Source organism: Fenollaria timonensis (assembly GCF_001457835.1).
GTDB classification, from domain to species: domain Bacteria; phylum Bacillota; class Clostridia; order Tissierellales; family Peptoniphilaceae; genus Fenollaria; species Fenollaria timonensis.
The window spans coordinates 576,714-634,384 of the sequence record NZ_LN898229.1; the positions used below are offsets into that span (position 1 = coordinate 576,714).

General features: G+C 35.9%; 56 protein-coding genes (1 of these 56 only partly in view). 48 read left to right on the forward strand and 8 right to left on the reverse strand.

Going from position 1 to position 57,671, the window contains the following annotated elements; all coding sequences use genetic code 11:
* Together BN3004_RS02700 and BN3004_RS08215 are read left to right on the forward strand one after the other, a co-directional pair.
* Nucleotides 1-508: the 3' portion of a hypothetical protein gene (locus tag BN3004_RS02700; protein WP_196792464.1), read on the forward strand. Its footprint begins 41 nt before the window's first position; the window shows 508 of its 549 coding nt (coding positions 42-549); its start codon lies off the left edge, out of view; its stop codon occupies nt 506-508.
* Between the two features lie 251 nt (nt 509-759).
* On the forward strand, nt 760-3,534 hold the full coding sequence (locus BN3004_RS08215; protein ID WP_082244056.1) for an S-layer homology domain-containing protein: 2,775 nt from the start codon (nt 760-762) through the stop codon (nt 3,532-3,534).
* A gap of 302 nt (nt 3,535-3,836) precedes the next feature.
* On the opposite strand, the gene BN3004_RS02710 is transcribed toward BN3004_RS08215, so the two are convergent.
* Both BN3004_RS02710 and BN3004_RS02715 read right to left on the reverse strand, forming a co-directional pair.
* Complete coding sequence (locus BN3004_RS02710) at nt 3,837-5,309, reverse strand: hypothetical protein (RefSeq protein ID WP_058259725.1); 1,473 nt, start codon at nt 5,307-5,309, stop codon at nt 3,837-3,839.
* Between the two features lie 13 nt (nt 5,310-5,322).
* Nucleotides 5,323-7,374 carry an efflux RND transporter permease subunit gene (locus BN3004_RS02715; protein ID WP_058259726.1) on the reverse strand — a complete coding sequence of 684 codons (2,052 nt, stop codon included), beginning with the start codon at nt 7,372-7,374 and terminating at the stop codon, nt 5,323-5,325.
* A gap of 176 nt (nt 7,375-7,550) precedes the next feature.
* Here BN3004_RS02715 and BN3004_RS02720 point away from each other — a divergent pair, with 176 nt between their 5' ends.
* The 9 genes from BN3004_RS02720 (at nt 7,551) to BN3004_RS02755 (ending at nt 17,291) form a co-directional block, all read left to right on the forward strand.
* Nucleotides 7,551-8,126, forward strand: a complete 576-nt coding sequence (locus tag BN3004_RS02720; RefSeq protein WP_058259727.1) for a TetR/AcrR family transcriptional regulator C-terminal domain-containing protein — start codon at nt 7,551-7,553, stop codon at nt 8,124-8,126.
* 486 nt (nt 8,127-8,612) lie between these two features.
* Nucleotides 8,613-9,887: an alpha/beta fold hydrolase gene (locus BN3004_RS02725; protein ID WP_058259728.1), complete on the forward strand. Its 1,275-nt coding sequence runs from the start codon at nt 8,613-8,615 to the stop codon at nt 9,885-9,887.
* 136 nt (nt 9,888-10,023) lie between these two features.
* Entirely contained in the window at nt 10,024-10,572 is a 549-nt protein-coding gene (locus BN3004_RS02730) for a helix-turn-helix domain-containing protein (protein ID WP_058259729.1), read from the forward strand.
* Complete coding sequence (locus BN3004_RS02735) at nt 10,560-11,411, forward strand: IS3 family transposase (RefSeq protein WP_242854170.1); 852 nt, start codon at nt 10,560-10,562, stop codon at nt 11,409-11,411. The genes BN3004_RS02730 and BN3004_RS02735 overlap by 13 nt, the downstream gene beginning before the upstream one ends.
* Before the next feature lie 948 nt (nt 11,412-12,359).
* Entirely contained in the window at nt 12,360-12,917 is a 558-nt protein-coding gene (locus BN3004_RS02740; RefSeq protein WP_058259730.1) for a TetR/AcrR family transcriptional regulator, read from the forward strand.
* A gap of 100 nt (nt 12,918-13,017) precedes the next feature.
* Nucleotides 13,018-14,349 carry a radical SAM/SPASM domain-containing protein gene (locus BN3004_RS02745; protein WP_058259731.1) on the forward strand — a complete coding sequence of 444 codons (1,332 nt, stop codon included), beginning with the start codon at nt 13,018-13,020 and terminating at the stop codon, nt 14,347-14,349.
* 323 nt (nt 14,350-14,672) lie between these two features.
* Complete coding sequence (locus BN3004_RS08340; RefSeq protein WP_155995275.1) at nt 14,673-14,819, forward strand: hypothetical protein; 147 nt, start codon at nt 14,673-14,675, stop codon at nt 14,817-14,819.
* 98 nt (nt 14,820-14,917) lie between these two features.
* Nucleotides 14,918-15,991, forward strand: coding sequence for a stalk domain-containing protein (locus BN3004_RS02750; RefSeq protein ID WP_058259732.1), 1,074 nt, complete (start codon nt 14,918-14,920; stop codon nt 15,989-15,991).
* A gap of 220 nt (nt 15,992-16,211) precedes the next feature.
* Complete coding sequence (locus BN3004_RS02755) at nt 16,212-17,291, forward strand: IS30 family transposase (RefSeq protein WP_058259272.1); 1,080 nt, start codon at nt 16,212-16,214, stop codon at nt 17,289-17,291.
* A 240-nt stretch (nt 17,292-17,531) separates the two neighbouring features.
* On the opposite strand, the gene BN3004_RS02760 is transcribed toward BN3004_RS02755, so the two are convergent.
* The 3 genes from BN3004_RS02760 to BN3004_RS02770 all read right to left on the reverse strand — a co-directional run bounded on the left by BN3004_RS02760 (nt 17,532) and on the right by BN3004_RS02770 (nt 20,792).
* Nucleotides 17,532-18,233 carry a B3/B4 domain-containing protein gene (locus BN3004_RS02760; RefSeq protein WP_058259733.1) on the reverse strand — a complete coding sequence of 234 codons (702 nt, stop codon included), beginning with the start codon at nt 18,231-18,233 and terminating at the stop codon, nt 17,532-17,534.
* A gap of 199 nt (nt 18,234-18,432) precedes the next feature.
* Nucleotides 18,433-19,551 (reverse strand): voltage-gated chloride channel family protein, encoded by a 1,119-nt coding sequence (locus tag BN3004_RS02765; protein WP_058259734.1) that lies wholly within the window; start codon nt 19,549-19,551, stop codon nt 18,433-18,435.
* A gap of 11 nt (nt 19,552-19,562) precedes the next feature.
* A complete protein-coding gene (locus tag BN3004_RS02770) occupies nt 19,563-20,792 on the reverse strand; it encodes an aminopeptidase (protein WP_058259735.1) in 1,230 nt (409 codons plus the stop codon).
* Between the two features lie 94 nt (nt 20,793-20,886).
* On the opposite strand from BN3004_RS02770, the gene BN3004_RS02775 reads away from it, so the two are divergent.
* The 21 genes from BN3004_RS02775 to BN3004_RS02875 all read left to right on the forward strand — a co-directional run bounded on the left by BN3004_RS02775 (nt 20,887) and on the right by BN3004_RS02875 (nt 37,823).
* On the forward strand, nt 20,887-21,594 hold the full coding sequence (locus BN3004_RS02775) for a hypothetical protein (protein WP_058259736.1): 708 nt from the start codon (nt 20,887-20,889) through the stop codon (nt 21,592-21,594).
* 40 nt (nt 21,595-21,634) lie between these two features.
* Nucleotides 21,635-22,717 carry a hypothetical protein gene (locus BN3004_RS02780; protein ID WP_058259737.1) on the forward strand — a complete coding sequence of 361 codons (1,083 nt, stop codon included), beginning with the start codon at nt 21,635-21,637 and terminating at the stop codon, nt 22,715-22,717.
* Nucleotides 22,718-22,722: 5 nt separating this feature from the next.
* On the forward strand, nt 22,723-23,148 hold the full coding sequence (locus BN3004_RS02785) for an NUDIX hydrolase (RefSeq protein ID WP_058259738.1): 426 nt from the start codon (nt 22,723-22,725) through the stop codon (nt 23,146-23,148).
* Nucleotides 23,145-24,083, forward strand: a complete 939-nt coding sequence (gene whiA, locus BN3004_RS02790; RefSeq protein ID WP_058259739.1) for a DNA-binding protein WhiA — start codon at nt 23,145-23,147, stop codon at nt 24,081-24,083. The genes BN3004_RS02785 and whiA overlap by 4 nt, the downstream gene beginning before the upstream one ends.
* A gap of 1 nt (nt 24,084) precedes the next feature.
* Complete coding sequence (locus BN3004_RS02795) at nt 24,085-24,471, forward strand: GrdX family protein (RefSeq protein ID WP_058259740.1); 387 nt, start codon at nt 24,085-24,087, stop codon at nt 24,469-24,471.
* Nucleotides 24,471-25,778: a 23S rRNA (uracil(1939)-C(5))-methyltransferase RlmD gene (gene rlmD, locus BN3004_RS02800; protein ID WP_058259741.1), complete on the forward strand. Its 1,308-nt coding sequence runs from the start codon at nt 24,471-24,473 to the stop codon at nt 25,776-25,778. The genes BN3004_RS02795 and rlmD overlap by 1 nt, the downstream gene beginning before the upstream one ends.
* Before the next feature lie 137 nt (nt 25,779-25,915).
* Complete coding sequence (locus BN3004_RS02805; protein ID WP_081935465.1) at nt 25,916-26,446, forward strand: GNAT family N-acetyltransferase; 531 nt, start codon at nt 25,916-25,918, stop codon at nt 26,444-26,446.
* A gap of 416 nt (nt 26,447-26,862) precedes the next feature.
* A complete protein-coding gene (locus tag BN3004_RS02810) occupies nt 26,863-27,312 on the forward strand; it encodes an ASCH domain-containing protein (RefSeq protein ID WP_058259742.1) in 450 nt (149 codons plus the stop codon).
* Between the two features lie 136 nt (nt 27,313-27,448).
* Complete coding sequence (locus BN3004_RS02815; protein WP_058259743.1) at nt 27,449-27,907, forward strand: GNAT family N-acetyltransferase; 459 nt, start codon at nt 27,449-27,451, stop codon at nt 27,905-27,907.
* A gap of 28 nt (nt 27,908-27,935) precedes the next feature.
* Complete coding sequence (locus tag BN3004_RS02820; protein WP_058259744.1) at nt 27,936-28,964, forward strand: S66 family peptidase; 1,029 nt, start codon at nt 27,936-27,938, stop codon at nt 28,962-28,964.
* A gap of 29 nt (nt 28,965-28,993) precedes the next feature.
* Complete coding sequence (locus tag BN3004_RS02825; RefSeq protein ID WP_058259745.1) at nt 28,994-29,413, forward strand: GNAT family N-acetyltransferase; 420 nt, start codon at nt 28,994-28,996, stop codon at nt 29,411-29,413.
* 42 nt (nt 29,414-29,455) lie between these two features.
* Nucleotides 29,456-29,941 carry an NUDIX hydrolase gene (locus BN3004_RS02830; RefSeq protein WP_058259746.1) on the forward strand — a complete coding sequence of 162 codons (486 nt, stop codon included), beginning with the start codon at nt 29,456-29,458 and terminating at the stop codon, nt 29,939-29,941.
* 101 nt (nt 29,942-30,042) lie between these two features.
* Nucleotides 30,043-31,086: a Fic family protein gene (locus tag BN3004_RS02835; protein WP_058259747.1), complete on the forward strand. Its 1,044-nt coding sequence runs from the start codon at nt 30,043-30,045 to the stop codon at nt 31,084-31,086.
* Nucleotides 31,087-31,208: 122 nt separating this feature from the next.
* Nucleotides 31,209-33,734 (forward strand): DUF4268 domain-containing protein, encoded by a 2,526-nt coding sequence (locus BN3004_RS02840; protein ID WP_058259748.1) that lies wholly within the window; start codon nt 31,209-31,211, stop codon nt 33,732-33,734.
* A gap of 68 nt (nt 33,735-33,802) precedes the next feature.
* Complete coding sequence (locus BN3004_RS02845) at nt 33,803-34,546, forward strand: hypothetical protein (RefSeq protein ID WP_058259749.1); 744 nt, start codon at nt 33,803-33,805, stop codon at nt 34,544-34,546.
* A 128-nt stretch (nt 34,547-34,674) separates the two neighbouring features.
* On the forward strand, nt 34,675-34,863 hold the full coding sequence (locus BN3004_RS02850) for an NUDIX hydrolase (RefSeq protein ID WP_242854182.1): 189 nt from the start codon (nt 34,675-34,677) through the stop codon (nt 34,861-34,863).
* Between the two features lie 47 nt (nt 34,864-34,910).
* Nucleotides 34,911-35,300, forward strand: a complete 390-nt coding sequence (locus BN3004_RS02855; RefSeq protein WP_242854183.1) for a GNAT family N-acetyltransferase — start codon at nt 34,911-34,913, stop codon at nt 35,298-35,300.
* A gap of 300 nt (nt 35,301-35,600) precedes the next feature.
* Nucleotides 35,601-36,170, forward strand: a complete 570-nt coding sequence (locus BN3004_RS02860) for a DJ-1/PfpI family protein (RefSeq protein WP_058259750.1) — start codon at nt 35,601-35,603, stop codon at nt 36,168-36,170.
* 30 nt (nt 36,171-36,200) lie between these two features.
* A complete protein-coding gene (locus BN3004_RS02865; protein WP_058259751.1) occupies nt 36,201-36,623 on the forward strand; it encodes a hypothetical protein in 423 nt (140 codons plus the stop codon).
* Nucleotides 36,624-36,635: 12 nt separating this feature from the next.
* Nucleotides 36,636-37,274: a VanZ family protein gene (locus tag BN3004_RS02870; RefSeq protein WP_058259752.1), complete on the forward strand. Its 639-nt coding sequence runs from the start codon at nt 36,636-36,638 to the stop codon at nt 37,272-37,274.
* 78 nt (nt 37,275-37,352) lie between these two features.
* Nucleotides 37,353-37,823 (forward strand): GNAT family N-acetyltransferase, encoded by a 471-nt coding sequence (locus BN3004_RS02875; protein WP_058259753.1) that lies wholly within the window; start codon nt 37,353-37,355, stop codon nt 37,821-37,823.
* A gap of 185 nt (nt 37,824-38,008) precedes the next feature.
* Here BN3004_RS02875 and BN3004_RS02880 read toward each other — a convergent pair whose 3' ends face one another.
* Nucleotides 38,009-38,251 (reverse strand): hypothetical protein, encoded by a 243-nt coding sequence (locus BN3004_RS02880; RefSeq protein ID WP_058259754.1) that lies wholly within the window; start codon nt 38,249-38,251, stop codon nt 38,009-38,011.
* 184 nt (nt 38,252-38,435) lie between these two features.
* On the opposite strand from BN3004_RS02880, the gene BN3004_RS02885 reads away from it, so the two are divergent.
* The 6 genes from BN3004_RS02885 (at nt 38,436) to BN3004_RS02910 (ending at nt 43,976) form a co-directional block, all read left to right on the forward strand.
* A complete protein-coding gene (locus tag BN3004_RS02885; protein WP_058259755.1) occupies nt 38,436-39,044 on the forward strand; it encodes a ParB N-terminal domain-containing protein in 609 nt (202 codons plus the stop codon).
* Nucleotides 39,045-39,131: 87 nt separating this feature from the next.
* Nucleotides 39,132-39,389: a glycine zipper domain-containing protein gene (locus BN3004_RS02890; protein ID WP_058259756.1), complete on the forward strand. Its 258-nt coding sequence runs from the start codon at nt 39,132-39,134 to the stop codon at nt 39,387-39,389.
* Between the two features lie 211 nt (nt 39,390-39,600).
* The gene (locus BN3004_RS02895; protein WP_058259757.1) at nt 39,601-40,185 is read left to right on the forward strand and encodes a TetR/AcrR family transcriptional regulator; all 585 of its coding nucleotides are present in this window, start codon (nt 39,601-39,603) and stop codon (nt 40,183-40,185) included.
* 17 nt (nt 40,186-40,202) lie between these two features.
* Nucleotides 40,203-41,921, forward strand: coding sequence for an ABC transporter ATP-binding protein (locus BN3004_RS02900; RefSeq protein ID WP_058259758.1), 1,719 nt, complete (start codon nt 40,203-40,205; stop codon nt 41,919-41,921).
* The gene (locus tag BN3004_RS02905; protein ID WP_058259759.1) at nt 41,914-43,650 is read left to right on the forward strand and encodes an ABC transporter ATP-binding protein; all 1,737 of its coding nucleotides are present in this window, start codon (nt 41,914-41,916) and stop codon (nt 43,648-43,650) included. The genes BN3004_RS02900 and BN3004_RS02905 overlap by 8 nt, the downstream gene beginning before the upstream one ends.
* Before the next feature lie 92 nt (nt 43,651-43,742).
* The gene (locus tag BN3004_RS02910) at nt 43,743-43,976 is read left to right on the forward strand and encodes a hypothetical protein (RefSeq protein ID WP_058259760.1); all 234 of its coding nucleotides are present in this window, start codon (nt 43,743-43,745) and stop codon (nt 43,974-43,976) included.
* A gap of 161 nt (nt 43,977-44,137) precedes the next feature.
* Here the strand turns inward: BN3004_RS02910 and BN3004_RS02915 are convergent, their stop codons facing one another.
* Complete coding sequence (locus tag BN3004_RS02915; RefSeq protein WP_058259272.1) at nt 44,138-45,217, reverse strand: IS30 family transposase; 1,080 nt, start codon at nt 45,215-45,217, stop codon at nt 44,138-44,140.
* Nucleotides 45,218-45,372: 155 nt separating this feature from the next.
* Here BN3004_RS02915 and BN3004_RS02920 point away from each other — a divergent pair, with 155 nt between their 5' ends.
* From BN3004_RS02920 to BN3004_RS02965, 10 genes are all read left to right on the forward strand, one after another.
* Nucleotides 45,373-45,852 (forward strand): hypothetical protein, encoded by a 480-nt coding sequence (locus BN3004_RS02920; protein WP_058259761.1) that lies wholly within the window; start codon nt 45,373-45,375, stop codon nt 45,850-45,852.
* A 235-nt stretch (nt 45,853-46,087) separates the two neighbouring features.
* The gene (locus BN3004_RS02925; protein ID WP_082244058.1) at nt 46,088-46,930 is read left to right on the forward strand and encodes a DNA adenine methylase; all 843 of its coding nucleotides are present in this window, start codon (nt 46,088-46,090) and stop codon (nt 46,928-46,930) included.
* Between the two features lies 1 nt (nt 46,931).
* On the forward strand, nt 46,932-48,239 hold the full coding sequence (locus BN3004_RS02930; RefSeq protein ID WP_058259762.1) for a type II restriction enzyme: 1,308 nt from the start codon (nt 46,932-46,934) through the stop codon (nt 48,237-48,239).
* Between the two features lie 124 nt (nt 48,240-48,363).
* The gene (locus BN3004_RS02935; RefSeq protein WP_058259763.1) at nt 48,364-49,200 is read left to right on the forward strand and encodes a metallophosphoesterase; all 837 of its coding nucleotides are present in this window, start codon (nt 48,364-48,366) and stop codon (nt 49,198-49,200) included.
* 219 nt (nt 49,201-49,419) lie between these two features.
* Nucleotides 49,420-52,023, forward strand: coding sequence for an ABC transporter ATP-binding protein/permease (locus BN3004_RS02940; RefSeq protein WP_278315521.1), 2,604 nt, complete (start codon nt 49,420-49,422; stop codon nt 52,021-52,023).
* A gap of 61 nt (nt 52,024-52,084) precedes the next feature.
* Nucleotides 52,085-52,591: a DNA-deoxyinosine glycosylase gene (locus BN3004_RS02945; protein WP_058259764.1), complete on the forward strand. Its 507-nt coding sequence runs from the start codon at nt 52,085-52,087 to the stop codon at nt 52,589-52,591.
* A gap of 198 nt (nt 52,592-52,789) precedes the next feature.
* Nucleotides 52,790-53,617, forward strand: coding sequence for a hypothetical protein (locus BN3004_RS02950; RefSeq protein WP_058259765.1), 828 nt, complete (start codon nt 52,790-52,792; stop codon nt 53,615-53,617).
* A gap of 185 nt (nt 53,618-53,802) precedes the next feature.
* Entirely contained in the window at nt 53,803-54,645 is an 843-nt protein-coding gene (locus BN3004_RS02955; RefSeq protein ID WP_058259766.1) for an amidohydrolase family protein, read from the forward strand.
* 8 nt (nt 54,646-54,653) lie between these two features.
* The gene (locus BN3004_RS02960) at nt 54,654-55,175 is read left to right on the forward strand and encodes a GNAT family N-acetyltransferase (RefSeq protein ID WP_058259767.1); all 522 of its coding nucleotides are present in this window, start codon (nt 54,654-54,656) and stop codon (nt 55,173-55,175) included.
* 179 nt (nt 55,176-55,354) lie between these two features.
* Nucleotides 55,355-56,083: a hypothetical protein gene (locus BN3004_RS02965; RefSeq protein WP_058259768.1), complete on the forward strand. Its 729-nt coding sequence runs from the start codon at nt 55,355-55,357 to the stop codon at nt 56,081-56,083.
* Between the two features lie 75 nt (nt 56,084-56,158).
* Here BN3004_RS02965 and BN3004_RS02970 read toward each other — a convergent pair whose 3' ends face one another.
* Nucleotides 56,159-57,553 (reverse strand): alanine/glycine:cation symporter family protein, encoded by a 1,395-nt coding sequence (locus BN3004_RS02970; protein ID WP_058259769.1) that lies wholly within the window; start codon nt 57,551-57,553, stop codon nt 56,159-56,161.
* Nucleotides 57,554-57,671: the final 118 nt, after the last annotated feature.

Genomic DNA, 57,671 nt, shown 5'->3' on the forward strand with positions numbered 1-57,671 from the left:
AGAAAGCTCCAAGACAATGGACGGGGATGATGGTGGGGCCACTTCGCCTGATCAAGAGAGCGAAACAAGTGACGAGCTAAGCAATGATGAAAATGCTAGCTCAAGTGAAAATGAAAGCAGTAGTGAAAATGAAAGCGCTAGTGAAAATGCTAGCTCAAACGCGAGCGGCCAAAGTTATGATTTAACCGCGAACGACGCAGATATGAACTACGTCATCGTCGCCATGATAGCCGAAGACCCAAAGAGCTTCGAAGGCGTTAAGATCAAGCTACAAGGCATCGCAACAGATCTAGAGACAACAGATACATCCGGCATCGATCACTACGTCCTTATCAACGATAGACAAGCCTGCTGCCAACAAGGACTTCAGTATATATTAGAGGATAAGAACGCAAAATATCCGAAAGATAAGGAAGAGATAACGGTGGAGGGAGAATTGGCTGTATACAACTCAGAAGAGATTCCGTTTCCGCTAGCTGTGATCAAAGATGCCAAACTCGTTAAATAAGTTTACTTATAAACTAAGCTCGAGCAAAGAGATATAGAGTATTGAATAATTAATTGACACGTGGTAAAAATTTGATTTAATATTAAATGGATACAATTGATTTTGTATCCATTTTTTTGCGCCAATTGTTACAGTCGTGTTACAAAACATCGCAAAGCTTGATTTTTATGGGGGGGGGTGCTATGATAAAGGTAAGTATGTAGATATATTTGTATATCAAAATAAAGTAAATAAATAGGGGAGGAAAAACAATGAAGAAGAAATTATTTGCAATGCTATTAAGCTTAGTCATGATACTTTCATCTGTATCAATTTTAAGCGAAGTAAGCTTTGCAGAAGATGAAGTATTTGGCTTAAATGAAGTTCATACTATAGCAAAGGCTAATAACGGAAAGTACTATGCTGCTAGGTATTATAAAGATCGTTTCTATGGAAAAAATGTTGCTCTTGCAGGCAAATTGTATTTTTATGAAATTACTGAGGGACAATACAATGCTTTTGCCAATGACTGTTTTATGATTTTTAAGAATAAAGATAAATCTGCATTTGAGATTCCTGAAGCTATTATAGCGACAAATGATATTATCGAAGACCAACCAAGAGGAAATCTTGCAGGAGCTATATTTACTGAGCTACAGTTTATGAATAATGAAGCTTACTATTTAGGACTTATGAAAAATGGAACAAATCGTGACATTACAACTATACCTAGCCAACAAGACGATACTTGGTTAGTTGAATTAAAAAAAGATTGGGTTATAAAAAAATATTCAAACGACAAAGAGATTGACCAGACTAGTCCATACACTGCTTTCATGAAATACAATATAGAACTAGATGGTAATGGACATACAATATATAAAGAAGTTTTTGAAGCGCAAAGAATTGTTGCTGAATTTGGAAACCCAAATGATCTTACGCAAAAAGTGTTTAAAGCTAAAGTAAAAAATCTTACTATTGATGGCGCAGCGAATTGCAAGACAGAGAAAAAGCCAAAAAATGAGTTTACTAAAGAGGATGACAATCGTGAGTTTGGTCACTATGAGTGTATAGAATTAAAAAAATATGGTGAATTAGAGCTTGAAAATGTTACTTTACAAAACGGTTATCTGGATGATTATTATACACTAAATGGTGGCGGGATAAGATTAAATGATAATTCAAAACTTACAATGGACTCTAAATCAAAGATTATTAATTGTAGAGCTCCATACGGTGGAGCCATAAGAGCTAATAGAAATGTTACTTTAATTATAAACGGATCTAGCTTTATAGATAATAGCGCTGAACTTGGTGGAGCCATCTGTTCAAGTGGTAAAACTAATATAGTTGAAATTAATAATGCTACTTTTGAGAACAATAAATCTGAAGCTATTTTTTATGGAAATCAAATATATGGAGGCGCTATATATACTCAATCCAAAACAACAATTGATAATTCCACATTTAAAAATAACAGCTGTGAAAACGCAGGAGGAGCAATTGTCTCAACACATAGAGATACTGTAGTAAAAAACTCTACATTTAATAATAACGAAGCTAATTGGGGCGGAGCAATTGCTAATTATAATAAGATAAATATAAGTAATTCATCTTTTGACGGAAATATAGCAAAAAAAGATGGCGGAGCTATATCTACAAGTGATTATAAATATGAAAACAATGTAGATGCCACAAAAGATTATCAAAATCTTACTATTGACGAAAAAACTACATTTACAAATAACAAAGCAAAAGGATATTTCAATCCGCCAGAAAATGTAAAAGACCTTACTAATATAAAATTCAAGAGAACAACATTTACTGGAACAAAGAAAATAAACCCAGATAGTCCGCTAAATAACTACGATATCAACTACAAAAGAGAAATAGTCGTAACTTATGACCCTAATGATGGTAATGAAGCTGTAGAAGATAAACAAAAAGAAAAAGAAGTTAAAGGTTATGAAATAAAATCTGTAAAAGATTTAAAGTTTACAAACACTTCAAAATTCTTAGAATGGAATACTAAAGCTGATGGCACAGGAACTTCATATCAAGTAGGAGATAAAGTAGATTTAACTGGCAATCTTTATCTATATGCAATATGGGAAAAACCAGCACCAAAGCCAACAGAACCAACTACACTTATCCTAACTCTTGACGAAAACCACAGAGGCGGAGAAATAACAAATATCGAAGTAGAAGAAGGCGACTTAATTGAGCCACATCTATATATCCCAAGAAGAAGAGGATACATCTTCAAAGGCTGGAGCTACGATAGAAAGCACCTTGACGAAGTAAAACCAGGCGATAGAATTTATTCAGACACTACTCTATATGCAATATGGAAGAGGGCCGAAGAAGAAAGAGTTGAAGAGCCAATTGAAATAAAAGGCGAAGATCACATAACATACATCTTCGGTTACCCTGATGGAAGCGTTAGACCAAATGGATCAATCACAAGAGCCGAAGCAGCAGCAATGCTAGCAAGACTACTAAACATCGAAGCCATCGGTTCAGCTGCTAAACCACAATTTACTGATACAGAAAGCTCATGGTACAACAAAGCCATCAACGCAGTAGTATTTAGAGGCATAATGAAGGGCTACCCAGACGGACGCTTCAGACCAAACGCCCCTATAACTAGAGCAGAGTTCACTCAAATGATATCTACAATCGATAACAAGCCATATGGCGTAGCTCCATTTGCAGACGTTCTAGGTCACTGGGCAGAAAGAGCAATAGGATCAGAATATCAAGCAAAGAGAATCACAGGCTACCCAGACGGATTATTTAGACCAGACGCCAATATCACAAGAGCCGAAGCAGCAGTTATCTTAAATAAGATCTTCGAAAGAAAATATGACAATTTATCATTACTAAAATGTAAAAACCCACAAATGATAAAGAGATTCACAGACTTAGATGAAACATTCTGGGGATGGAATGATATGGTGGAAGCAACAAACAGCCATGAGTATGTAAGAAGATACAAAGAAGATGTACTAAAGAGAATTGAAGAAGACTGGTTGTTAATAAAATAGATTTTGCGTTAGAATTGCGCCTAAGGCTCGCGCGCTTCGCTTCCTCCCTCAACGTACCCGTTAGTACGATGTCGGTCGGTCGCTCGTTATGCTGCGCCTTATCCATCAATTCTTCCAGCAAAATCTGTACAGTAAATAAGCTTATAAAACAAAAAGAGATCTAAATCAATTTTAAAGAAGATTGGCTATTAATTAAATAACTTAACACAAAAAACAAAGGATAGAGATTTTACTTTTCTCTATCCTTTATTTTTGAGAGGTTTATCTGGAAGGACTTGCCTTCATGTATATATAAATTAAATCTATTTACTAAAGAGTTCTGTAAACTTCTTAAAGACGTTTTTCTTTTCGTCTACTTTCTTTTCGTGGACTTCTTCTTTGACTTCTTCTTCCACTTTTTCTGTTTTTAGCACGAATTGCACGGATCTAACGTTTTCATTTTTCTCTGAAGCGAATGACTTCACATAAGTGCTAGCGCTGTCATTCTTCACGAATTTGTCCTTAACTTCATTTTCTTCGCTCTTTATCTCGTCATATAGCTTCGTAAAGCCTGTTGTAATCTTGTCTGTAGCGACTAGGTAGTCTGAGAGGCTCTTCGTGAAGCTCGCCATGCCCTTAGTCATACTAGAGTTTGCGCTTATTAGCTCACTTGCTTTTGCGCTCATGGCTGTGGCGCCTGCGTTTAGCATTTTGCTCGACTTAGCCGCGCTACTCACTCCGCCCACGTAGTCATTAAGTCCCGCGTCAAAGGCCTTGTATGATTCTTTTATCATGGCAATGGTTTGGGCCATGTTCTTGTCATTTTGCGCAAGTAAAGCGATCTTCTCAAGACCATCTTCCACGCTCTTTGAAGCGGCCTTTAATTCATCAGACTTCGCGTCAATGGCTTCAAGCCCAGCATCAAGTTTTGCTACGCCATCAAAAACTTCTACGCTCTTCTCGATGTAGGATTTGTTTGCGCCCTCAAGCTTATCGTATGAAGCCTTTATATCTCTTGCGCCATTGGCAAGGGGTTTTGTATTTTTATTGATTTTGTAGCTCGCGTCCTTAAGTTTTTGGCTCGCGCTCTTCAAATCGTCTGCCTTTTCCTCAAGTCCAAGGCTTTCAAGGTCGATGTTTAGCTTTAAATCAAGACAATTGATGGAGAAGCCTTCGAATGAAAAGTCCTCTACATCAGCGTTTATGCTTGCTTCAATCCCTGTGTTTGGAAGAGCGATAAAGTTTATAAGCTTCATCTCGCCTTCATTTGCAAGAGAGGCCTTGTCTGAAGATATGTTCTTAAACTTCTTTGTGTCGAGCTTAGTCGAGACTTCAAGTGTGTATTTTTCAAAGAACTCCTTGTCCATGGCAGGGTTTTCCTTGATGCTAAGTTTGATCTCGGCCTCGCCAGACTTGCCCTTAATTTCTTTTGCGCTCATTTCCTTGCCATCCATGTAATATTTTACGCTAACTAGCCAAGGAAGAGTCTTATCGTCCATGTCGCCTTGGTAGTAGAACCTATCTTTATCGCTTGCAAATGTGATTTTATCAGCGTTCATCTTGACATCGGCTTCTGAGTTTAAGGCCTTGACCTTAGTGTAGCGTCCGTAGTCTTCCTTAGCGCCTTTACTAAAAATATTCACAATGCTAAGGCTATTGACCTCGCCATCGCTTCCTAAACTAGCGTAGACAACCTCTTCCTTCGCATTATCACTCGCTGCTAAGATGGGCGTCATCGCCATAAATATCATTACGAGGCACAAAACGCCCGCGAATAATCTTTTCTTTTTATCCATAATATCACCTTTCTTAATTAACAAATTCTGTGTTTTTCGTAGTTTTTTGAATAAGTCCGTCGAGACTATATAGTAGGCCCGGCAAAACGAAGAGCACTATGACTAGTGAAGCTGTCGTTCCTATCGCAAGCAGGTAGCCCAGCTGCGAGATCAGGCCGTGAGTTGAGAACTTTCCTAGCAAGATGCCGACAACTATCATCGCGGTAGCTGATGTCAGTATCGAAACGGCCGTCATTGACACTGTGTTAATGGCTGCATCCGCCTTGTTCAAGGACTTTCTCTCTTCAAGGTATCTCTCGCTCAAAAGTATCGCGTAATCAACTGTCGCCCCAAGCTGTATCGATGAAATGATGAGGTAGGCGATGTAGAAGACGCTCGATGAGCGGTAGTAAGGCACCGACATGTTTATATATATGGCTGTCTCGATGGCTGCGACCAAGAGTATAGGAAGGCTTAAGGACTTTTCTGTAAGCAATAAAACTATAAATACGGCGGCGATGGCTATGATATTAACGGTAGTCATGTCCGCTGTTACAGTGTTTTTAAGGTCATAAGTCGATACGCCTTCGCCAAGTAGGTAGTATTCGCCGTAGTACTTACTGATTGCGGCCTTGATATCGTCGATGAGCTTGTAAGTGTCTTCGCCTTCGAAGTCCGCGTCGACCGAAACTATCATCCTAGTATAATTATCAGAGTTTAGCTTCTTTAGGTCGCTCTCGTCCAAAAAGCTAGTCGGTATCGTCTCTCCAACCATGTCCACATAAGAGATAACGCTCTTAACCTTGCTCATGGACCTCAAATCATCAGAAAGACGCCTTTCCTTTTCTAAGTTTCCAAGAGGCACCAAGATCGCGTAGTTATCTTCAGCGCCGAACTTTTCCTCGATGGCGATATTGTCTTGGCCGAGCTTAGTATCTGGGCCAAAGATGTGTGAAGTGCCGAAGTAGTATGAGTTTTTGCTCGCCGCTAAAAAGCTTGGCACTATTAATAATAAGAAGACCACGATGTAGGCACTCTTGTGTTTAAAAACGTGGCGCGCGAAGCCGTCAAAGCTTGGAATGAAGCGTTTGTGGCTAGTCTTGTCGATGTACTTATCAAAGTGCAAAATGATGACAGGTGCAAGCGTAAATACAGTTAGAAGCGAGATGAATACGCCCTTTGCAAGCGCTAGGCCAAGGTCTGGACCTATCTTAAATTGCATAAAGACAAGGGCCAAGAAACCGATGATGGTAGTCAGAGCCGACGAAAGTATCGACGAGAACGACATATCAAGCGCCTCGACCATTGCCTCCTTCTTGTCATTCGTCTTGAGCTTTTCCTCTTTAAACCTGTGCATTACAAAGACAGTGTAGTCCATGGACACGGCGAGTAGAAGTATGTTGCCCGCAGCGTTTGTCACGAATGATATCTCTCCGAAGATGATGTTCGTGCCCGCATTTATAAGTATGGCAGTCGCTAGTGAAAGCATGATGATGACGGGCTCGATCCACGCATCAGTCGTTAAAATCAGTATAAGTATTGTAAATAGCACACCGATGATAGTTACGATGATGATCTCATTAACAGAGTTAGTCGTAGCGATGGCAGTGTTCACGGCAGAGCCAGTCATGGCCGCGTCTTCACCTATAATCTCTCTGATTGCCTCAGTCGATTCAATCGCCTTGTCCTCATCCACGGCAATGTTTATAAGCGCAGAGCCGTCTTTGTAGTAGCTATCTAGATGCTTTTGATCCATGAAGTCCATGGGCTTCATCACATCTTCGAAATCATTTAGCCAGCTGACAGTTTTGACGCCATCCACCATTTTGATGGCGCTGATAGTATCCAAAACCTCGCTGACATCCTTCTTTGGAAGCATGACGCGCACGTTAAAGATGTCCTCATCAAACTCTTCCTTCATCTTGTCAATGGCGACAGACGAGTCGCTCTTTTCTGGCAAGTAGTCATTAATCTTGTAGTTAACCCGAATCTTCGGGTACGAAACTATTGAAAAGACTAGCAAAATCACAAAGATCGATACTATTAGTCTAGGCTTTTCAATAAGCTTTGCAAAAATCTTTTTCACAAAATTATCCCCTTTCTTTAATCTAGTACATATTATAGCCAGATATAAGCTAAGTTAAACTGGTCAATTTACACGTTTTTGTGAGATATGGGACAAAATTATTATATTTGATGGACAAATATGTATTAAAAGCGCAGCTATTATTATAAATCGGGTATAATATAAGTGGTGATACAATGAAAAACGAAGAAATTTCGACTATGACCAAGAAAAAATTGGCAGAGTCATTAAAAAAACAAATGAAAAAGAAAAGCCTAAGCAAAATCACAATTTCAGATATAGTTAAGGACTGCGACGTCAACAGAAAGACCTTCTACTACCACTTCATCGGCATCGAAGAGCTCTTCAAGTGGATGCTCGAGGAGGAGGCGGTTCACGTCGTGAAAAATTTCGACGTAAAGAAGGACCACAAAGAGGCGATACTCTTCGTTATGGACTACATAGAGAGCAATCAGGATATACTTAATTGCGCCTACGACTCGATTGGAAGAGAAGGGCTAAAGGACTTCTTTTACGACGATTTCTACGAGGTCGTACTAAAAGTGATTGAAACGACAGAAGAAGATATGGATATAGCCCTGGACCCAGACTTCAAGGACTTTCTGTGCAAGATGTATGCGGGCGCCATCGCTAACATGATTATCGACTACTTTTACTCGAGAAAGCACATTGACCACGAGAAGATCGCAAATTATATAGCGCTGATAGTATCATCTTCAATAAAGAGTTCGATTGAGGAGTATATGAAGTAGATTTTGCGTTCGTGCGAAGCACCAAGGTTCTCGGGGCCCATCCAAAGCAAAGCTTTGATGATGGGTGAGGTTCTTCGAATTGCGCCTAAGGCTCGCTAATTTCATACACCAAGAGAACGAGTGAAACGAAGTTCGATTGGCTATGTATGATTTATTCCAGAGATCACAAAGGTGTCGAGTTAAGCGAAGACAGCTTTGATTGATCTTACGGATCGCTTCGCTTCCTCCCTCAACGTACCCGTTAGTACGATATCGGTCGGTCGCTCGTTATGCTGCGCCTTATCCATCATAGCGCAAAGGTTCTTGCACATTTATGTGCGAGGTTCTTCTTCTCTTCGCAAAATTTAATTAGCGATGGATCAACGATTTATAAAAGTTTATAAATTAACAAAGGATAGAGAAAATTAAAATCTCTATCCTATTTTTATTGAAAGCTGATATAAGCTATGATATAATCAGTGTATACTTAATTAGGAGATGTATATCATGACGCTTATAAAAAATTTATTAGATAAAGTAGGCGAGACAGAAAAAGCTAGTTCGCAAAAGAAAAGTACAAAGGATGAGGGTTATAAAAGGCCTATCATCTTCATTCCTGGCATTACCGGCAGCGAGCTATTTAGTATCGATGAAAAGTATGTGGATGATTTTGAGAGAAGCACTGGGATGATATCTAAGGACAAAGAGGGCTTTGCTAAGAGGATTTGGATACCACTTGTTAATGATGTAGGAGAAATTAATCAAGAGCTAAACATAAACAACGAGCTATATGGTCTTCAAGAGGGCGACCTTAGAAACTCTAGGATCTTTGATAGGCACACAGGACCAGCTTCGGCAAATGCAGTGCTTTTAAACGCCTTGCTTCTAAAGTTTCCGGATAGACCCATCTACCAGTTCTCATACGATTGGAGAAAGACAAATACGCTTACTTGTAAAAAGCTTGACAGTTTTATCAAGAGTATAAATCATGAGGAAAAAGTAAAGGTCGACATCGTTGCACATAGCATGGGAGGCATAGTTAGCGCCCATTACTTTCGTGAGCACGATAAAAGAGTTGAAAAGTACGTTTCTCTTTGTACGCCTTACGAGGGAGCACCGCACGCCTATAATCAAATGAGCAGCGGCAATATATTTGGCAATTTTAAGGACATAGTTTTGGAAAAGCTATTTGGCGTAGAAAAGGACGTTGTTTATGCTTATGATGGCCTTGTTGAGCTGTATCCAACAACGCAGATGCTTAAAGCGTATCCATATCAATGGGTGAAGGATAAAAAGACTTTTGAAAAAGTCGTATCGAAGAAGTACAAAAACTACGAAGACCTTATCATGCAGCTGCACAACTTGAACGCAGCAGAGGACATCAAGCCAAGCAAAGTTCAAAAAGAGATAAAAAACTATCTTGGAATTACGCGATATGAAGAATTTTTAAGGAAAGCTAAAAACTATAGAAAGTACAAAAGCTTTTTACATAGCGTAAGCTTACTTAATAGGCCAAAATCTATGTTTATAGTGGCAGATGGCACTCAAACACAAGTTTCTGGCTGCTATATAAAAGATGAGAACGACAAGATAATTACAAGAGAGCTAGTAACAAAAGAGGGCGACGGACTAGTGCCACTGTATTCAGCGTGTATGGGCTACAAGCTTGACGAGATGCCAAAAGAGCTTAGAAAGAAGTTTAAAGTGTTTAAGGGAACACACCCTGGTATGCTTATGGACCTTAGAGCGCTTGATAGCGTATGTAAATTTTTAAAAGATTGATGATATAAAGTGGATTAGCCGTCCACTTTTTTTATCTATATAGAGTAAAAAACCCTCCTTACCATTTTAAGTAAAGAGGGTAGATATCATGATATGTACCCTCTTTACTGGACAAACCAGTAAGGAGGGTATTTTTATGCGATATAGTTATGAATTAAAAAAAGAATGCGTAGAACTATACAAACAAGGAAAGTGGATGGAACCACCAGAAGGAGTTACACAAGAAGCTTTCAGGAAAAAAATTAGGTATTGGGTCAGACTTGTAGATTTTCATGGAGAAGAGATACTTAAACACAAAGAACAGGATAAGAAGTGGTCTGCAGAAGAAAAATTTAAATGGGTATCAAAAGTGTTGGCTGGAAACTCTTGTTTGTCCGTAGCAATAGAAGCTGGTATTTCGGATGGCCAACTTTACACTTGGGTTGATAAATATAAAAATTTTGGGTATAATTCTCTTGAAATTAAGAAGAGAGGAAGACCATCTAAAATGAATGATAAGGATGAAAACACTAATATAGATCCAAAGCCACTTAACGAATCCGAACGAGAAGAGCTTATTCGTTTAAGAGAAGAAGTCAGATATTTAAAAACAGAGCGAGCAGTCGAAAAAAAATTAGACGCCTTGAGAAGGGAAAAATATGCTGCATATCTCAAGGCGAAAAAGCAGCAGTCATCAGAGAATTAAGAAATGAAGGCCACATACTAAAAGACCTTTTAAGTGCTATGAACCTACCTAAATCAACATACTACTACGAATTAAGTAAAGTTGACCAAGTTGATCTAAGAAACAAAGAAATCAAAGAAAAGATACAAGAAATATTTACCTCAAACAAAGGTAGATACGGAGTAAGAAGAGTGCATCAAGCACTTTTAAGTAAAGGATATATAGTTAACCACAAAAGAGTTCAAAGACTTATGCACAATATGCAGCTTCTAGGTAAGAGACCAAAAGAAAAGTATCATTCATATATGGGTAAAGTTGGTAAAGTAGCTGATAACATCATAAACAGAGACTTCACATCAACAAAGCCATGTGCTAAGTGGACTACAGATGTATCTCAATTTAACTTCTCGTGGGGTAAATGCTACCTATCGCCAATATTAGATATGTACACAAACGAAATCATCTCATACGACTTATCTTTACACCCAAACCTAGAGCAAGTATCAAGAATGCTTAATAGAGCATTTGAAAAGTTTCCATGCGTAGAAGGCTTAATCATGCACTCAGACCAAGGCTGGCAATATCAAAACAGCTACTACATCAAAGAATTAGAAAAACATAAAATAACTCAGTCAATGTCAAGAAAAGGAAACTGCTACGATAACTGCATAATGGAAACATTCTTTGGAAGACTAAAAACAGAGATGTATTATGGATGTGAAAGAGAGTTTAAAACATTTGAAGAGTTTTCAAAAGCAATTGATGAATATATATACTACTATAATAACGAAAGGATTCAGAAGAAAACAAAATGGATGCCACCTACTTTGTATAGGTTAGCATCCATGAATGTAAACTAAATATTAATGTGTCCAGTTTTCTGGGTACACATCATCATCTCTGACCTTGTTTATGTCTAGATTAATATATTTTCAAATAAAAACTTATAAAATCTCTTTAGCATTTGAGCTTATCTGCTGCCGCAAGCAGAGTTTGAAGAGCAAAGGAGCCAGAACAAACAGATTGAAGAACCCCGTCCATAAATGGACGAGAACCTTTGCGCTATGCTGAGATTGGCGTTTGAACGCAAAAAAAGAACCTCGCCCATAAATGGTCGAGAACCTTGTGCTTCGCGAAAAAAGCTAATATTTAAAAATATTAGCTTACCATCCCTTGACGATTCTCTTTAGGTTCAATCATCGCTTTAACTACTTCCTTTCGTTCGTGTGCTTCAAAAGAACATCTTATACATCCTTTCTTAGCGATCTTCCTTTGTAGATTCATCCATATGCCCTTCATTGTTTAATTTTCACCTTGAAAAGATAAATAATTCTCCTTTTACAGAGATAAATGAATGTCTTTTCATAGTCGTGACTTTTTTACACATGTCATCTACCATCGTCATAAATATTAAATTTTATTTCTAAATTACCTCCACTAATAAATATCTTATTCTTCTTATATAAGAATTAAGAGAATATGATTAAACAAGCACTTCAGCAGCTATTGCCACTTAAGGTTCATCTAATTTAGACTTTATTTACCTTTGATCCACATTTCGCTCTCAAATAGTAAAACTTAAGCCATTCATTCCTTGCTAAAATATTTAGCTTCGTATCTATATTAAGTCAAGGGATGGAGCTAATTTTCTTTAGATAGAATTATCTTTCTTCTATCTTGATTACATTATAGCACGGTAAACCGATTATGTCAAGTACTTTTTTAAAAATCATACTTTAGTAGTATGTATGCATCTCCATTGATATAATTTTAGAAAAATGGGTAGATATACTTAAAGGGGTGTTTATATGGCGAACTACACACAAAGGCTGATTATTGACACGTTTAATGAGATGCTTGACCGTATGCCATTCGACAAGATTACGGTGACGGCTCTGATCAAGGAGTGCCAAATCGGCAGAAATACTTTTTACTACCACTACCAAGACATCTACGAACTATTGGACGAGGCACTTGCTGAGTGGCTAGAGGGCCACATCGAGTCGACTTCGGCTCAGTCGTGGCAGGACGTTGCCAAGGCGATACTATACTCATGCGCCCTGCACAAGAAGAGGATTTACAACGTTTACAACTCTTTATCGTGTGACCAAATCTGCTTTTATGTATTTGAGAGGATCTCTTCGACCGTCTCTTTGTATATGGAGGAGTACGCGCGAATAACGGGCGGCGACACAGCTCGTGCAAAGATGGTTTCTGAGATGATTACATATACTCTCAGTGGTTATTTTATGCGCTTTTTGTGGAATGATATGCAAGACGACATCGACGATGGCATTGATAAGCTTGGTGTGATCTTTGACGAGCTGATTGACTCTTTTGATGGGGGCCTTGGTACAGATAAATAAATATGTCCTAATTTGAACAATTCTTCTAGATTGCATATTCACAAGACCATGGGCTTGGTGATATGCTATATTGTAGAATAGTAAAAAAGGAGGATTATATATGAGTGTTTCTACTACATTAGCCAAATTTGGCTTAACTAAGGCATTTAATCATCTATACAAGGACCCTGAGGCGAATTTACTTGAGGCTATGGACTGGGCAGATAAGTTTTCAAACGGCGGCTTTGCTAATCAAAGAGCGGCCATTCGTAAGGCTATAAGTGACCCAAGTGATCCATACTACCCATATGTTCGTCACATACTTAATGATGTTGACCCAGAAATTGTCAAGACTTTGATCGTAAATTTCTTTATCAATGGTAACTTGGTCGGCGGCCCTATTCAAGAGGAGCTTAGACAAAAGTACAACTGCAATATACCGTGGACTATACTTTTAGATCCAACATCGGCTTGTAATCTGCATTGCACAGGTTGCTGGGCTGCGGAATATGGCAATAAATTGAATTTATCATATGACGAAATCGACGATATAATCAAGCAAGGCAAGGAAATGGGTGTTTATTTCTACATATACACTGGCGGCGAACCGCTTGTTAGAAAGGACGATTTGATTCGTCTATGCGAAAAACACGATGACTGCGTATTTATGGCCTTTACGAATGGCACGCTAATAGATGAGACCTTCGCGGACGAGATGCTACGTGTGAAGAACTTCGTTCCGTCCATATCCTTGGAGGGCTCTAAAGAGGCGACTGACTCAAGACGTGGAGACGGTGTCTACGACAAGGCTGTCAAGGCGATGAAGCTATTGCGCGAAAAGAAACTTTTATACGGAATTTCATGCTGCTACACTAGTGAAAACTACGACTCAATCACATCCGAAGCTTATTGGGACATGATGATTGAGATGGGAGCCTACTTTGTATGGTACTTCCACTACATGCCAGTTGGCAACGACGCTAGCGTTGAGCTTATGCCAAACCCAGAACAAAGAGAGCTTGTTTACAGAAGAATTAGAGAACAAAGAGCTAGAAAGCCGTTGTTCGCTATGGACTTCCAAAACGACGCTGAATTTGTTGGCGGCTGCATCGCAGGCGGCAAAAACTACTTACACATAAACGCAAACGGCGACCTTGATCCGTGCGTTTTTATACACTACTCCGACTCGAATATCAGAGAAAAAACTATACTCGAAGCATTGAGATCACCACTGTTCATGGCATACCACGACGGACACCCATTCAACGACAACATGCTTAGACCTTGCCCAATGCTTGAAAACCCTGAACTTTTAAGGGAAATGGTAAAGAAAACCGGCGCCAAATCTACAGACCTTGAGTCTCCAGAAAGCGTTGACCACTTGTGCAACAAGTGCGAAAATTACGCTAAGCATTGGAAACCAAAGGCTGAAGAGCTTTGGAGCGCAAAATAAAATACTCTCTAAAGATCTGCCCATTGACGTGGGCAGATTTTTTGTGCACTGCTATTGACATATTTATGATTATGGCGGTAGAAGTATAGATAAAACTTATAATGATGGCAAAACTATTGATATATTTATAATTATGCCAGCGAAAGTATAGATAAATTTTATGAACCTTGGGTATATATATACTGGTGATAATTATGAAAGTTGAAATAAAAGAAAGAGCAGCTCAAAGACTTAATGAGCTAAATGTTAACGAGCACGAGGACAAGGTCCTGCGCATAAGGCTACTCAACTACTCATGAAGGGGCGCCGTTTATGGCGTGACTTTGGATAAGTTAAATGAAAACGACATAGTGATTGAGGTCGATGGCTTTAGTGTTTGCGTGAACAAGAATATGGATTATATTGAGAAATTTACGATAGATTATTCGACGAATCCACTGGCGAAGGGCTTTCAGGTCTATGTGGATTAATTTTATCAAAGCATTTCTATAAACACAGGGTACGCCTTGTGTTTATTTTTATGCTTTTGGGTATAAATGTTTTGTAATAAAATTTTAAGGAGGACATTATGAAGAAGAAAATTTCTATGCTATTAGCAATACTTATGCTGATAACTATCATTCCAACTGCATTTGCAGACGGAGCAAAAGAGATGAAGGCTGTTAAATCTAGCCAAAAGATTACACTTGACAAGGAAGTTGTTGAGGTGGCTGCTTACAATATAGCAGGTAGCAACTACTTAAAGCTTCGTGACGTTGCTACAATTATGACTGGCAAAAAGAAACAATTCAACATTGATTACAATGCTGAAAGAAAATTAATTGTTGTTGAGACTGGAAAGCCATATACAAAGCTTGAAAGTGACTTAAAACCTATCAAGGAAGCGAGTGCTAAGGCAATACTTTCTGAAAAGGAAATAATTTTAAATGGCGACGACGAAGACATTGACACAGCTTTTATCAATGAATCAAACTACGTAAAGCTTCGTGATATAGCAAAGATTGCGAATTTCTACGTTGGCTATGATGAAGCTAGTCAAACTGTTATACTAAAGAGTGATGAAGCTTATCTTGACAATGACGACAAAAATGATGACAAAGATGATGACGATGACAAAGAAGACAAAAAAGATGATGACAAGAAAGTCAGCGAATTAAGTATCTATGATCTATATGAATTTGATGGCGACAAAGATAATATCTTAGAAGACATCAAAGAAAACAACTATACTTTAATAAATCTATGGTCAACAGCTTCAAAAGAATCAATTGACGAACTTACTGCAATTGCTAAGCTTGAAGAAGAATATGACGACAAAGAAGACAAAGCTGGTAACGACAGACTAGGAGTTATCGGAATTGTTATGGACATCGCTCCATACAAAGAAGGCTTAAGCGAAAAAGAAGCAGCAGATCGCAAGGCAGCTATTGCAAAGGCTAGCGAAGCACTTAAGAACGCAAAAGTTGACTACGACAACTACACATTATCTACAGAAGCTAAAGAACACTTCGATAAAATTGCCAAAACTTACCCAACATCAATCATTGTTGACAAGACAGGCAAGGTAGTAAAGACTATAGAAGGCACAAAGGGATACGAAGAGCTTAAGAAAATAGTTGATATATACGTTATTTTACGCTAAATAGCGGATGGAACTCAAAATACAAAAAACAAGGGCATATGGTTTAGACCATATGCCCATTCTATTTTTTTAAGTGTATTAATTTGCTTTTTATAATAAAATTCATAAAAAATAAATTTAGGAAGATTGTATAATTAACTTAGCCACCAAATAAAAAAATCATGTGTACATATGGTATAGTATTAGTAACAAACAAAAAAACAACTATACGGAGGTACACATGACTCATATAAATTATACCATAGAATTTACAGAACGCAAGAAAAATTCACATCTATCACTACATGAAATGTCATTAATACAGGCATGGAAAATAGATGGACATAGCAACAGAGAGATAGCAAGAAGGCTAAATAGAGCCCCGCAGACAATAAACAACGCAATAAAGAAAGGCACAGTAAAGCAAAAGAGAATAATAAAAAGTAATAACAAAACATATACTTACTACGATGAAAAATACTTTGCCTTAACTAATTATGAGGTATATATAAACAATAGATCTTCTTGCGGAAGAAGACCAAAATATATAGATATAGTCGAATTTCTTAAATGGGCAGACAATAAAATGTTAAAAGATAAATGGTCTCCAGATGTATGTGTTGGATACGCAAAAGCAAATAGACTCTTTCCATCATCAGAAATACCATCAACAAAAAGCCTCTACAACTGGATAAATAAGTCACTAATGAAAACAAAAAATATAGATCTACTAGAAAAAGTAAAGAGAAAAAACAAAAATAGCACAAGAAGAACAAGACAAAACAAGAAAAAGCTTGGCATATCCATAGAAGAAAGACCAGATAAAATACAAACAAGAGAAGAATTCGGCCACTGGGAAATAGATACAGTTATAGGTAAAAAGAAAAAGACAGATCCAGTACTACTTACATTAGTAGAAAGAAAAACAAGATATGAAAAGCTGATAAAAATACATGGAAAAACACCCGATGCAGTAGACATTGGACTTAAATTCTTAAAAGATAATGCGCAGTTAAACAAAGAAATATTTAAAAGTATAACATCAGATAATGGTTCAGAATTTTCAAGCTTATCAGAATTAGCAGAATATGTAGATATATATTTTTGTCATCCATATACATCATGGGAAAGAGGAACTAGTGAATGTCAACATAAATTAATACGAAGATTTATACAAAAAGGCACATCAATAGAAGAAGTATCAAAAGAAAAAATATACAGAATAAACGAGTGGATGAATAATTTGCCAAGAAAAATCTTTAATTACAAAACTGCAAAAGAAGAGTTCATAAAGGAAATAAAACAGCTTAAAAGTATCTAGTTTAATAAAAATAAATACTTTTAAGCTATACTATACATTTAGTCTATATGATGTCTGGGTGGCTAACTTATTGTTGCAATTTATAAAAAATAAATTTATTAATCGCTACACAAATTTTGCGAATAGAATTGATGGATAAGGCGCAGCATAACGAGCGACCGACCGACATCGTACAAATAAGTACGTTGAGGGAGGAAGCGAAGCGCGCGAGCCTTAGGCGCAATTCTAACGCAAAATTATTTATATTTCTACTTCTGGATTATCCTTATCCAGTATATGCACTGTCACATCCGCATTTAAGTACTTTGTAAGATTTTCCTTTAAAAACTCAAGAGCTCCTTCAAGTGCGTCGTACCTATCTGGATCAACGAGCTCCATAATCATAAATGCGTTCTTAGTATCTTCTGTAATCATCGTTCTGATGCCGTCACGCCAGTTAAAGCATCTGCAAATAGCGCCCTTATCGTCCTTGTAGCAAAGTTCGCCTGGATAAGTCTCAGATGGATCTTCGCCAATAGCTTGGAATTCGTCGCCGCCTTCAGTGATAGTCAGCCTCAAATCGCCAACGAACTTGTCCGAGTCCTCAGCACCGCATGGAAGCGCGTACTTAAGCGATGCAGCGTTGTAGATGTCAACCAAAGTGTTGATTGAGCCAACGATGTTGCCCTTAGAAAGTCTCTTTAAAAGCGCTTCAATAGAGCATCTTGCGCCCTTCTTAGTCTTAAACTTCTTGTACGCCTCTCTCCAAACAGCAATCTCCTTATTCTCACTAAGCTGTCCAGCTACAAGATATTTTTCCGCTTCATCGTTCGCATCAAGCAGCATCTTTTTAACTTCAATCGGGCTTTCATCAGAATTTTCCATGTTCTTTACAAGAATTACCCCAAGCTTCGCCTCAGGAAATAATTCAAAAAAGCTTTTGTCCGCTATAAATTTACTCATTTCTTCCTCCTTTAATTATTTTCTCGTTGTACTTATTATAACATAAACTTAAAGAATGGTAAAGCCATGTTTATAGCCTTGCCACTTCGTATAAATATTTATATTGAAAAATAAGGGGAATTTTCCCCTTATTTTTCAGTCTGATCACTCACAAAAAAAGCGCAGCACTTGCCGCGCTTAAATCGTTTCAAAAATTAACTTATCTATCCAAGTTATTATAAAAATCATCCACGCTTCTTGCTTCGTCGTCTTGGTAGCGTCTTGGTCTGTCTGTATAATCATATCCGTCATCGTCGTAGATGTCGTAGTAGTCGTAGTCTCTGACTACATTTCCTGTTCTAAACTCGTATTGGTTTGTGTAGTCGCACATCGCCATTTGTGAATAGACTGTTGAATAAAGCGTAGCGCATATCCAAGGGATGGCTGTTAGTGCAAAGACCCAAGGTGATCTTAGTCCTGTTGCGATCAAGGCTATAATCAAGGTTGCTAGACCGCCTACTACTAATGTGCCTATATATATTATTAGCATTTTGCCTATCCAGTTGAATATGAATCTATTGGCAAGTCCAAAGCCTGTGCTTATGCAAGTGCCTATGCCTGTGTACTTATTTGTAGTAACTAGGTAGTGGGCAAAGCTTCCTGCTGTGCCGATGTAGATGCTTAGTAAAGTTATAATTATGACTGCGAGTGCCATAACTGTTTCGTTAGAATCGCTTATACCAGCAAATATTGGCAAAATCATATATGCCATTCCTGTGATAAGTCCAAATACTATGGCTATGGCGATGGACTTGATAAACTTAATAAATACTGCTTCTGACACGTGTTTAAAGCCTCTATCCATCTTGAAAATCCACTTGTTGACGTGTGTAATGAAGGCGATGCCTATTAACTGAATCAATATGCCCATGGCAATGAAGCTTAGCATCATAAGTACTGATGATCTTGTAAAGCTCATAACTCTCTTAAAATCATCTTCTCTTATGCTTCTTTTTAAACTACCTATACCATTCATAACGTCTTCAAAACTTTCAGCCTCGTCAAGCTCATCAATTGATCTGTTAAACTCGTCTGACATAAAGTCATCGTTGTATCTGTAGCCTTCTTTCAAAACGTCTGATGAAATTTGCATTATTGATCCAACGTTTATTGCTAGAAATCCGCCTATAAGCAAGATGTAGACTAGTGCGAAGCAAAGAAGCGCCTTGATATTATTTTTAATATAGCTGTTTGTCGCTTGAAATACTTCGGACACGCCGCTTGCTCTGCCACCCTTTCTCTTCGGATCAAACTCTTCATATACAAAATTGTCGTTCATATTATCCCTCCTTAAAAGGCCCAGTTGCCTTCCTTAAATATTTTGTATTCCTTATCATCTTTATACCCAATTATCTCAGTTGTTTCATCACCAATCATAAAATCGACATGAATTTTGCTGTCGTTAATACCATTTGCTAGTAATTCTTCTTCGCTCATGGCAGCGCCGCCATCTACGCATGTTGGGTAAGCAGCTCCGAAAGCTAGGTGGCAAGATGCGTTCTCGTCGAATAGTGTTGAGTAGAAAAGTTTTTTACTATTGCTAATAGGTGAGTCGTTTTGCACAAGGGCCACTTCACCAAGCATACAAGCATTTTCATCTGTCGCGATTAAATCTTCTAGTAATTTTTGATTCTTTTCAGCTTTTACTTCAACGCATTTACCATTTTCGAAGCGAAGAGAAAAGTTCTCAACAAGCTTACCTGATAATGATAATGGTTTTGTCGCGTAAACAATACCATTAACCCCGTCTCTCTTAGGAGCAGAGAAGATTTCTTCAGTTGGGATATTGGCTGTGAAGCGAACACCTGTCTCGCTCATGGATGAGCCACCTATCCATAGGTGATTCTTTGGCATCTCTATAGTAAGGTCTGTACCTAATTTTGATCTGTAATGAAGTTTTTCGAATTGCATTTCGTTTAAGTACTTAGCTTTTTCTTGTATAGTATTTTCGAATTCGTCCCAAGCCTTGTCAGGGTCAGCTCCGTCGACTCTAACTATCTTAAATATTAAGTCCCAAAGCTCTTCTACGCGCTTTTCTTCAGCTATGTCTGGAAGCACCTTATCTGCCCAAGCCTTTGATGGTATGCAGATCACGCACCAAGGGTTTATGTCGTTCATAGTGTATTTTTGGAATGGTTTCATCAGATTTGCGTTCACGCTACGCATTAGTTTTATTCTTTCAGGGTCAACGTCCTTCATTAGCGATGGATTTGGCGCAGCAACAGATAAGAAGCCTGCCTTTCTCTCTGCAAAATCAAGCATCATATTAAGCTTCCACTCGGGTGCGTGCTTGATCGCTTCTTCACTCATCATCATCGCGCTCAATCTGTTGCACTCGTCGTCTTGTATCCTTACAATAACTTCGCTTGCGCCTCTTTCGTAGGCAAGTTCAGTAAGTAGTCTAACGAAGTCCATCGCCTCAGTTGATGTATTTATCACGAGCGGCATGCCTTTTTGCACGTTTATACCCCTCTCGATAACGACCTTCGCGTAATTCCTTAACTTATCTTTAAAATTCATTTTGTCCTCCTTTGCGATTAAAGTATTAAATACTCTCTACTTATGATATAATATATTATACCATATATATTAAGGATATGTAAATGGAGGCGCCATGAAAAAATTTAGAGATTTAATAATTTTAGACGATATGAATTTAGTGCTTGCTTGTGACAGCGCAGCTGGGATAGGCGAGAAGCCATGTGACGAAGTTTTTGCTGATATAGAAATGGTCTCATATTATGCAGCTTTCGTGCCCATAGCCGAGCTATTATGCGCAAGAAGCACGCCAATGGTCTTGGTCGACACGCTATGTAATGAGAGAGAGCCCTATGGCGAGAAAATCATTCGCGGCATCCAAATGGCAATGAAGGACGCGGGGCTTGACGAGAAAAACGCTTTTACTGGATCGACTGAAGAAAACTTCATGACAAAGATGACAGGGATAGGCGTCACAGTCTTGGGACGCGGCATTGATATACGCAAGGCGCAAAAAGGCGATGCGGTCTACGCCATCGGCAAGGCACTAGTGGGCGAGGAGCTAATTAAATATCGTGACAAGGCCATGAGCATGAGTGATTATATCTACTTAAAGGAGCAAAACTATATTCATGACATCGTTCCAATCGGCTCAAAGGGCGCGGCACATGAATTAGCTGAGATTGAGGCGCACGCGGGACTTAGGGCGCGCATCGTGAATAGTGACTTTGATCTAAATGCATCGGGCGGGCCATCAGCCATCTGCCTAGTCACAATGAAGCCTGATGACTTTAATAAATTAAATTTAAAAAAGGACGTAAATTTGTTAGCTTTTATGGAGTAAATGGGTATAAATGTATGAAGAGTACTAGGAGGCGAGTCAATTGAAGAAATTTAGATTCTTAATAATTTTTTCTGTCATAGTCATGTTCATGGCAGGATTTAACGCTCATGCATCGAGCGAAAATAAAATGACTTACAAGATGAATCTTAAGGAGGACGCGATGTATGTGGACGTCAAGATCGAGACGGAGCATACGGGCTTTAAGTTTGCAATCGATGTGCCAGAAGGCGCTGAGGTCTACGACGTAGAGGGCAAGAGCCTTAGAGATGATTTCCTTTCGGGAACGAAATACATCTTTGACTTTAACGGCGGCGACAAAGAAGTCTCTTACAAGATCAAGGGCCTTCCAAAAGCCTTTAAAAGGGCCGATGGTTTTGTCTTTGGCTTGTATCGTTCATTTAACACGCACATCAACACCATTGAGATAGCCTACGAGAGCGTTTACTTTGACGAGCCGGTATATGAACTATTTACTTCAAAGGGTCTTAACGCTACTTTTGAAGACGGCAAGACTGGTCTTTACGAGATAGACGAGCCCATTGACATAGCTATAGGCATTAAATATCCAAAGAATGAGTTCGTGAACGCGCCATATGAGGACATGGACTACGATGACTACCGTAATGACGAGCTGATGAGGACGCAAATTACACGCATTGACAAGCCAAGCATCTCTGAACTAGTTCTTAAGGGGCTTATAGCGGTGGCTTTACTAGCGTTTATCATCGTCGGCTTTTTGATGACGAAGAACCAAAGATTTAGAAATAAATTTAGAATAAAGAAAAGATACGAAGAAAAGGAAAAAAGCGGCAAAACTTTTGACTTAAAAGACCTTGATGAGTACATTTACTTAATATATCAATTTTATGACACAAAGGAAGACAAGGTCGCTAGCTACTTAGGCGTGGACGAAGCGGACAAGCTTGTTGAGGAAAAACTAAATGCTTCGTATGAAAATCTATTAAAAAAGGGATATATAGAGAAGGAAGACTCGGATTACAGCGTGGCTCTAACAAAGAAGGGCAGGCTGAAACTTGAGGAAATTCTTATCAAGAAGGAATATTTACTCGGTCAAGACGATATTTCAGATGAGGAAGAAAAATTTTTAAGATTGTTCAGGTGATTTAGGTGAGGGTACTTAGCTCAGGAGGCGTAATTATCAATAACAATTTAATACTACTTTTGAAGAAGTACAACGGCGACTACGTATTACCGAAGGGCAGAATCGAGCGCGGTGAAAGCATTGAGGAGGCTGCACTTCGTGAGGTAAAGGAAGAAAGCGGCATCACTGGCGAGATTAAAAAATACCTAGGCAAGATTGATTACTCTTTCATTAACAGGATGAGAAATATAAAGATTGACAAGACGGTACACTTCTTTTTGATGTCAACAAAGGACACGCACACTAAGCCTCAGAGCATGGAAGGCTTTAAGACGGCGAAGTTCTACGAAAGAGAAGAAGCGATTAGTCTTATGAAATACAGTCAAGAAAGAGAAATTATTAGAAAAGCCATAGAAGAGTACGACAGAGAGAAGAATGAGGAGAGGAAATGAGTTTTTCACAAAAAGCTAAGGACGAAGCGGCAAAGCTGATGATCACGGACGAAGACACGTCCCTAGCTGAGCTTATGGCCTACGTGAGATACGTCTCATCCATTAGCTTCATATCGGGCAAAGTGGCCGTTTCATTCAGAGTGCAAAAGGCGGCGCTTGCGAGACGAATATTTACAGTAATCAGAAATTTATACGATACAGACCTTGACGTCGACATCTCAAAGATGACGCAGCTCAAGAAAATGAACATCTACACCATAGTCCTAAACGATACGGATATAGTTATGCAGATGTTTAAAGATACGCGCATGGAAGGCTTTTTGGACGTGAACAAGATTCCAAAGGCAGTCAAAGAGAGCGACGATATGAGAAGAAGCTACTTGAGAGCGACGTTTTTGGCGGTCGGATCCATCACTAATCCAGAGCGCGGCTACCACCTTGAAATGCTCTTCGAAAGCGAGTTCGAGGCAAATGAGGTCAAGGACTTAATGAACGTCTACGGCCTTGGGGCGAAGTACGTCAAACGCAAGGAGAACTACATCACCTACCTAAAGGGTGCCGAGGCAATCTCGGATTTTCTCACAGTTATAGGCACGATGAGAGCAGTACTCAGCTTTGAGAATATTAGAGTAGTTAAGGACGTCAGGAACAATGCCAATAGACGGACTAACTGCGAAACAGCCAATATACAGAAGACAGTTGATGCATCGACAAGGCAGGTAGCTGATATCGAGTACATCGACGAGATGATTGGCCTTGACGCATTACAAAGTGATTTAAAAGAGCTAGCAATACTTAGACTGAATAATAGAGACGCGTCACTTGCAGAGCTTGGAAGGCTTATGGAGCCAGAGCTTGGCAAATCGGGCGTGAACCATAGACTTAAAAAACTTGCTGAAATGGCAGAAAATTTACGAATAAATGAGGAGAATTAATATGAAAAGAACCATAGTTACAAACAACGACTACGTTAGAGACAAATACAAAGATGATTTCGATATGATCTACGTAGACAAGGTCGATAATTACACAGGCGTTTTACTTAAGGCGAGAGACCTAATACACGAAGGATATAAGCTACTTACACATCCACTATCAGGCTCAGTTAAGCCGAATGAAACACCATTTAAGACAATTATTTTAGAAAAAGGTACAGGACTTGACCAAGATGGACTAATCATCTTGGAAGAAGCAATCGGAACCATTAACAAGTTTTTAAATATCGAGAAAACACCAGACTACAACGAGCGCGTTATAGACGACTGCAAAGTCATAGACCTTTCCATCATAGACAACACAATCAATTTAAGAAGTTCAATCTAATGAAAGAGTTTTATATTGAAGATATGACCAGTCAGCTAAGGGGCGTTGCTAAGTCCGAGAGACTGGTCTATTTTATTAAAGGAGCCGTGCTTGGCGATACAGTCACAATCACAAACGAAGTGAAGAAGAAGAGCTTTATCGAGGCAGATGTCTTGGATATAGTCTCGCCATCGGAGTTTCGCGTGGACGGAGCTAGTGATGAAGCGATACTCTCCGGTCTTTCATATGAAAAAGAATTCGAGTGGAAAGTTAATGGCCTTAAGATGAATCTTAAGAAGATGGCTGGGCTTGACGTGGACGTAGAAGAATATATGGCGAAGACTTTAACTCATTATAGAGACAACACACAGGTCAAGGTCGCTCGTGGGGCGCATGGTGAAGTAGCTATCGGATATTTTGAAGAAGGCACAAACACAGTAGTCGACTCAGAAGAGATGCTCTACATGAATAAAGAAGCGCTAAAAGTTTATCAAGGCATCAGAAAATTTGTAAAAGAAAATTATAAGGGCTACGATTGGAAGGCAAAGAAAGGCGATATCAAGGACATAGTCTTTAGAAATAATGAAAAAGACGAGCTGATGATCACCTTCGTATCGCACGATGAAATTGTGATTGATATTGAAAAATTAAAAGCAGCCATCGATATGAGCAGAGTCAAATCCATCTATCTAAACATAAACGATAAGTCAGATAAAGTTTTGTACGGAAGGAAATTTACTAAGCTATATGGCGAGGACTTTTTAAGCGTAAATATTTTGGGACTTGATTTTAAAATATATCCGCAAACATTTTTGCAAGTGAATTTAGAGATGATGGACATTTTGTATAAAAAAGCACTAGAGTATTTGGGGGATGCATCGCAGATGGATGTCCTTGAGCTATACTCAGGCATAGGCACCATAAGCCTATGCGCCGCCAAAGAAGCAAAATCAGTTACAGCAGTCGAAGTCGTAGAAGCCTCAGTTAAAAGCGCAGACGAAAACGCTTTGGCAAATGGCATAAAAAACGCAAAATTCATACACGCCAAGGCAGAAGATGCAATAAATAGAGTTTTGAAAGAAAAAACCTACGACGCAGTCATCGTCGACCCGCCGAGAAAGGGCCTCGACAAAAAAGTAGTAGAGATGCTAAATGCGAGCGGCATAGAAAAGATTGTATACATCAGCTGTAACCACGCAAGCCTAGCTAGAGACATCGCCTTGATGAGTGGGGTGTATAAAGTGGATAAAGTAGCCGCAGTTGATATGTTCGCAAGAAGTGGACACTTAGAGAGCGTGGTATTGATGTCAAGGGTCGAAAGAAAATAGCCGTGAAAGCCTGGGATGACAGCGGTTTTCGGACAATCGTCCGAATTTGGTACAGGGAAGAGAAAACAGTAAACTTGAATTGGGTGTACTGAATAAATTTTTATATTTTTGTCATACTTATATCAAAGGAGGTTATTATGATTATTTTGAAAACAGAGAGGCTTATACTTCGCAACGTCGAATTGAAAGATGCGGTAGAGATGAAAGACTATCGAAATAATGCAATTTGTTCAAAATATCAACGTGGACAAACAAAAGATATGGATGGGATTAAAGCTCTGATTAAAAAATATCAATTCGAGATACTATCCGCAGATAAACCGTTTATTATGACTGTTGCGTTAAAAGCGACGGACGAAATGATCGGTGAGATTGTTGTGCTTCCTAATAAAGGGACATTTTCTTTGGGTTACACGATTTCCTACAAGCATCACAGAATGGGGTATGCTTTTGAATCGCTTTCCGCTTTGATGGATTATTTGCATTGCCTATACCCTTTAATGGGTTTTATTTGCTTCACTGAAATAGAGAATTATCCGAGCAGGCTACTCCTTCAAAAACTTGGATATAGGGATTTGGGGTATATCGAATCAAAAGAATCTGAGGTTTTTGGCAAGTGGTTAACAGAATCAACAGAAAAGGAAATACGTCTTGCTGTAAACCATTAAACGGAGAAGCTAATCCTTCAACTCACACTTTTTATGGCTTTCAATGAACTTCCGAAGACGTTGACATACATTCTCCGACATCATTTCCGGTGCCGGTTTCCCTCGCACAAGTAGGGCGAAGCTGCTATTCTTGATGTAGCGTTATCATCAGAGTAGTCTTAATACATGTTGAGAGTGTAGTATTGATGACAAGAGAAAATGAGTAACTAGACTTTGAAAGGCTTAAAATTAATAGGTGTATGATTTTTAGATTCAATAATAAGACTCTGGAAATTTTGAAATTAGTTATAAAAAATATTTTTTAAATACTTGCTTGTAGCATCAAGTAGGTAAGCATTTTGGATATTTTGGTAGGTTATGTCAACGGTATGGACGGGGAAGAATAAGGTAAATTAGAATTTGTAAGGAAGATAATAATGAACATGAGAGAGCAAATTGAAAAATACATTAAAGAAAATCAATTAAATGTTAGTGATGAGTCTATGTGGAGTTTTGATGAGAGTATTGAAGATGAACTGTTATATTTAATATCTCATGGAATAAAAACAGCCACATCTTCATTGTATAAATTTTATGAAATGGAAAATGAGGATTTACCAAAAGTTGGTGATTTAAGTATCATTACAAATAGTAAAGATGAATATCAATTTCTTATAGAAACTATTAGAGTTGAAATTGTTCAGTTTAAAGAGGTATCGTCTGAACATGCATATAAAGAAGGTGAAGGAAACAGAACATTAGAATATTGGAAAAAAGTGCATATAGATTTTTTTAACAATGAACTAAAAGAAATAGATGAAGCATTAAAAGATGATGATTTAGTAGTTTTAGAGGAATTTAAAGTATTAGTAGGTGTGAAAATTTGAATCAACAAATATCAGTTTATCGAGCATTGCAAGTTATAAGTTTCTACGAGATAAAACCTATAAAACTTGTACAGATATTGTAGGGTAGGGAAAGAGCGTTGTGAGACTTGAAAGGATATAAGGGAGGCAGGGACATATGATTACTGAGCGATTAAAGATAAGAAAATTTACTAATAATGATCTAACGGAACTCTATAATCTACTTTCAGATGAAGATGTCATGAAATTTATAGAACCGCCTTTTTCATGGGAAAAAACAGTGAATTTTCTAAATAGTGTTGCACTGATCGACCCTCCTTTGATTTATGCGGTGGAAGATTTTAGTCAGAAGTTTATTGGATATGTAATATTTCATGAGTATGACAATGACTCCTTCGAACTTGGTTGGATACTTAATAAGAGGTACTGGGGGAAAGGATATGCCAATGAATTAACAAAAGCCTTTATAAACCGTAGCTTAGAGATAGGGAAAAACTTGATTATTGAGTGTGCCCCGAACCAAGAAAATACCAAACGAATTGCGATGAAAAATGATTTTGAATTTCTTGGAGAAAGTGATGGCCGCAGTGTATTTAAAAGAAAGCTGCTTAAATAAGATTTGAAAAGATATAAGGAGAAAATAAATGATAAAGAAAATAGGAATTGTTAGCTTATCTAGTGGCGTTTTGGGGGAAAGTTTTGTTGAGCATGAAATAAAAATAGGATTAGACAGATTAAATAAGCTAGGTGTAGAGGTAGAGTTTTTACCCAATTCTCTGAAAGGCATTGATTTTTTAAAAAATCATCCAGAAGCTAGGGCAGATGATTTGCTACTTGCTTTTGAAGATGACACTATTGATATGATTTTATGTGCTATTGGTGGAGAAGATACTTATAGATTAGCGCCTTTTCTGTTCGAAGGCTATAGATTAAAAAATATTGTCAAACAAAAACTTTTTTTAGGCTTTTCTGACTCAACAATAAATCACTTTATGCTAAATAAGCTTGGCATAAAAACATTTTATGGTCAGGCTTTCTTGCCAGATGTATGCGAAATATCTGATAATATCTTAGCTTATACAGAAAAATATTTTTTAGAACTTATAAAAACGGGGAAAATAAAAGAGATACATCCAAGTGAAGTTTGGTATGAGGCAAGGGAAGATTTTAGCGAGAAGGCTATTGGAGTAGAAATGAAAAGTCATACTAATACTGGTTTTGAGCTTTTAAGAGGAAATTCTTTATTTAGTGGAGAAATTTTAGGCGGATGCATAGAATCAATATATGATATGTTCGATAATTCTAGATTTGAAGACACAGTAGAAATTTGTAACAAATATGATTTATTTCCAAGCCTTGAGGCATGGGAAAATAAGATTTTACTTATAGAATCAAGTGAAGAAAAAACAAAACCAGATTTATATAGGAAAATGATACTTGCTCTAAAAGACTACGGCTTGTTTGATGTATTGTCAGGAATACTAGTAGGGAAACCTCAAAATGAAGTCTATTATGAGGAGTATAAATCTATTTTATTAGAAGAAATTACTAATAAAGATTTACCTATTGTCTATAATATAAATATTGGACACTCAACTCCAAGATGTATAATTCCTTTTGGGGTAGAAGCAGAAGTTAATGTAAATAAACAAACTATATCATTTAATTATTAAACAAATAGGAGTTTATATGGAGGTTATGAATGGATTATAAGGAAATAGACGCTTCACACATAGATCTTTTGTGGGAACTTCAAAAGCAATATAAAGCAGAAATAGGAGAGGATATACCGAATGATATATCCAAGAAACGTCTGAAAGATGCAATCAGCAAAGGGGAAATATTATTTTTCGGAGCATGGGAAGGTGATGCATTGGCAGGCTGCTGTTCAATAACAGTTGGTTTTTCAACTTTTGATTATATGCCAAGTGGAACATTTGAAGATTTTTTCATATGTCCTGACTTTCGTCATAAAGGAATAGCACGCCAGCTAGTCCAATTTGCATATAAGTCAAGTCCTATAAGTTCAATGACTGTTGCTTGTGCACAATGCGATATACAAATGTATAAATCACTTGGATTTTCAATTCAGCTTGGAAGCCTGTTTGCATTTGAACCATAAGTTACGCATCTTAGATGAGAAAGTATATAAAGGAGAAAAACTATGGAGCATAATTGTGCTATTATTAACGATAAAAAAGCATTTAGATATAGAGCAGCAGCCATCATAGTCGAAGAGGGATGCGTTTTGCTTGCAAGAAATGATGAGGATGACTATTACTACTCAGTTGGCGGAGCAGTGCACATGGGCGAGACGTCAGAAGAAGCCGTGAAGAGAGAAGTATTTGAAGAGACAGGCCTTAATTACGAGGTAGATCACCTTGCTGTAATACACGAGAACTTCTTCATCGGAAGCTCTGGCTTAAAAGGAGTAGACTTCCATGAGATTGCACTCTACTATATGATGAAGCCCATGGGCAAAATAAATTTTACGAGCCAAAGCACTACAGAGTCAGGTGCTAAAGAGACAATGCATTGGGTGCCGATAGATGAGCTTGATAAATGCAAGGCATACCCGACATTTATGAAAAACTATCTTAGCTCGAAGCATAATAGAGTAGAGCATATAATTACAGATGAAAGAATATGATTTATCATGTTCAAACTCATTAATATGGCGAAAATAATCTCGCCACTATTGATTTATATACGCCATTTGTGATATAATGGCGAGGAAGGTGGTGGAACTCTATGAGAGAATTTGATTATTCAAAACTGTTAGAATTAAATATACCGGCAAAAATGTATGATTTAATATCAAAAATCTATGAATATAAGGGAAAACAGGAGCTATACGTAGCTAATTTTTCTGATGTTCTCGATAAAATGGTAGAAGTAGCTAAAATTCAGTCTACAAAATCATCTAATGCCATAGAAGGTATTTCAACAAATGATACAAGACTAGAAAAGTTAATGTATAAAAAAAGCGAGCCTAAGAATAGAAACGAAGAAGAGATATATGGTTACAGAGAAGTTCTTGACATCATTCATGAAAACTATGAGAATATTGAATTTACAAAAAATAATATTTTGACCTTACACAATAGGCTTTATTCTTATTCAGGGGAAAGTCATAAAGGGAAATTTAAAACAATTGATAATAGCATCGTTGAAGTAAATTCCCTTGGCGAGAAAATAGTTAGATTTCAGCCTGTATCAGCCTTTGAAACAGAAAAGTATATTGATGCAATGATTGAGGCTTATAATAAAGCTCTTAGCTTAAAAATTCCACCATTATTACTAATACCAATTGTGATTCATGATTTTTTAGCTATACACCCTTTTGCTGATGGCAATGGCAGAATGTCAAGGTTATTGACTTTGCTACTTTTTTACAAAAATGGATTTTTTGTAGGAAGATATATTTCACTAGAAATGATTATCGAAGAGACGAAAGATATTTACTATGAAGAATTGCAAGCTTCTAGTGAAAATTGGCACTCTGGAACTAATAACGACTTGCCCTTTATAAAATATATGCTTTCGGTCATATATAAGGCATATAGTGAATGCGATGAAAGATTTAAACTAATATCAGAAAAATCTTTATCCTCTTCAGATAGAGTAATGAAGATATTTGAAAATTCTTTAGAGCCATTATCTAAATCAGATATAGTTGTGCTTTGCCCAGATATTTCTCAAAGAACTATAGAAAGGGCATTAAAAGAATTAAAAGACAGTGGCTTAATTAAGCAAGTAGGTAAGGGAAGATCAAGTAAGTATATTAAAGTTTAAAATTATTCTATAAATCTAATAATTACAGTATTTGATATCAATAATTTAATAAATATTATAAAAGCACCATTTAATATAATTATTAATTAGATCAATTTATAGAATATTTTGAAGGAGGAAGTATGAAAGGTTCAGAATGTAGGTTAATAGAATACATGGATGGTTCCAATAAGCGTTTTATTATTCCGGTATACCAACGTAACTATGACTGGAAGATAGAGAATTGCAAACAGCTTTATGATGACCTCGTTAAAGTAATAAAGAACGATAGAAGAAGTCATTTCTTTGGTAGTATGGTTTCTGTCTATGAACCATCTGGAAAAAATATGGAGTTTCTTGTAATAGATGGCCAGCAGAGACTAACAACGGTTTCATTATTACTCTTAGCAATGTATAATCTTATTAACGCTGGCATACTAATACCTAAGGATGAGTTTTTGGGCAATAGAATTTATGAAGAATACTTGGTTGATAAATATCAGCCAAAGGAGACTCGTATTAAGCTAAAGCCTGTAAAGAACGATCAGAAGGCATATGGCAAGCTATTTAATGATACTGATGAATACATAAGAGAGTCAAACCTTACCACTAACTATAATTATTTCTATGAAAGAATTCAAAAGCAAGAGATAAGTATTGACGAATTATTTGATGCACTCTTCCGTTTGGAGATTATTAATATTACACTTAACAATGAAGATAACCCTCAGTTAATATTTGAAAGTTTGAACTCAACCGGCCTTGATTTGAGCGAGGGCGATAAAATTAGAAACTTTATCTTGATGGGACTTCCGTCAAAAGAACAAGATGAATACTATGATAAATATTGGAACAGAATTGAAGAATGTACTAAATATGATGTCAGCTCCTTTGTAAGGGATTACTTGAGTATAAAGCAGCTTGCAATACCATCACAGAAGAAAATTTATATGAGCTTCAAGGATTATGTCGATCAAAAATCAATTGAAACAGAAGAGCTATTAAAAGATTTGCTGGCATATGCTAAAAGATATGAAATTTTGTTAAGTGGCGGCACAGAGAACAAGGCCTTGGATGCATGCATCTATAGACTAAATAGATTGGAGACAACGGTTACAAGACCATTCTTCCTTGAAGTATTAAGGCTTTATGACGAAAATAAACTTGATATATCAGAGCTTGCCGAAATATTTTTGATTACAGAAAATTATTTATTCAGAAGAACAATATGTGATCTACCGACCAATGCATTGAATAAAATATTCTCTACGCTCCATAGAGAAATAACTAGATATGAGGGTAATGATGAAGGGTACGTTGAAAAATTTAAGTATGCACTTTTATCAAAGAAGGATAGAGCACGTTTCCCTGATGACGATGAATTTGCTGAGAGATTTACTGAAAGACAAATTTATCAGATGAACAGCAAGAACAAGATTTATATCATGGAGCGTCTTGAAAATTATTCTACCCTAGAGGACAAGGATGTATATTGTCACTGTGATGATGGCACTTATTCAATCGAGCATATCATGCCTCAGCACTTGACACCAGCTTGGATCAAGGCACTTGGCGAAGACTATGAAGAGATTCACGAGATGTGGCTACATAGAATTGCCAATCTGACTTTGACTGCCTATAACTCAAAATACAGTAACAGCACATTCGAGGAAAAGAAATCAATGAAGAATGGCTTTGGAGACAGCGGTATTCGCATGAATACTTATATTGCCAAGAAAGATAAATGGACTTTGGCTGAACTAGAAGAGCGTAATCAATATTTGATGGGAAGATCTCTTGAAATTTGGGCTGCACCGACGACTACATTCAAGCCGGCAGTAAAGCAAATGGATTCATATACACTTGATGATGATGTTTCATTAAGCGGAAGATTAATTGCGCGCTTCAGCTACAAGAACACAGAGCAGCCAGTTTCAAGCTGGGTAGAAATGTTCCAAAAAGTACTACAAATTCTGTATGCTGAAGACAAGAGCGTAATTACAAAACTTGCCGCATCTAAAGATGATGGTCTCGCTCTAAACTTTACTATGAATGAAGCGGATTTCAAAAAGATCGTTGAAATAGGCGACGGCATTTACGTGTGGACTAATACAAGCACACAAACTAAGCTTTCAGTCTTGAACAAAGTATTTAAACTATATGATGCTGATCCAAGCGATTTAGTTTTTTACTTACGTGAAGAGAATGAAGGTGCCGAGGAAGAGGCGGGGACAAGGTACGAGACACGAAGAAAGTACTGGGACTATGCATTAGATTTCATCAAAGAAATTAATGCAGAGAATGCTTCTTTTGTTAATGTAAATCCATCAAAGGAAAACTGGATTAGCGGTTTCATTGGAATTATCGGATTTAAAATTAGCTGTTTAGCAAACATCGATTTTGCAAGAGTTGACTTGCATTTAGGAAAAGTAAAGAAAGAAGAGAATAAGAAAGCCTTTGACATGCTGATGACTCATAAGGAAGATATTGAAAAGGCTTTAGGAGTATCTCTCGTTTGGAGCCGCGGTGATGATATCAAGTCATCAAAGATTTCATATCAGTTAAATGGAGTGAGTATAAGAAATGAAACAGATTGGCTACAAATGGCAAGGTTCCATGCAGAGTGGAGCAAAAAATTCTATGATGTCATAGTGCCGTATCTTGGATGATTTAGGACATAATTAAATCTGAAAAATATATGTTTTGAATTAGATTTTGTAATATAGGAGTGATTTTATTGGCTAATGTAAGCTTTGAGGAGTTTTATTATAATGAAGATGATCAGATTCATGATTTGTATGAGATACAAAAAGAATATGAGAAAAATAATGGAAATATTTCAAAATATCGAGGTCATATATTTTGCCCAGAATGTAAGATAGCTGAATTAAGTTTTACCCATAAGACATCAATTAGACGTGCGTTTTTATCAAAAATTCCTTCATCAGACCATGCTGAATATTGTTCATTTAAACACGATTGTGCAACCAAGAGTGAGATTAAACAATTTGTTAGATTGTTAAGTGATAAACAGATACAAGATAGGTTAGAAGCAGCTTTAAATCAATTGCTTCCCAAAAAAGCAAAAGAAGGTAGTGGTATAAATAATGAATCTAAAGACAATCCTTTAGTAATAGAGGTGGACAACAAAAAAGGTAGTGGCGTTAGAAAATTTATTCCAAGAAAATCTATAAACACTTGGTTTGATAAATCTGAAAAAAATAAAATATTTATTTTCTATGGGCATGCAAAATTAGAGACTAAAGAAATTGCAACTAAAAATGGTAAACGTTATGAATTAATTATAAAAACAAATAAGCAAAATGAATGGATAAAAAAGACAAGTGTTTTTAGGGGTACGACGAACGATAACATTGATACGAAAAAAATTTATGATATTGCAATACTTGGGATAATTGAATTTTATAACGACTTTCCACAGATAAAAACTGTAACTTTTAGCTCTATAATGTTTAGGTAGAAAAATTTTGGTATAATTGTCTTATATGCTTAAAGGAGAGTTTTAAGAATTTTATAGTGATAATAGAAAAGAACAATATGGAGTGAGAATCGCAGCTGTCATCATAAGAGATGATCTATTACTGCCATATGATGAAGCCCATGGGCAAAAGAAATTTTACGGGCCAAAGAACTACAGAGTCGGACGCTAAAGAGACAATGCATTGGGTGCCGATAGATGAGCTTGATAAATGCAAAGCATATCCGACATTTATGAAAGAATATCTTAGCTCAGAGCATAATGGAGTAGAGCATATAATTACAGATGAAAGAGTTTAATGGGACGAGTTGTGATATAATAATTATATAAAGGAAGGAGGGACTGCATGATTACTGAGCGATTAAAGATAAGAAAATTTACTAATAATGATCTAACGGAACTCTATAATCTACTTTCAGATGAAGATGTCATGGAATTTATAGAACCGCCTTTTTCATGGGAAAAAACAGCGAATTTTCTAAATAGTGTCGCACTGATTAACCCTCCTTTGATTTATGCGGTAGAAGATTTTAGTCAGAAGTTTATCGGATATGTAATATTTCATGAGTATGACAAAGACTCCTTCGAACTTGGTTGGATACTCAATAAGAGATACTGGGGGAAAGGATATGCCAATGAATTAACAAAAGCCTTTATAAAGCGTAGTTCAAATATAGGGAAAAACTTGATTATTAGTGTGACCCGAACCAAGAAAATACCAAACGAATTGCGATGAAAAATGATTTTGAATTTATTGGAGAAAGTGATGGCCGCAGTGTATTCAAAAGAAAGCTGCTTAAATAAGATTTGAAAGATAGTAAAGTAAGAAATTGCAAGAATAATTGCAATCTTAGAGCTTAAGCAAAAATATTAGAAAAATATAAAAATAATCGTGAGCAAATCGTAAAAACGCAAAGAATTTAAATTATGTCACTCAAAATATCACCAAAATGTCGGTCAAAATGACGGTCAAAGTGAGGGTGAAATTAGGGTTATCCGTCGTTTATTTACTTAGTGAATTATAGGAGGAAATATTATGAAAAAAACTGCTGTGTTACTTTATGATTCTTTTTGTCATTTTGAAATTAGTGTTGCTCTTGAAATTTTGGCACTTAAAAATAAAGAAATTGTTGTGTTTGCAAAAAGTAAAGAAGTAATATTAAGTGAAGAAAGACTAAAAATCGTACCTGATAAAACCATATTTGACTTGGACATTAATGAATATGACAGCTTATTATTGCCGGGAGCAGTATATATAGAATCTGCAGTCAAAGATCCAGAAATTATAGAATTTATAAAAAAATTTAGCGATAAAGTAATAGGTGCCATATCAATTGCTCCAGTTTTGCTACTAAAAGCAGGAATTCTTAATGCTAAGCCATTTATGGCAGGTGTAAACAAAGAAGAACTCTTAGAAGAAGGATTTTTAGAATCTGATTTAACTCTAATGAAAGATTGGGATGAATGTATAGAAAATCCAATTGAGGAGGGTTATATTTTAGAAGATAAAATCATCACTTCAGTATCTTATAATTTTGTAAAGTTTGGAATACAATTTGCAAAAATGCTAGGAATTGAAATATCTCCAAAAAGTTTTGGAATTTAAAGTAATAATTATAAAATTCGAGGTATTAAAATGAAAAATTATAAAAAACTTAGAATAATTACTTTAATTTCACATTTACTTATAATATCTTTCATAGCATTATTTATTAAATTTGAAGGAAAATTTAATTATATCTATGATACAGATCTTATAAAAAACACACAAAGTAGACTTATGGATTTAATATTTGCCTTATTGCTTTTAGCTCACTTTATATTAATTATAATTAATCTTGTAGTTTTATTGAAAAAAGTTTTAGAAAAACAATTGAAAGCTGTAGATTTATTCTACTCCTTATATCCTGTTTTAACCATTTTAATAATCACAGGATTTGATGGCAATAATTTAATAAATATTATAAAAGCACTAGTTAATATAATTATTGCTTTACTCACAAATGGTATAGTGAAAACGAAAGAGGTAAACATGATACAACTTGTTTACAATAAATAGAAAGGAATTTTTATGGATTTAGAATTTATTTTCAATCACGCAATAAGTGGATATCTGCCTATTATGGCATTACTAATATTATATTTTATAATATTAAAATCATTAGGCAATAGGTCAAGCAAAGGACATATAATTTTGGCTTTTATATTTTCTTTTTATCTTGTCGGAGTTTTGTCTGCAACAGGTGTTTGTTTAAAAGCAAATTTTTCACCGAAATTTTCATTACTACCTTTTATAGATATGATAAGAGGGCCTAAAGATGCAATTTTAAATGTAATTTTGTTTCTTCCATTAGGAATTTTTCTGCCACTACTCTATGAGCAATATAATAGCTTATCCAAAGTTTTTTTGCTTGGATTTCTATTTTCATTGTCTATAGAAATCATTCAAATGTTTGGATTTGGGACTACAGATATAAATGACTTGATTACGAATACTTTTGGAGCAGTACTAGGTTATGGAGTATATGAATTACTTAGTAGATCATTTTCCGATTCATTGCTTGAAAAATTTCGGACAAAAGGCAAATATAGCCTATATGAGCCAGTAATTCTGTGGACTATTACTATATTGATTATGCTGACTATCCAGCTTTATATCTACGATATTCTCTTTGCATCTAAGATGAGTGGAGAAATTCAAAAGTGGTAATATTCTATAAATAGGCAAGCTTATAAAATGGCATAGTGCACATAATTACAGATGAAAGGATAATGGACTAGTTATAGCATGAAATTTATTGTAAAAGAAATAATTGATAAAAAAGAAAAAGAAAATATCGCTAGAGAAGTGTTTAACGATCTACCAGAATGGTTCGGCTTGCCCGAGAGCACAGAAAATTACATTCAAGAGTCACAAGAAAAGCCATTCATAGCAAGCTTTTATAAAGACGAGCTAGTAGGCTTCATCGTCCTTGGCACAAGCAGCCCAGACTGTGCAGAGATCTTTGTTATGGGCGTAAAGAAAAAATTCCATCATCACGGCGCAGGAAGAGAGCTAAATAAGGCCTATGAAGACTTAGCAAAGAGCTTAGGCTACACTTACACACAGGTAAAAACCGTTCAGTCCGGCCATTACGAAGAGTACGACATAACGAATAAATTTTACAAAGCAGTCGGATATAAAGAATTAGAAGTCTTTCCGGATTTGTGGGACGAGTGGAACCCTTGTCAAATATATGTAAAGTACTTGAGTGAGTGAAAAGATTATTAATCACACAAACTATTTTAAAGAGCTATAAACAATAAAGAGGGCAGATTAACTGTCCTCTATCTTTATGCATTGACTAAAAATTAATAACTACTCCTTAATCAATTTTTTGTAAACTTTCTCCACTTCATCAGCGAGATTTTTATAAGCACTATCACTTCTTGAGCAAGCACCATCTATAAGCAATCAAAATCCTCTTTGATGTACTCTTCCAGCTGCTTGTCAGAAAGAATCTCCTTAATGTCAGCACCAGCTTCTAAACCATTCTTTTTTAACAATTCATAGAGCTCATGCGCATCCATCGCTTCAAGATCAGCCTTTGTGTAGAGGTCTTCATCCTTATTCGCACAAGCAGCAGATGTTAAAACTATAAGCATCAAAGAAAGAAGAAAAGCAATTATTCGTCTAGATTTATACATAAAACGCCTCCTATAAATACTATGAATATTCTTTATGTCATTATACCACTTTACCATATTCATGTCAATCGTTTCGAAAAAGCATATATATTGCTGCGATACTATTGCTATTGTTCCGATAAAATGATAAAATAAATTATATACTTAGAAAATAGACTTAAGAAGTAAATTAGGTGGTGAGTTAATGAACATAACTAGAATCAACACATACGACGACCAGCGGTTTAGTCAAGAAGCGCTTAACCAGCATGGCTGCTACCTTGCAGATGGCGATGTGTCTATTGAGATCAAAATCATATCACAGAGCGAGGCAATAATAAAAGGAGACAAAACATATTTCAACGAGGTCATAGACGAGTTTCGCTTCAACTCAGAGCATATCACAAAATTTTATGACGAAAGCGGTGAGCTTGTAAAGCAATTCAAAGGTGTCGAGCTTTTTAAGCTTGATATAGATAAAATCCAGCCGATACAGTTCTTCGTCGATAGAGATAAATTAGAAGCAGTTAAGAGCTTTGTGGGTGGCGAAGAAGACGTAATCATCCCCGTTGCGATGCATGAGGGAACATACGTATCCTTAGATGGCCACACACGCCTCTACTTTGCTTATATACTTGGCTTCAAGCACGTCTACGCTTATTTTAGCGAAGACTTCGATGGCTTCGACTACTTCTTTGATGAAGCAAGAAAAAGAAATATATACTCAGCAAAAGACTTGATTTTGCTTGAGCATGAGGTATATGTAGAGAAGTGGGATAAGTTTTGCGATGATTATTATATGAATAGAGAGTGAATGGGTGGGGTGTTGGCCTGATACCCTTGCTATTGTTCCGATAAAATGATAAAATAAAATTATTACTGTTATATAGGAGATGAAAATATGGAAATTTTAAGAATTATACTTCCTCTTCTCATTGTCTGTGTAGTAGTGGTCTACATCATACAAACAGCTAAGAAAAGGCAAGGCGATGACAAGGGCGAAAAAACGGAAGAAACCTACATGTCTGAGGGCATGGCTATAGGTATGTGTTTAGGAATTGCTGTATCCATAGCAATGGATGCTGACAATATAGCCATCGGCTTGTCGGTCGGCATGATGCTTGGCATGAGTGTCGGTATGAGAATTAAGAAGAAATAAATAAACAATTTAAGATTTACTATTATAAACACTCTCTTTACTATTTTGTTCAGTAAAGAGGGTATTTTTTTATTTCTCATCCTCGCTATAGATATGGTCAATATATCACGATTAGTCTTTTGTTTTATTTTTTAAACACGGCTATTGACAATGATAATCAGTGATGATATAATAATACCGACATTAGTGTCGGTATGGGGGTGATTATGAAATGAAAATGGAAGCTGATGAAAGAAAAGAGCAGATTAGACAAGCGGCCATGAAAGTTTTTTTGGACAAGGGATTTAGAAATACAGTTATGAATGACATTATGGAAGCGACTGGGCTTTCCAGAGGCGGATTGTATCATCATTATGGTTCTACCTATGAAATTTTATACGATATTATGGTAGAAGGTAATCTAAATAGGAAGGATATTATTCAAAAATCAATTAATGATGAAGGTTTAATATTAAGTCCGCACTTGTTTTCGAGAATGATCATAGACAAGATACTTGCAGATAATGATTATGCAAAGCTATATATTATGTTTTTATGTGAGTTAAAAGAAAATGATGACTTGAAAGAACTATATGTGAAAATAAAAAAAGAGTCCATACAAGTATTTAAAGAATTATTTTATAGTTTGTTTAAAGAGTTGCCGTCAGATGAAACGTTTGAGTTTATGATTAATATCATGAATTCTGGCTTGATGGCTTGCGAAATTTTGAATGCGCGTGAGAATTTTACAAAAAATAAGATATATCTAACTGAAATGATAGAGACTTATTTTACAAATGTTATGAAAAAAAGATGATGAAAGGAGTTAAATTTATGGATCTATTAAAAAAATACATTAAGAGAAATAAAACACCATATTTTATTTCTGTGTTATTTGCAATACTTGGAGTAATTTCAAATCTTTTTGTATATATTATTCTAAGTAAGGTGATTATATCATTGATTGATGGTAGCCAAGATTTTTATTACTATATAAATAAAATTTTCTTTATACTTTCATGTCTTATAATCAAAGAAGTGTTTATGTTTTTGTCAACCATGATTTCTCATAAAACAGCCTATCAAATAATACGAGATATAAGAAAAAGTCTTATGGAAAAATTATTTAATATGCCATTAGGAGATATATTGAATGAATCTACTGGTAAGTTAAAAGACATAATTGTAAATCAAGTCGATAATACTGAAACAACATTGGCTCATATGATACCTGAGATGACAGCTAATTTAGTAGGACCTATAATATTATTTGTTTACATGTTAATTTTAGATTATAGACTAAGTTTAATATCTTTAATTCCATTAGTTATTGGTGGTTTTTTTATGGCAGGGCCCATGAAAAGAATGAAGGTAAAGTTTCCACAAGCAGTTAAAATTGGCCAAGATATGAATAATTCCGTGGTTGAATATATAAATGGAATAGAGGTTATTAAAACATTTAATCAAGGCGAAAAATCTTATAGAAAATACAGGGACAATGTGTATAAAAAGGCAAATTATTATTACGATTGGATGGGAGAAAATACAAGAGACTATGCGATAAGTATGTCTATTGCTCCAGTTGGTATTTTGACAATTATACCATTTGGTTTATATTTCTGTATGAATGGTTCACTAGATGGTGGTGTATTTTTAACATTGATAATCCTTTCTTTTGGAACTATCCAAAATATTATGAGAGTAATGACTTTTGAAGATGATATTGGAAGAATGTCAACTATTTTCGAAGAGATTAAAAATATACTTTCTGCGAGAGAATTATCTCATAAAAATGAAGATTTGGATATGATAATTTATAATATAGAGATGAAAAACGTAGATTTTTCTTATGAAAAAGATAAGCAAGTCCTAAACAATATAAATATAAATATAGAAGAAGGAAGTGTGAATGCTTTAGTAGGCGAATCGGGTTCGGGAAAGTCGACTATTGCAAAACTAATTTCAGGATTTTGGGACGTAGATAGTGGTTCTATAAGTATAGGTAATATAAATATTAAAGATATGTCCCTTGAAAAGCTATCTAATATTATTTCCTATGTAGCACAAGATAATTTTCTTTTTGATATGTCAATTAAAGATAACATCAGGATAGGAAATAAAAATGCTAGTGATGAGGAAATAATTGAAGTATGTAAGAAAGCAGCCTGCCATGATTTTATAATGAAGTTATCAGATGGATATGATACAAGAGTAGGAGAAGCTGGTAAACATTTATCTGGAGGAGAAAGGCAAAGAATATCAATTGCAAGAGCTATGATAAAGAATGCTCCAATAGTCATTTTAGATGAGGCTACATCTTATATCGACCCTGAAAATGAGGCCTTGATTCAAGATGCAATATCAGAGCTTGTCAAAGGAAAAACTCTAATTATAATTGCCCATCGTTTAAAGACAATAACCGATGCAGATAATATATTTGTAATTAAAAATGGAGAACTTGCATGTAAAGGAAGTCATGAAAAGCTTTTGAAGGAATCAAAAGATTATCACGATCTTTGGGTAACTGCTTTGAAAGGAGAAAAAGATGCTTAGTGTTTTTAAAAAGGTATGGAATTTTTCTATTGAAGAACAAGTGTATATAAAAAAATCAATATTTGCTAATTTTTTCGGTTCTATTTTTAATGCTTTACAATTTGCAGCAATTTATTATGCGATTGTTGGGATAGTAAACAAGGATATAAGTTACAAAACAATTGGAATATCAAGTTTACTTTTATTAATTAGTATAGCTGGAGTAATTATTTCAAAAAATTTCTCTATGCTCAAACAAACACATGCTGGATATTTTATGGCTGGACACAAGAGAATTGAATTAGGTGAAAAAATAAAAAAAGTTCCCATGGGATTCTTCTCAAGTCTAAGTTTAGGAAATTTAACAACTATTGCGACTACTAACTTAGATAATGTAGAAACTTGGGTCCCAACTTTGTATATTATGGTTTTCGGTGGTATGCTTAATGCTATTGTTTTTATCTTATCCTTATTTTTGTTTTCTTATAAGGTTGGTATTGCAGCAATAGTTGGGTCGATTGTATTTTTATTGATTGTTGCTCTTATGCAAAAAAAGTCCAGTAAAAATGCAGATAAGATTCACGAGATTCAGGTATCACTTACCAAAGAAGTCTTATCAACATTGCAAGGAATGCAAATTATAAAATCATACAATCTGAGAGGAAGTAATAATAAAAAACTTGACAAAAGCTTTGATGGTGCTAGTAAATATTCTTTTGATTTAGAAAAAACTATAATGCCATATAGTTTATTAGCTAAAATCATAATAGCTATAACAATTTGTTTGATGCTATTTATATCAATAAAATTGTATTTCGTTGAAAACAGTCAAATAGTCAATACTATTATGATACTTATAGCAAGTTTTGTAATATTTGATGGGCTTATAGCATCTGGATCTGCTATGGCAATGCTAAGAATGGTTGAGAATGCAATAGATTCTTATTCCTATGTAAATGATATGGAAGATATGGAAGAAGGAGAAGTTTCAGAGCCTATAAAAAATCACAATATAGTATTTAAAAATGTTTCTTTCTCTTATGATGATAGACCAATTTTAAAAAATGTATCAGCAGAGATAAAAGAAAATACTATGACTGCCATAGTTGGTCCAAGTGGGTCAGGTAAGACTACTTTCTGTAATTTAATAGCTAGATTTTGGGATGTAAATTCAGGTGGAATTTTAATAGGTGGAGAAAATATTAAAAATTATAAGATAGAAAACCTTATGAATTCAATTTCCATGGTATTTCAAGATGTATATCTATTTGAGGATACAATTGAAAACAATATAAAATTTGGAAAACAAAATGCGAGCCATGAAGAAGTAGTTCAAGCTGCTAAAAAAGCAAGGTGTCACGAATTTATAGAAGCTTTACCAGAAGGATATGACACTATCATCGGAGAAGGTGGAGCAAGTCTATCAGGTGGAGAAAAACAAAGAATCTCCATAGCAAGAGCCATGCTAAAAGACGCGGACATCATAATCTTTGACGAAGCAACTGCAAATATAGACCCAGAAAATGAAGATAAATTAAAAGAAGCTATAGAAGAGCTTACAAAGAACAAAACAGTCATTATGATTGCCCATAGACTAAAGACAATTAGAAATGCTGACCAGATTTTAGTTTTAAAAGATGGAGAAATAGTAGAACGTGGAAATCATAAAGAACTGATTAAGAATGATGGACTTTATTCTGACCTTATCAATGCAAAAGCTAAGGCAGAGTCGTGGAAATTAATGAATTAGAATGAGGAGATAGGTGTGAGAGCCTATCTCTTTTTATGCAAATGGATTTAATTGTGATATAATATAATCAATAATCTAAGTGGAGGTATAATATGGGACTATTTTCAGATAAAAGAGCAAAAGAAGAAAAGAAAACAGAGGATAAGCAAAAGTTCATCGAGCGCTATAAACTAGGAGACTTTGACGAAGAAGAGATAGAGGATATGTATAAGATATATAAAGCTACAAGATTTAGTGGTATGCAAGGACTAATCGAGCAAAACTGGATGATTATTACGCAGCTTAATAGGCTTAATAAAAACATCGAAGAGCTAAAGAAGAAGTAAGGTTTATGAAAGGCATCTATAATCATAGGTGTTTTTATTTTGCAAATGTCTTTGAAATTATTATAAATATTTATTATATAAATTGCAACAATAAGTTAGCCACCCAGACATCATATAGACTAAATGTATAGTATAGCTTAAAAGTATTTATTTTTATTAAACTAGATACTTTTAAGCTGTTTTATTTCCTTTATGAACTCTTCTTTTGCAGTTTTGTAATTAAAGATTTTTCTTGGCAAATTATTCATCCACTCGTTTATTCTGTATATTTTTTCTTTTGATACTTCTTCTATTGATGTGCCTTTTTGTATAAATCTTCGTATTAATTTATGTTGACATTCACTAGTTCCTCTTTCCCATGATGTATATGGATGACAAAAATATATATCTACATATTCTGCTAATTCTGATAAGCTTGAAAATTCTGAACCATTATCTGATGTTATACTTTTAAATATTTCTTTGTTTAACTGCGCATTATCTTTTAAGAATTTAAGTCCAATGTCTACTGCATCGGGTGTTTTTCCATGTATTTTTATCAGCTTTTCATATCTTGTTTTTCTTTCTACTAATGTAAGTAGTACTGGATCTGTCTTTTTCTTTTTACCTATAACTGTATCTATTTCCCAGTGGCCGAATTCTTCTCTTGTTTGTATTTTATCTGGTCTTTCTTCTATGGATATGCCAAGCTTTTTCTTGTTTTGTCTTGTTCTTCTTGTGCTATTTTTGTTTTTTCTCTTTACTTTTTCTAGTAGATCTATATTTTTTGTTTTCATTAGTGACTTATTTATCCAGTTGTAGAGGCTTTTTGTTGATGGTATTTCTGATGATGGAAAGAGTCTATTTGCTTTTGCGTATCCAACACATACATCTGGAGACCATTTATCTTTTAACATTTTATTGTCTGCCCATTTAAGAAATTCGACTATATCTATATATTTTGGTCTTCTTCCGCAAGAAGATCTATTGTTTATATATACCTCATAATTAGTTAAGGCAAAGTATTTTTCATCGTAGTAAGTATATGTTTTGTTATTACTTTTTATTATTCTCTTTTGCTTTACTGTGCCTTTCTTTATTGCGTTGTTTATTGTCTGCGGGGCTCTATTTAGCCTTCTTGCTATCTCTCTGTTGCTATGTCCATCTATTTTCCATGCCTGTATTAATGACATTTCATGTAGTGATAGATGTGAATTTTTCTTGCGTTCTGTAAATTCTATGGTATAATTTATATGAGTCATGTGTACCTCCGTATAGTTGTTTTTTTGTTTGTTACTAATACTATACCATATGTACACATGATTTTTTTATTTGGTGGCTAAGTTAATTATACAATCTTCCTAAATATTTATTATCAATAGCTAATGTGATATAATAAAGTAAAAGGAGTGATACTATGTTAATTATAGAGGTAATAATTTTATGTGCGCTCTTCTTCGCCCTATGCTACCTCGGAACAGGCACAGACGAGAAGAACCTAAAGAGCTACGCCTCCTACCCAGACGAAGTACAAAGGCGCATACGAGAAGTAGAAGAGTATAAGGGTAAGTTCCACGAAGCTAATATGGCGCGCACATGGCTTGCGAACCTTGTGGTGTTTTTAGCCTTATTCATAATTTTCGGATTCTTTATGCGCACAAAAGATTTTATGCAAAACTTTATAAATTTACTCATACTAGGCCAGGCGTTAAACATCTTCGACCTATTAGTCATAGACCTACTATGGTGGCGAAATGCAAGCCGCATAAGACTTACGAAAGTGCCAGAGAAAGCCTTGTACCTAAGTCCCCAAAAGCACATCCAAGCATTTCTACGAGCAGTAGTTATGTATATAGTCGTCGCAGCAGTGGATGGATATTTGTTGACATTGTTTTAATGAACAATATAGCTTGACAAGCTTTGCAAGATTCAATATAATAATCATGACGGAGGGTTGATACTCTACGTTTTTAAGTAGATTAAGGAGCAATAAATGAAAATACAGAAAAAACACATATTAATTAAAATATTTTTAATAATCAAACACAAAATAAATATTTTGTGGTATAATAATAGTGATTATGGATAAAGTTGAGTATTATTGGTAAATAATAAAAAAGGGGTGGAGCGATGTGTCTAATAAAAATATTATATTATCTCCTATTTTAAAATGGGTTGGGGGTAAAAGACAATTATTAAATGATATTCGCCCTTTGATACCAAAGAAAATAACACAGTATGTTGAGCCATTTGTTGGTGGGGGAGCAGTTTTATTTGATTTGCAGCCGAAGAATGCAATCATCAATGACTTGAACGAAGAATTAATAAATGTATACCTAAGCGTTCGAGATTATCCGTGTGAACTAATAGATTTGCTTGAACACTATCATAGTTTAAATAGTGAGGATTATTATTATTCGATAAGAGAACTTGATAGAAGCAAAGATTATCACTTAATGTCTTCTATAGAAAAGGCAGCTCGCATAATATATTTAAATAAGACGTGTTACAACGGCTTATTTAGAGTAAATCAAGCGGGTCAATTCAATGCTCCTTATGGTAGGTATAAAAATCCCAATATAATTAATAAACCAGTAATTTTAGCTATGAATAGGTATTTTAATGATAATGAAATTAAAATACTACATGGAGATTATAAAAAGGTTTTAACAAATTTAAAAAAAGGGTCGTTTGTTTATTTTGATCCACCATACATGCCACTATCAACATCCTCATCATTTACAGGATATACTGAGAATGGCTTCTCAGAAAAAGACCAAATTGAGTTAAAAAAGAAATGTGATAGGCTTAATGAAGAAGGTGTAAAATTTTTACTGTCTAATTCAGATCATACTCTAATCAAAGAAATATATAAAGATTATGAAATAATAACTGTAAAGGCGCGTAGAACAATAAATAGAGATGGAAATAAACGTGGAGAAATAAATGAATTATTAATAAGGAATTATAAATAAAATGAATACGAATGAAGCGTGGGAAAAATTAATTGAAAAATATAATATAATCGATAAAATAAAAAAAGATGGTGCATTTTATATTACTGCAAAGCAAATAGGTGAGTTTAAAGAGCCTAGATTAATGGCAAAATGGGATAGTTCTGAAGCGTTGCCAAAAGTTTTTAAACATAACAATATTAATATTTTGCCTGTTAGTAGAGGAGAGTATGTTTTAAGTGACTTTAAATTATATGAGCCAATACCTGAGTTAGGGCAGAGAGATGTACAGATGCTAAAAGTTGAAAGACCAATATATGATTCTATAGATATTGAAAATATTACATCTGAGTCTAATGCTATTCATGTTTTAATACTCTCAAAAATATTAGATGATTTTTTATCTGAAGATGACAATGTATCTACGTTTAGTGGCAGAATGAGTACTGGAGTATTTAGTTTTTATGTTGATAGACACAGAGGAACTTCACTAAATGTTAATGTGAACAAAGCCCAGTGTGAAATAGATGGCGGGGTGGAGAATAGCAATTCAGTTGTAATATTAGAAGCTAAAAATGTAGTGCGTTCAGATTTTCACATAAGACAACTATATTATCCTTACAGATTGTGGAAAAACAAAGTAAACAAACCCATTAGACTTGTATTTTTGATTTATTCTAATCAAATATACAGATTGTTTGAATATAGGTTTACAGATATCAAAAATTATTCTTCAATAGAATTGGTTAGAACAAAAAATTATTCTTTACAAGATACAGATATCTCATTGTTAGATCTATATAATGTATATGAAAATACACATGTTAATTATGATGATAATATGAAAAAATCAAATACTCCGTTTATACAAGCTAACTCTTTTGAAAAGCTTATATCTATATTGGAAATATTATGTGAAGAAAGCAAAACAAAAGATGAAATTTCTAATATCATGCAATTTGATTTGAGGCAAGCTGATTACTATTTTAATGCGGGTAAATATCTAGGATTGTTAAAGAAAATTTCGGTTAAAGAAGAAGCAGAAGGAAAAATTAGAAATTTTACAAAAATATGCTTGACAAGTCTTGGCAAAGAAGTAATGAAACTAAATTATAAAGAGCGTCAATTAAAGCTTGTATCCTTTATTTTAGAACATAAAATATTTCGTAAGTTGTTTTTTATCACATATGATGGTGGAAAGATGCCAGATAAAAAAGAAATTATTAAGATTATGAAAAAGAACAATGTTTGTGGTGATGGACAAATAGAGAGACGTTCAAGCACGGTTGAATCTTGGCTAAAATGGATATTTAGCCTACCAAATATATAGATAATAAATTTTAGAAATAGAGATAATATTTTATGTTATCTCTATTATTTTAATGTTATATATAAAAATTTATTAATTAATATCAATAGTTCAATTAGTTCTACGCTAGACAAAGGAGCAATAAATGAAAATACAGAAAAAACACATCAAATACATCATCTTCACCATGCTAATAGCTCTCGCACTAATAGCTTTTGACGTGCGCCTAAAAACTGTTCACTACACTATCACTTCAAATAAAATCAATACGCCTATGCGCGTAGCCTTAATCACGGATCTTCACTCATGCAAATATGGCGCTGGTCAAAAAATGCTGATTGATGCGGTGGATAAAGAAAAGCCGGACGTGATTCTTTTGGGCGGCGACATCTTTGACGACGTTATTCCTGACGATAACACGAAGACCTTTCTCACAGCCATCGCGAAGCGCTACCCAAGCTACTACGTTACAGGCAATCACGAGTACTGGAGCCGCCGTGTGGGCGAAATGCTAGCGTGGCTTGAAGCAAATGGCATTGAGGACATCGGTGGCAAGACCATTCGCATGAATATTCATGATAATGAGATCAGTCTATCGGGCCTTAACGATCCGGACGAGGCGCGCTACACAGGCGAGGGCGAGGGCATGGTGACTGAGCTTGAACGCGCTAAAAACGAAAGGGACGATACAGCTTTTACGATTTTATTAACTCATCGCCCGTCTTTTGTGAATTTGTATAAGGATGCCGGCTTTGACTTAGTACTCGCGGGCCATGCGCATGGCGGTCAGTGGCGCATCCCAGGCGTTTTGAACGGTACTTTCGCGCCTGACGAGGGCTGGCTACCGAAGTTTGCTGGAGGCATCTATAGCTTTGACAATGGCAGTGAGATGATTGTTAGTAGGGGCTTGGCAAGAGAGTCTACACGTATCTCACGTATTTTTAATAGGCCGGAGTTAGTTATAGTTAATATAAATCATTAAGAAGAGGGCAACGCTCTCTTTTTTATTTGTCTCGTTTGCCTTTTATCTATGCTTATGAAAATATTTATTTGTCAAAGGTGGCTATTGGGTAATAAGTATAAGAAAGGAGTAAATATGTTAGAACTTAAAAATATTTCAAAAATATATCACACTGAAGGCTTTTCGCAAAGGGCTTTGGACAATGTATCGATTTCGTTTAGATAGAGTGAGTTTGTTTCTATACTTGGTGAATCGGGTGGAGGTAAGACAACTCTTTTAAATATAGTCGGAGGTCTTATGCGCTATGACGAGGGTGACCTTGTAATCGATGGCAGATCTACGAAGCAGTTTTCGGACAAGGACTGGGACTACTATAGAAACGTTAGGATAGGCTTTATCTTTCAATCATATAACTTAATTAATCATCAAAGTATACTTGACAACGTAAAGCTGTCTTTGACTTTATCGAATAAAAATACTGGCGATGCTGAAGAAAGGGCTATCAAAGCTCTTGAAAGGGTCGGCCTAAAGGAGCACATACACAAAAGGCCAAGTGCCTTATCTGGCGGTCAAATGCAAAGGGTAGCCATAGCTAGGGCTTTGGTTAATGATCCACAAATCATACTTGCGGACGAGCCAACGGGTGCTCTTGACAGCGAAACATCTATCTCTATAATGAATTTACTAAAGGAGCTGGCTAAGGATAAGCTTGTCATCATGGTTACGCACAACAAAAGATTGGCAGAAGAGTACTCGACAAGGATAATCGGTATAAAGGACGGCAGGATAATTTCTGACACGGATCCTTATGAAGCGGAAGAAAAGGGCGACAGCTTTAAAATTTCGAAGATAGCTCTTAAGCTAAGAACGGCTCTAGGACTATCATTTAACAATCTTTTGAGTAAAAAAGCAAGAACGCTTCTAACAGCTTTTGCTGGATCCATCGGCATCATCGGCATTGCCCTCATCATATCTATATCAAATGGTGCAAGTGACTACATTGCTGACAATCAAAGGAATGCTTTGAAGTCTTTCCCAATCGATATTGAGAGCAAATCCATCGACCTATCTAGTCTTACAAAGCTTGATAACAACGTTTCAAAGACTACGGATAGATCTAAACTTAGCTCAAATGACATTGGTCTTACAAATAGGTCAAAGATATCAGGCAGCGGCTATGAGAATGACCTTGCCTCGTTCAAAGACTACCTAGAGAAGAATGAAGCGGAGCTAGACGAAAAGGTGGGCAAACACTTTATTTCTTACGCCTATGATGGCGGCTTTGACATTTATACAAAGGATGCTAAGGGCAAAGTGATTAATACTAATGGCTCTGATTTTGAAAAGAAGAGCGGCTTTGGCTTTAATCAATTTTTCAGCATGTCAGCTTCAAAGAACAATGACAATTTTTCTCAGATTATTAGTGATAAAGAGGGAAATATCTCACCAATGGTTTTAGATGAATACGAGCTAATCGAGGGCAAGTGGCCTGAAAAAGAGGACGAATTAGTATTATTTACTGATTATAATAATCAAATTTTAAGAAGTAATTTTTACGAGCTAGGCTTTTTAGACTCGGAAGAATACAAAAAAATCCTCTCTGATATGGACGATAATAAAAAGGTTGACATAAAAAAAGTTGAGATTGATCCAAAGGAAATCATCGGTCATGAGTACAAGGTAGTCACTCCAGCGGACTATTACGAAAAGAAGGATGCCGGCTACATTAGCATCAAGGATGATGAAGAGAAGAAAGAAAAGCTTATAGACTCTGCTATCAGCATGAATATAGCTGGTATTGCAAGGAAAAAGGCTGACAACGACTCCAATGTAAGTCAAACGCCGCTTGCCTATAGCAGTAAATTTACTGATGCGATGATTAAATATGTTTCAGAGCAAGAAATTATTAAGGAGCAATTAGATAAGAAGGACATAAATGTTTTAAATGGACTTAAGTTCAAGGCAGATACTGAAAAAGAAAAGATAGATCAGGCAAAAGACTATCTAAGGAATTTACCAGATGAGAGTCTTACTAGATTTAACGCGTGGATGCTGCAAAACAAGAAAGAGATGCTAGCAGAGATGCAATCGCTTAATATGCAGATGCGCGCCAAAGCTCCAGCTGCGTCTAAGACAAGAGAGTCAAATGACAGAGCTATGCTAAACTATATGCTTCATAAAGGCAAAGACAAAGATTACTTAGACGTTTATGATGAATTTTTGAAAGACTATTCTTACAAGAAAAACCTTGAAAATCTCGGCTATATCGATGAGAATAATCCATCGAAAATATCGATATATGTGGACGAGTTTGAAAATAGAGATAAAGTCAAAAAGCTTATTAACGAGTACAATGAAGGCAAGAAAAGCGCACAAAAACTTAACTTTAACGACTTTATCGGCTCCATTTCAAAATCCATCACAGACATACTTGCAGCCATATCATACGTTTTGATAGCCTTTGTGGGCGTCTCGCTTATCGTTTCATCGATAATGATAGGCATCATCACATATATATCCGTCTTCGAAAGAACAAAAGAGATTGGTATACTAAGGGCGATTGGCGCAAGCAAGGGTGATATCTACAAAGTTTTTATGTCGGAAACTTTAATTATAGGCTTGCTCTCAGGGCTCATAGGTGTTGGCATAAGCTCATTTTTAAATATATTCATAACAAAGATCATGGTTAAGGCAACGGGCATAAGTACTATTGGCTCAGTGCTTCCAAAAGAAGCGGCACTTATCTTGATTGCAATATCAGTTGTGCTTAGCTTGATAGCAGGACTTATACCGTCAAGCATAGCAGCTAAGAAAGACCCAGTTGAAGCCTTAAGTGCTGAATAAAATAAATTATGAGAAGGCTAAATAAATATATTTGCCTTCTTTTAATATAGAGGTGATATTTATGGCAAAAGACAATTACAAGACTATAGTCCATCCGCTTGAGCCATGCTTTACTAAGGAGTCGAAAATTTTGATTCTAGGTTCATTTCCATCGGTCAAGACTCGTGAATATGGCTTCTTTTATGGCCATCCGCAAAATAGGTTTTGGCGTGTTATGGAGATTTTGTTTAAAGAATACCTTGATAATGGCATTGCCACGCGCAAAGACTTTTTATCGAGAAAGAAAATTGCTCTCTACGACTCCATCTACCAGTGCGACATAGTTGGATCAAGTGATGCGAGCATTAAAAATGTCCAGCCATCTGACTTAAGCCGCATTATTAAAGGCGCGGACATTAAGGAAGTTTTTCTAAATGGAGCAACTTCGTATAAATATTATAAAAAGTATCACGAGAAGGACTTGGGACTCGAGGGAGTGAAGCTGCCATCGACAAGTCCAGCAAATGCGAGGTATAGGCTGGATGATTTAGTAAGCGAGTGGAGAGCAATTCTTAAGTATTTGAATTAATTTAAAAAAAGCTATTAAGAAATACTTACATGATGGCACTTTTCTGAAATAGAAAATCGGACATTGAATAAAAATTGGATATTGAAAACTATAATCATGGTGACTTAGTTTATCTAGGTCACTTTTTCTTTACTTTTAGCCGCCTTCGTGGTATTATTTAATGTAGACAGAAGATATTGGAGTGAAAGGAGATAGTATATGAAATATATGTATTTTAATTCGTCGTGCTCTTATGCGGGATTAGCAAATCTTTTGTATTCAGAAGGAATTGACACAGAAGATTTCGTAATTGCGAATGCGATTTATTTGCCATACCTCTTGGTAAAAGATGGCACATTTTACTTAGCAGGACCTATGCTGCAGTCTAAGGAGATCTTTGATATTTATCTAAATGCTCTTGGATATGAATTTATTGAAGAGAACTATGATAAAGAAGATGTTTTGAAAATATTAGAGGCAGCAGATAAAAACTATATGCTCGGCGTTAATATTGCCCCAGGCAATAAGCATGCGATAATTTTTCATGAGTACAAGGACAATAGATTTAGATTTATAAATAATAAATATGATGATAGTGACGAGCCTGACGAATTCGTTTGGACTGCAGGGGAACTTAAGGAAAGGCTTGATGAAGTGACGCAGATTGCACATCTTGAAAAATGCGATGCTAAGGACGTTGATATGGAAGAGCCGCTATTGAAGTCTATAGAAAATCTTGGCGCGCTTAAAAAGGATATAATCAATTTTTCAAAGCACGTGATTACTAAGCAGGAACTAAGAGAGTCAATGAATACGCTGTTTAGAGCGGCTCTACTTGATTTAGTGACTATGTTTATACTTATTGAAGAGGATAAACTTATGAAGAGAACAATAAGACTTCAAAGACAATTCATAAATCTTATTAAGAAGGGCAAAGATAGCCTTGTGCTTGAAGAAGAGATGGATGTGGATAGCTTGGTAGATGTTCTTAATGAATGGGAGAGACTTATGAAGAATAATTTGAAGGAGTATAGAGAAAGGATATAAATGAAGATAAATAAATCCTATTTAGAATTATTGCCATAATGGCACTTTTCTGAAATAGGGATGAGTTATTCGAAAATTTCGAATAAGTCAATACTATAATCGCAGATGACTTAGTTTATCTAGGTCACTTTTTCTTTACATTTGAGGGCTTTCGTGGTATTATTGAATTATACAGAGGTGATTATATGAAGTGGAAAGAGATTCCGAAAATTGATGCACATGCTCATCTTGTTACAAAAGATTTTAGAGAATTTTTTAAAGATGACAAGGAGAGCTGCTGGACATATTCAAATAAGAGTTATTTTAAGCAAATTGCTAAAGAATACAACGTCAAGAAATTTATCTTGCAGCCGACAAACGATACATACATGTATCAAGAAACTGTTACGAATAACAATTGGCTTGCATCACAAGTAAAGCAGTCTAATGGTTTGTTCTTAGCCTTTGCTGACATTCAAAATAACGGTGCATATATCTTAGACGTCGCTCCAAATCATTTAGAAATTGCGATTAAAGACAATGGCCTTTCAGGTCTCAAAATTCATCCGAACAATTTAAACATTCCATTCGACGATTTAAGGATGGTACCCGTACTTCGTAAAGCAGCTGAACTCAAAATTCCAGTTATGGTGCACTCAAATCCGACCATGGTCGGCTTTCACGACGACTGCGCTCCAGATAGAATTAACAAGATGATACAAGTCTTTCCTGACATAACTTTTATAGCCTCACATCTTGGCGGAATGAAGTGGCAAGATGCCTTAAGCGCACTTACTTACGTGGATATTTCATATATATTGCCAAAGCTATATGAAATATATGGTAGAGATATGACAGAACGTATATTAAAAGCATTCGGTGCCGATAGGCTTATCTTTGGAACTGATTTTCCGCAAGTTTATAAGACAAAGGCAGAGGATGTCTATGAAAGATACTGTAGTATTCTAGACGAAATGAATTTTTCAGATGAAGATATGGAGAAGATTGCATATAAAAACATATGCAAAATACTAAATATAGAGATTTAGGAGGACTTATGAAGATAATTTACAAAGACATTTTAATTAGAAATGCAGGTGAGACTGATGCGGCTCAGCTCGCATCTTGGTGGAATGACGGCTCTGTCATGGCTCATGCAGGCTTCCCGAATGGCGTGAACACTAATGAAGAGAAAATCAAGGAGCAGATCAAAAATTACACTGATGCTCACAGAGTTTTGATGATTGAGTACAAAGGCAAGGCCATCGGCGAGATGAACTATGAGTTTTCTGATGATGATAGATGCGAGATAGGTATAAAGATATGCGATAGCACTTATCAAGAGAAGGGGCTTGGACGAGTAATACTTACTTTGTTTATAGAAGAGCTCTTCAAAATGGGTGCGAAGACCATATTCCTAACGACAAATCTAAATAATAAAAGAGCTCAGCACGTTTACGAAAAGCTTGGCTTTAAGAAAATTCGTGTAGATTATGATTCGTGGACGAATCAACTTGGAGAGAAGCAATCTATTGTTTACTACGAATTAAAAGAAGAAGAATTAATTAGCTTTAAATAAATCCTATTGAGAATTATTGCCATAATGGCATTTTTCTGAAATAGGAAATGAGTTATCCGAAATTTTAGGATAACTCAAAACAATAATCATAGGTGACTTAGTTAGTTCTAGGTCACTTTTTCTTTACTTTAAGTGCATTTCGTGGTATTATTTAATTAAGAAAAATAAGGGGTGATTATATGAAAAAAATATTATTAATTTTACTCGCTCTATCCATGTTTATGGTCTCGTGCGGAGGAAATAGCAAAAATGAGGCCATAGATAAGGGCATCAATGAGGCGGACGCAAATCAAGAGGCTGTTAAAGAAGCTGAAGACGATGAGGAGCCTATTGACGAGGAAAAAGAAGATAAAGAAAATAATGAAGAAGAAAAAATAGATGAAGATGCAGAAATAGACTACGCTGTAAGTGTTGACGGCGAAGACTACGGCTACGTTGAGAATATTAACGGAAGGCTATTTAACGTATCCGGCATTAACAAGATCATGGTTCGCGCTTGGAAGAGTGGCGAATATGCTGACGACAAGGCTTTAGATCAAGTGACTGACTACTCAAAACTCGTTAACGACAACGAAATCATCTACGGTGTTTACCCTGGAAGTATGGAGTTTTCCTTTACTTACAACGAAAGCTACAATATCAGCTACAAATTTGTAGGTGACATCGACGGCATTGATAGTTTTTCTTACAAAGAGCACGAGCCTGAAGAAGCAAAGGTCATGGGCGAGACTCTTTACTTTGACATAGACTACTTAAGCAGCATCTTTGCTTTTAAATACAAGCTTGATAAGGAAAATAAAGTCCTTGTCATCGACTCACAAGGCGACTACACTGCTAAGATGACTGAGCTTGACCCATCCAGCTACGATAGCATCGAAGCTCTACTAAAAGCAAATTTTGACAAATAGTTTTATAATAATATTATAGCTCTATACACTTAAAAAGGCTCTCAGCATATGTTGAGAGCCTTTCAATATACAAAATTAATCCAATTCGCCCATGTCTTTTCTACGCAAATAGTTTTTGTACGCCTTTTTTACTTGAGGCGCAAGTAAGAACAGAGCGATAAGGTTCGGGATGACCATGAAGCCGTTGAATGTGTCGGCTAAATCCCAAATGATGTCGTTACCAAATTTTGATCCAACAACGATACATATAATTACTAGCACCCTATATACGTTGATGGCTTTTTTTCCTTTGAATAGGTAGCGGATGTTCATCTCGCCAAACATGTACCAACCAACTATGGTTGTGAAGGCGAAGAACATTAGTGACACTGCTAGGAATATGGTTCCAGCCTTACCAAAAGCCGATGTAAACGCATATTGAGTGATGGCAACAGCCTTTGCACCCGACATGTGAGCGTCAGTTGCTAGAACTATAAGCGCAGTGATTGAGCAGATAACGATAGTGTCAACAATAACGCCAGCCATCGCTACAAAACCTTGTATACAAGGGTCCTTAACCTTTGCAGTCGCGTGAGCATGAGGTGTTGAGCCCATACCAGCTTCGTTCGAGAAAAGTCCTCTCGCAACACCATTCTTAATCGCTTCTTTCATAACAGTACCAGCCATACCGCCGATAACAGCTTGAGTTGAGAAGGCTTCTCTAAATATGCCAGAGAAAACTAGTCCCAAATGATTTCTGTATATATAAAGGATAGCGCCTGAACCGATGATGTAGATAAGCGCCATGAAAGGCACTACAAGCTCAGCCATAGTCGTAATTCTCTTAAGGCCGCCCATGATGACAAAGCCAACAAGAACCGCAAGTCCGATACCGATATAAAGCGCATTAACATTTAGAGCGTTCGACATTGCTAGGGCTATGGAGTTCGATTGAACCATGTTGCCGACAAAGCCAAGAGCAAGGATAATTGTTATTGAGAATATTATTGCAAGTGGCTTTGACTTAAGTCCCTTAGAAATGTAGTAAGATGGTCCGCCGACAGGCTCGCCGTCTCTTTCTTCCTTATATAGTTGAGCAAGAACCGCCTCAGCAAATATAGTTGACATGCCAAGTATACCAGAAACCCACATCCAGAAAATCGCACCCGGTCCACCAGATGCAACAGCAGTAGCAACACCGCCGATGTTACCAGTACCAACTTGAGCGGCAATCGCCGTAGCAAGCGCTTGGAACGAGTTTACTTCGACCTCGCCATCATCTTTTTTCTCTTTTTTGTCTTTCTTTTTAAATAGTCCTCCGAAAGCGTATTTAAACATAAGACCAAGCTTAGTGATCTGCGGAAAACCTAGATATATAGTGTAGAATATACCTAAAGCTAAAAGCGCATACATCAAAAACTTTGTCCATAAAACGCTGTTAATCGCCTTGACGATGGGCTCTAGCTTAAATGCTAAATATGTATTAATCATATTAATTCCCCCTTTTCTTTATTATAACATAGAAGTAATTATAGTGTAAATAGCTTAAGAGATGATAAATTTTTATTAATAGCATAAGAAATTATTATACTTAACGCCTTACGTATTA

Bases quoted from the DNA above. Each gene is read 5' to 3' on its own strand.
- BN3004_RS08215 (WP_082244056.1), top strand. From the start codon at position 760: ATGAAGAAGAAATTATTTGCAATGCTATTAAGCTTAGTCATGATACTT.
- BN3004_RS02710 (WP_058259725.1), bottom strand. From the start codon at position 5,309: ATGGATAAAAAGAAAAGATTATTCGCGGGCGTTTTGTGCCTCGTAATG.
- BN3004_RS02720 (WP_058259727.1), top strand. From the start codon at position 7,551: ATGAAAAACGAAGAAATTTCGACTATGACCAAGAAAAAATTGGCAGAG.
- BN3004_RS02725 (WP_058259728.1), top strand. From the start codon at position 8,613: ATGACGCTTATAAAAAATTTATTAGATAAAGTAGGCGAGACAGAAAAA.
- BN3004_RS02730 (WP_058259729.1), top strand. From the start codon at position 10,024: ATGCGATATAGTTATGAATTAAAAAAAGAATGCGTAGAACTATACAAA.
- BN3004_RS02740 (WP_058259730.1), top strand. From the start codon at position 12,360: ATGGCGAACTACACACAAAGGCTGATTATTGACACGTTTAATGAGATG.
- BN3004_RS02745 (WP_058259731.1), top strand. From the start codon at position 13,018: ATGAGTGTTTCTACTACATTAGCCAAATTTGGCTTAACTAAGGCATTT.
- BN3004_RS02750 (WP_058259732.1), top strand. From the start codon at position 14,918: ATGAAGAAGAAAATTTCTATGCTATTAGCAATACTTATGCTGATAACT.
- BN3004_RS02755 (WP_058259272.1), top strand. From the start codon at position 16,212: ATGACTCATATAAATTATACCATAGAATTTACAGAACGCAAGAAAAAT.
- BN3004_RS02760 (WP_058259733.1), bottom strand. From the start codon at position 18,233: ATGAGTAAATTTATAGCGGACAAAAGCTTTTTTGAATTATTTCCTGAG.
- BN3004_RS02765 (WP_058259734.1), bottom strand. From the start codon at position 19,551: ATGAACGACAATTTTGTATATGAAGAGTTTGATCCGAAGAGAAAGGGT.
- BN3004_RS02770 (WP_058259735.1), bottom strand. From the start codon at position 20,792: ATGAATTTTAAAGATAAGTTAAGGAATTACGCGAAGGTCGTTATCGAG.
- BN3004_RS02775 (WP_058259736.1), top strand. From the start codon at position 20,887: ATGAAAAAATTTAGAGATTTAATAATTTTAGACGATATGAATTTAGTG.
- whiA (WP_058259739.1), top strand. From the start codon at position 23,145: ATGAGTTTTTCACAAAAAGCTAAGGACGAAGCGGCAAAGCTGATGATC.
- BN3004_RS02795 (WP_058259740.1), top strand. From the start codon at position 24,085: ATGAAAAGAACCATAGTTACAAACAACGACTACGTTAGAGACAAATAC.
- rlmD (WP_058259741.1), top strand. From the start codon at position 24,471: ATGAAAGAGTTTTATATTGAAGATATGACCAGTCAGCTAAGGGGCGTT.
- BN3004_RS02805 (WP_081935465.1), top strand. From the start codon at position 25,916: ATGATTATTTTGAAAACAGAGAGGCTTATACTTCGCAACGTCGAATTG.
- BN3004_RS02810 (WP_058259742.1), top strand. From the start codon at position 26,863: ATGAACATGAGAGAGCAAATTGAAAAATACATTAAAGAAAATCAATTA.
- BN3004_RS02815 (WP_058259743.1), top strand. From the start codon at position 27,449: ATGATTACTGAGCGATTAAAGATAAGAAAATTTACTAATAATGATCTA.
- BN3004_RS02820 (WP_058259744.1), top strand. From the start codon at position 27,936: ATGATAAAGAAAATAGGAATTGTTAGCTTATCTAGTGGCGTTTTGGGG.
- BN3004_RS02825 (WP_058259745.1), top strand. From the start codon at position 28,994: ATGGATTATAAGGAAATAGACGCTTCACACATAGATCTTTTGTGGGAA.
- BN3004_RS02830 (WP_058259746.1), top strand. From the start codon at position 29,456: ATGGAGCATAATTGTGCTATTATTAACGATAAAAAAGCATTTAGATAT.
- BN3004_RS02835 (WP_058259747.1), top strand. From the start codon at position 30,043: ATGAGAGAATTTGATTATTCAAAACTGTTAGAATTAAATATACCGGCA.
- BN3004_RS02840 (WP_058259748.1), top strand. From the start codon at position 31,209: ATGAAAGGTTCAGAATGTAGGTTAATAGAATACATGGATGGTTCCAAT.
- BN3004_RS02850 (WP_242854182.1), top strand. From the start codon at position 34,675: ATGATGAAGCCCATGGGCAAAAGAAATTTTACGGGCCAAAGAACTACA.
- BN3004_RS02855 (WP_242854183.1), top strand. From the start codon at position 34,911: ATGATTACTGAGCGATTAAAGATAAGAAAATTTACTAATAATGATCTA.
- BN3004_RS02860 (WP_058259750.1), top strand. From the start codon at position 35,601: ATGAAAAAAACTGCTGTGTTACTTTATGATTCTTTTTGTCATTTTGAA.
- BN3004_RS02865 (WP_058259751.1), top strand. From the start codon at position 36,201: ATGAAAAATTATAAAAAACTTAGAATAATTACTTTAATTTCACATTTA.
- BN3004_RS02870 (WP_058259752.1), top strand. From the start codon at position 36,636: ATGGATTTAGAATTTATTTTCAATCACGCAATAAGTGGATATCTGCCT.
- BN3004_RS02875 (WP_058259753.1), top strand. From the start codon at position 37,353: ATGAAATTTATTGTAAAAGAAATAATTGATAAAAAAGAAAAAGAAAAT.
- BN3004_RS02880 (WP_058259754.1), bottom strand. From the start codon at position 38,251: ATGTATAAATCTAGACGAATAATTGCTTTTCTTCTTTCTTTGATGCTT.
- BN3004_RS02885 (WP_058259755.1), top strand. From the start codon at position 38,436: ATGAACATAACTAGAATCAACACATACGACGACCAGCGGTTTAGTCAA.
- BN3004_RS02890 (WP_058259756.1), top strand. From the start codon at position 39,132: ATGGAAATTTTAAGAATTATACTTCCTCTTCTCATTGTCTGTGTAGTA.
- BN3004_RS02895 (WP_058259757.1), top strand. From the start codon at position 39,601: ATGAAAATGGAAGCTGATGAAAGAAAAGAGCAGATTAGACAAGCGGCC.
- BN3004_RS02900 (WP_058259758.1), top strand. From the start codon at position 40,203: ATGGATCTATTAAAAAAATACATTAAGAGAAATAAAACACCATATTTT.
- BN3004_RS02905 (WP_058259759.1), top strand. From the start codon at position 41,914: ATGCTTAGTGTTTTTAAAAAGGTATGGAATTTTTCTATTGAAGAACAA.
- BN3004_RS02910 (WP_058259760.1), top strand. From the start codon at position 43,743: ATGGGACTATTTTCAGATAAAAGAGCAAAAGAAGAAAAGAAAACAGAG.
- BN3004_RS02915 (WP_058259272.1), bottom strand. From the start codon at position 45,217: ATGACTCATATAAATTATACCATAGAATTTACAGAACGCAAGAAAAAT.
- BN3004_RS02920 (WP_058259761.1), top strand. From the start codon at position 45,373: ATGTTAATTATAGAGGTAATAATTTTATGTGCGCTCTTCTTCGCCCTA.
- BN3004_RS02930 (WP_058259762.1), top strand. From the start codon at position 46,932: ATGAATACGAATGAAGCGTGGGAAAAATTAATTGAAAAATATAATATA.
- BN3004_RS02935 (WP_058259763.1), top strand. From the start codon at position 48,364: ATGAAAATACAGAAAAAACACATCAAATACATCATCTTCACCATGCTA.
- BN3004_RS02945 (WP_058259764.1), top strand. From the start codon at position 52,085: ATGGCAAAAGACAATTACAAGACTATAGTCCATCCGCTTGAGCCATGC.
- BN3004_RS02950 (WP_058259765.1), top strand. From the start codon at position 52,790: ATGAAATATATGTATTTTAATTCGTCGTGCTCTTATGCGGGATTAGCA.
- BN3004_RS02955 (WP_058259766.1), top strand. From the start codon at position 53,803: ATGAAGTGGAAAGAGATTCCGAAAATTGATGCACATGCTCATCTTGTT.
- BN3004_RS02960 (WP_058259767.1), top strand. From the start codon at position 54,654: ATGAAGATAATTTACAAAGACATTTTAATTAGAAATGCAGGTGAGACT.
- BN3004_RS02965 (WP_058259768.1), top strand. From the start codon at position 55,355: ATGAAAAAAATATTATTAATTTTACTCGCTCTATCCATGTTTATGGTC.
- BN3004_RS02970 (WP_058259769.1), bottom strand. From the start codon at position 57,553: ATGATTAATACATATTTAGCATTTAAGCTAGAGCCCATCGTCAAGGCG.